45 protein-coding genes (2 of these 45 only partly in view) are annotated in these 57,671 nt (G+C 69.4%); 31 read left to right on the forward strand and 14 right to left on the reverse strand.

From position 1 onward, the window contains the following. Positions 1 to 375 carry the 5' portion of an ATP-binding protein gene (locus ABZ348_RS07570; RefSeq protein ID WP_358930334.1) on the reverse strand. 117 nt of this gene lie to the left of the window's left edge, so only the first 375 of its 492 coding nucleotides appear in the window; it begins with the start codon at positions 373 to 375; its stop codon lies off the left edge, out of view. 113 nt (positions 376 to 488) lie between these two features. Here ABZ348_RS07570 and ABZ348_RS07575 point away from each other — a divergent pair, with 113 nt between their 5' ends. Both ABZ348_RS07575 and ABZ348_RS07580 read left to right on the forward strand, forming a co-directional pair. Then, a complete protein-coding gene (locus ABZ348_RS07575; RefSeq protein WP_358930336.1) occupies positions 489 to 1,337 on the forward strand; it encodes a helix-turn-helix transcriptional regulator in 849 nt (282 codons plus the stop codon). Next, on the forward strand, positions 1,297 to 1,653 hold the full coding sequence (locus ABZ348_RS07580; protein ID WP_358930338.1) for a DUF397 domain-containing protein: 357 nt from the start codon (positions 1,297 to 1,299) through the stop codon (positions 1,651 to 1,653). Before ABZ348_RS07575 ends, ABZ348_RS07580 begins: the two co-directional genes overlap by 41 nt. A 24-nt stretch (positions 1,654 to 1,677) precedes the next feature. Here ABZ348_RS07580 and ABZ348_RS07585 read toward each other — a convergent pair whose 3' ends face one another. Continuing rightward, positions 1,678 to 2,823: a PP2C family protein-serine/threonine phosphatase gene (locus tag ABZ348_RS07585; protein ID WP_358930340.1), complete on the reverse strand. Its 1,146-nt coding sequence runs from the start codon at positions 2,821 to 2,823 to the stop codon at positions 1,678 to 1,680. 550 nt (positions 2,824 to 3,373) lie between these two features. Between ABZ348_RS07585 and ABZ348_RS07590 the strand changes: the two genes are divergently transcribed. Continuing rightward, positions 3,374 to 4,603 (forward strand): GNAT family N-acetyltransferase, encoded by a 1,230-nt coding sequence (locus ABZ348_RS07590; protein WP_358930342.1) that lies wholly within the window; start codon positions 3,374 to 3,376, stop codon positions 4,601 to 4,603. A gap of 52 nt (positions 4,604 to 4,655) precedes the next feature. Here ABZ348_RS07590 and ABZ348_RS07595 read toward each other — a convergent pair whose 3' ends face one another. After that, a complete protein-coding gene (locus tag ABZ348_RS07595) occupies positions 4,656 to 5,474 on the reverse strand; it encodes a DNA-formamidopyrimidine glycosylase family protein (RefSeq protein WP_358930344.1) in 819 nt (272 codons plus the stop codon). 142 nt (positions 5,475 to 5,616) lie between these two features. Further along, entirely contained in the window at positions 5,617 to 6,102 is a 486-nt protein-coding gene (locus tag ABZ348_RS07600) for a ribose-5-phosphate isomerase (protein WP_358930346.1), read from the reverse strand. Between the two features lie 93 nt (positions 6,103 to 6,195). Here ABZ348_RS07600 and ABZ348_RS07605 point away from each other — a divergent pair, with 93 nt between their 5' ends. Further along, a complete protein-coding gene (locus tag ABZ348_RS07605) occupies positions 6,196 to 7,683 on the forward strand; it encodes an amino acid permease (RefSeq protein WP_358930348.1) in 1,488 nt (495 codons plus the stop codon). A gap of 109 nt (positions 7,684 to 7,792) precedes the next feature. On the opposite strand, the gene ABZ348_RS07610 is transcribed toward ABZ348_RS07605, so the two are convergent. Next, on the reverse strand, positions 7,793 to 8,377 hold the full coding sequence (locus ABZ348_RS07610) for a biotin transporter BioY (protein ID WP_358930350.1): 585 nt from the start codon (positions 8,375 to 8,377) through the stop codon (positions 7,793 to 7,795). A 504-nt stretch (positions 8,378 to 8,881) separates the two neighbouring features. Between ABZ348_RS07610 and ABZ348_RS07615 the strand changes: the two genes are divergently transcribed. After that, positions 8,882 to 10,303 (forward strand): amino acid permease, encoded by a 1,422-nt coding sequence (locus ABZ348_RS07615; RefSeq protein ID WP_358930352.1) that lies wholly within the window; start codon positions 8,882 to 8,884, stop codon positions 10,301 to 10,303. A 161-nt stretch (positions 10,304 to 10,464) separates the two neighbouring features. Here the strand turns inward: ABZ348_RS07615 and ABZ348_RS07620 are convergent, their stop codons facing one another. Then, complete coding sequence (locus tag ABZ348_RS07620) at positions 10,465 to 11,073, reverse strand: histidine phosphatase family protein (RefSeq protein WP_358930354.1); 609 nt, start codon at positions 11,071 to 11,073, stop codon at positions 10,465 to 10,467. 97 nt (positions 11,074 to 11,170) lie between these two features. Next, positions 11,171 to 12,550: an FGGY family carbohydrate kinase gene (locus ABZ348_RS07625; RefSeq protein WP_358930356.1), complete on the reverse strand. Its 1,380-nt coding sequence runs from the start codon at positions 12,548 to 12,550 to the stop codon at positions 11,171 to 11,173. A 150-nt stretch (positions 12,551 to 12,700) separates the two neighbouring features. Between ABZ348_RS07625 and ABZ348_RS07630 the strand changes: the two genes are divergently transcribed. The 5 genes from ABZ348_RS07630 to ABZ348_RS07650 all read left to right on the forward strand — a co-directional run bounded on the left by ABZ348_RS07630 (position 12,701) and on the right by ABZ348_RS07650 (position 18,112). Continuing rightward, positions 12,701 to 13,483, forward strand: a complete 783-nt coding sequence (locus tag ABZ348_RS07630; protein ID WP_358930357.1) for a DeoR/GlpR family DNA-binding transcription regulator — start codon at positions 12,701 to 12,703, stop codon at positions 13,481 to 13,483. Between the two features lie 121 nt (positions 13,484 to 13,604). Continuing rightward, positions 13,605 to 14,618, forward strand: a complete 1,014-nt coding sequence (locus ABZ348_RS07635; protein WP_358930359.1) for a 2-hydroxyacid dehydrogenase — start codon at positions 13,605 to 13,607, stop codon at positions 14,616 to 14,618. A 284-nt stretch (positions 14,619 to 14,902) separates the two neighbouring features. Continuing rightward, positions 14,903 to 16,315, forward strand: coding sequence for an FGGY-family carbohydrate kinase (locus tag ABZ348_RS07640; protein WP_358930361.1), 1,413 nt, complete (start codon positions 14,903 to 14,905; stop codon positions 16,313 to 16,315). An 8-nt stretch (positions 16,316 to 16,323) separates the two neighbouring features. Next, positions 16,324 to 17,388: a glycerophosphodiester phosphodiesterase family protein gene (locus ABZ348_RS07645; RefSeq protein WP_358930362.1), complete on the forward strand. Its 1,065-nt coding sequence runs from the start codon at positions 16,324 to 16,326 to the stop codon at positions 17,386 to 17,388. An 88-nt stretch (positions 17,389 to 17,476) separates the two neighbouring features. Beyond that, the gene (locus ABZ348_RS07650; protein WP_358930364.1) at positions 17,477 to 18,112 is read left to right on the forward strand and encodes a superoxide dismutase; all 636 of its coding nucleotides are present in this window, start codon (positions 17,477 to 17,479) and stop codon (positions 18,110 to 18,112) included. A 153-nt stretch (positions 18,113 to 18,265) separates the two neighbouring features. On the opposite strand, the gene ABZ348_RS07655 is transcribed toward ABZ348_RS07650, so the two are convergent. Next, the gene (locus ABZ348_RS07655; RefSeq protein WP_358930366.1) at positions 18,266 to 18,901 is read right to left on the reverse strand and encodes a DsbA family protein; all 636 of its coding nucleotides are present in this window, start codon (positions 18,899 to 18,901) and stop codon (positions 18,266 to 18,268) included. Positions 18,902 to 19,080: 179 nt separating this feature from the next. Between ABZ348_RS07655 and pepN (ABZ348_RS07660) the strand changes: the two genes are divergently transcribed. Both pepN (ABZ348_RS07660) and ABZ348_RS07665 read left to right on the forward strand, forming a co-directional pair. Next, positions 19,081 to 21,666 carry an aminopeptidase N gene (pepN, locus tag ABZ348_RS07660; protein WP_358930368.1) on the forward strand — a complete coding sequence of 862 codons (2,586 nt, stop codon included), beginning with the start codon at positions 19,081 to 19,083 and terminating at the stop codon, positions 21,664 to 21,666. 265 nt (positions 21,667 to 21,931) lie between these two features. Beyond that, positions 21,932 to 22,936: a hypothetical protein gene (locus ABZ348_RS07665; protein WP_358930369.1), complete on the forward strand. Its 1,005-nt coding sequence runs from the start codon at positions 21,932 to 21,934 to the stop codon at positions 22,934 to 22,936. A gap of 11 nt (positions 22,937 to 22,947) precedes the next feature. Here the strand turns inward: ABZ348_RS07665 and ABZ348_RS07670 are convergent, their stop codons facing one another. Further along, a complete protein-coding gene (locus ABZ348_RS07670; protein ID WP_358930370.1) occupies positions 22,948 to 24,222 on the reverse strand; it encodes a serine hydrolase domain-containing protein in 1,275 nt (424 codons plus the stop codon). A gap of 317 nt (positions 24,223 to 24,539) precedes the next feature. On the opposite strand from ABZ348_RS07670, the gene ABZ348_RS07675 reads away from it, so the two are divergent. From ABZ348_RS07675 to ABZ348_RS07705, 7 genes are all read left to right on the forward strand, one after another. After that, on the forward strand, positions 24,540 to 27,872 hold the full coding sequence (locus ABZ348_RS07675; RefSeq protein WP_358930372.1) for a S8 family serine peptidase: 3,333 nt from the start codon (positions 24,540 to 24,542) through the stop codon (positions 27,870 to 27,872). A gap of 276 nt (positions 27,873 to 28,148) precedes the next feature. After that, positions 28,149 to 29,177, forward strand: coding sequence for an aspartate-semialdehyde dehydrogenase (locus ABZ348_RS07680; protein ID WP_358930374.1), 1,029 nt, complete (start codon positions 28,149 to 28,151; stop codon positions 29,175 to 29,177). A gap of 294 nt (positions 29,178 to 29,471) precedes the next feature. Beyond that, positions 29,472 to 32,054 (forward strand): aminopeptidase N, encoded by a 2,583-nt coding sequence (gene pepN, locus ABZ348_RS07685; RefSeq protein WP_358930375.1) that lies wholly within the window; start codon positions 29,472 to 29,474, stop codon positions 32,052 to 32,054. 399 nt (positions 32,055 to 32,453) lie between these two features. Further along, a complete protein-coding gene (locus ABZ348_RS07690) occupies positions 32,454 to 33,899 on the forward strand; it encodes an ATP-binding protein (RefSeq protein WP_358930378.1) in 1,446 nt (481 codons plus the stop codon). Beyond that, positions 33,896 to 34,312 (forward strand): roadblock/LC7 domain-containing protein, encoded by a 417-nt coding sequence (locus ABZ348_RS07695; protein WP_358880831.1) that lies wholly within the window; start codon positions 33,896 to 33,898, stop codon positions 34,310 to 34,312. The genes ABZ348_RS07690 and ABZ348_RS07695 overlap by 4 nt, the downstream gene beginning before the upstream one ends. Further along, complete coding sequence (locus ABZ348_RS07700) at positions 34,309 to 34,665, forward strand: DUF742 domain-containing protein (RefSeq protein ID WP_358930380.1); 357 nt, start codon at positions 34,309 to 34,311, stop codon at positions 34,663 to 34,665. Before ABZ348_RS07695 ends, ABZ348_RS07700 begins: the two co-directional genes overlap by 4 nt. After that, positions 34,646 to 35,275, forward strand: coding sequence for an ATP/GTP-binding protein (locus tag ABZ348_RS07705; protein ID WP_358930381.1), 630 nt, complete (start codon positions 34,646 to 34,648; stop codon positions 35,273 to 35,275). Before ABZ348_RS07700 ends, ABZ348_RS07705 begins: the two co-directional genes overlap by 20 nt. A gap of 244 nt (positions 35,276 to 35,519) precedes the next feature. Here ABZ348_RS07705 and ABZ348_RS07710 read toward each other — a convergent pair whose 3' ends face one another. After that, entirely contained in the window at positions 35,520 to 36,596 is a 1,077-nt protein-coding gene (locus ABZ348_RS07710; protein ID WP_358930383.1) for an EamA family transporter, read from the reverse strand. Between the two features lie 253 nt (positions 36,597 to 36,849). Between ABZ348_RS07710 and ABZ348_RS07715 the strand changes: the two genes are divergently transcribed. Next, positions 36,850 to 37,326: a MarR family transcriptional regulator gene (locus tag ABZ348_RS07715; RefSeq protein ID WP_358930385.1), complete on the forward strand. Its 477-nt coding sequence runs from the start codon at positions 36,850 to 36,852 to the stop codon at positions 37,324 to 37,326. A 316-nt stretch (positions 37,327 to 37,642) separates the two neighbouring features. On the opposite strand, the gene ABZ348_RS07720 is transcribed toward ABZ348_RS07715, so the two are convergent. From ABZ348_RS07720 to ABZ348_RS07730, 3 genes are all read right to left on the reverse strand, one after another. Continuing rightward, the gene (locus ABZ348_RS07720) at positions 37,643 to 37,876 is read right to left on the reverse strand and encodes a hypothetical protein (RefSeq protein ID WP_358930387.1); all 234 of its coding nucleotides are present in this window, start codon (positions 37,874 to 37,876) and stop codon (positions 37,643 to 37,645) included. Positions 37,877 to 37,946: 70 nt separating this feature from the next. Continuing rightward, positions 37,947 to 40,067 carry a 4-alpha-glucanotransferase gene (malQ, locus tag ABZ348_RS07725; RefSeq protein ID WP_358930388.1) on the reverse strand — a complete coding sequence of 707 codons (2,121 nt, stop codon included), beginning with the start codon at positions 40,065 to 40,067 and terminating at the stop codon, positions 37,947 to 37,949. Between the two features lie 10 nt (positions 40,068 to 40,077). After that, a complete protein-coding gene (locus ABZ348_RS07730; protein WP_358930461.1) occupies positions 40,078 to 40,266 on the reverse strand; it encodes a hypothetical protein in 189 nt (62 codons plus the stop codon). A gap of 645 nt (positions 40,267 to 40,911) precedes the next feature. Here ABZ348_RS07730 and ABZ348_RS07735 point away from each other — a divergent pair. Beyond that, positions 40,912 to 43,845, forward strand: a complete 2,934-nt coding sequence (locus ABZ348_RS07735; RefSeq protein ID WP_358930390.1) for a beta-N-acetylglucosaminidase domain-containing protein — start codon at positions 40,912 to 40,914, stop codon at positions 43,843 to 43,845. Positions 43,846 to 44,085: 240 nt separating this feature from the next. Here ABZ348_RS07735 and ABZ348_RS07740 read toward each other — a convergent pair whose 3' ends face one another. Then, a complete protein-coding gene (locus ABZ348_RS07740) occupies positions 44,086 to 44,622 on the reverse strand; it encodes an HNH endonuclease (protein ID WP_358930392.1) in 537 nt (178 codons plus the stop codon). 276 nt (positions 44,623 to 44,898) lie between these two features. On the opposite strand from ABZ348_RS07740, the gene ABZ348_RS07745 reads away from it, so the two are divergent. From ABZ348_RS07745 to ABZ348_RS07790, 10 genes are all read left to right on the forward strand, one after another. Beyond that, a complete protein-coding gene (locus ABZ348_RS07745) occupies positions 44,899 to 45,981 on the forward strand; it encodes a mechanosensitive ion channel family protein (protein WP_358930394.1) in 1,083 nt (360 codons plus the stop codon). A 441-nt stretch (positions 45,982 to 46,422) separates the two neighbouring features. Beyond that, on the forward strand, positions 46,423 to 47,583 hold the full coding sequence (locus tag ABZ348_RS07750) for an ROK family transcriptional regulator (RefSeq protein ID WP_358930463.1): 1,161 nt from the start codon (positions 46,423 to 46,425) through the stop codon (positions 47,581 to 47,583). Positions 47,584 to 47,757: 174 nt separating this feature from the next. Next, a complete protein-coding gene (locus tag ABZ348_RS07755) occupies positions 47,758 to 49,095 on the forward strand; it encodes an ABC transporter substrate-binding protein (protein WP_358930395.1) in 1,338 nt (445 codons plus the stop codon). A 16-nt stretch (positions 49,096 to 49,111) separates the two neighbouring features. Then, complete coding sequence (locus ABZ348_RS07760) at positions 49,112 to 50,053, forward strand: sugar ABC transporter permease (RefSeq protein ID WP_358930397.1); 942 nt, start codon at positions 49,112 to 49,114, stop codon at positions 50,051 to 50,053. Positions 50,054 to 50,056: 3 nt separating this feature from the next. Next, complete coding sequence (locus ABZ348_RS07765; protein ID WP_358930399.1) at positions 50,057 to 50,956, forward strand: carbohydrate ABC transporter permease; 900 nt, start codon at positions 50,057 to 50,059, stop codon at positions 50,954 to 50,956. A 7-nt stretch (positions 50,957 to 50,963) separates the two neighbouring features. After that, positions 50,964 to 52,229 (forward strand): 6-phospho-beta-glucosidase, encoded by a 1,266-nt coding sequence (locus ABZ348_RS07770; protein WP_358930401.1) that lies wholly within the window; start codon positions 50,964 to 50,966, stop codon positions 52,227 to 52,229. A gap of 14 nt (positions 52,230 to 52,243) precedes the next feature. Continuing rightward, on the forward strand, positions 52,244 to 53,230 hold the full coding sequence (locus tag ABZ348_RS07775) for a BadF/BadG/BcrA/BcrD ATPase family protein (RefSeq protein WP_358930402.1): 987 nt from the start codon (positions 52,244 to 52,246) through the stop codon (positions 53,228 to 53,230). A gap of 523 nt (positions 53,231 to 53,753) precedes the next feature. Next, positions 53,754 to 55,178 (forward strand): hypothetical protein, encoded by a 1,425-nt coding sequence (locus ABZ348_RS07780; RefSeq protein WP_358930404.1) that lies wholly within the window; start codon positions 53,754 to 53,756, stop codon positions 55,176 to 55,178. A 179-nt stretch (positions 55,179 to 55,357) separates the two neighbouring features. Beyond that, the gene (locus ABZ348_RS07785) at positions 55,358 to 56,314 is read left to right on the forward strand and encodes a glutamate ABC transporter substrate-binding protein (protein WP_358930406.1); all 957 of its coding nucleotides are present in this window, start codon (positions 55,358 to 55,360) and stop codon (positions 56,312 to 56,314) included. A 237-nt stretch (positions 56,315 to 56,551) separates the two neighbouring features. Then, positions 56,552 to 57,671 carry the 5' portion of a hypothetical protein gene (locus ABZ348_RS07790; RefSeq protein WP_358930407.1) on the forward strand. It continues 218 nt past the right edge of the window, so only the first 1,120 of its 1,338 coding nucleotides appear in the window; its start codon is at positions 56,552 to 56,554; the stop codon falls past the right edge of the window.

Genomic DNA, 57,671 nt, shown 5'->3' on the forward strand with positions numbered 1-57,671 from the left:
GGTCGGCGTCAGCGGTACGACGCCCCAGCGGTCGGCCAGCGCCGCGATCAGCAGCAACCCACGCCCGCCCTCGTCGAGTCCTTCGGGATCGACCGGGGCGGGCGTTCGCGGCAACCCGGGCCCTTCGTCGCTGACCTCGATCCGCACCCCCCAGGGCAGCCGCAGCAGCGCGAGCGCACAGTGCCGCCCGGGCACATGGCGTACGACGTTGGCCAGCAGTTCGGTGAGCCCGAGCCCGACCGTGTCCGCCAAGCCGTCGAGCCCCCAATCGTGAAGGTACGAGCGCGCGATACGGCGAACATGACGGGCGGCATGGTCACCGACAGTGAAGCTCATCCGATAGCTCAGGGATGGCTCCGGGTCGATCAACTGCACGATAACTCCCGATGGTGCACGATTAGTTGGCTCTTTTCCCCTCCTAGACTGCCGCCACACGCTTAGGCTTGACTACCAAAAGTGAGCAACCCTGCCAAACGTTGGGGGCTGGCGTGACTGCTGTTCGAAACCTGGACCCGAGCGCTTCACCGCTCGACTACTACGGCTCGGAATTACGGCGACTGCGCGAAACCGCCGGACTGAGCCAGGCTCAACTCGGATCGATCGTCTTCTGCACCGGCTCGCTCGTGGGCCAGATCGAAACGACGAAGAAGGTCCCGACGCGCGACTTCTCCGAGCGCGTGGACGCGGCCCTCGGCACGGACGGGATGTTCTCCCGACTGGTGGGGCTGGTGCTCCGCAGCCAACTTCCCTCCTGGTTCCAGCCATACGCGGAAATGGAGGCACGCGCCACCTTCATCTCCACGTTCCAGCCACAGTTGGTGTACGGACTCCTTCAGACCGAGGCGTACGCACGAGTCCTCATGAGCGTGGACTGCAAGGACGACCTCGAAGGGAAGGTCGCGGCGCGAATGGAGCGTCAGCGCATCCTGGAACGTCCCAGCCCACCTGCCACGTGGGTGGTGCTCAGCGAGGCCGCACTCCACCAGGAGATCGGTGGCCGGGCAGTGATGCGCAAGCAGCTCTCGCGGCTCCTGGAGCTACGGAATCGGCGCTGGCTGAGCGTCCAAGTCCTGCCGTTTGCCGCAGGAGAACACACCGGCCTGGACGGGTCGTTCAACATCCTGCGATTCGGGGACGATCCAGACATCATCTACACCGAGGACTTCATCCAGGGCCATATGACGGCCAACCCCGAGAGTATCCGAGAGGGTTCGCTCCGTTACGATCGCCTCCAGGCCGCTGCCCTCTCCGTGAGGGATTCAGCGGCGCTGATCGCCCGCGTAATGGAGGAGCGTTATGGGGAGCAACCCGAGTCCGACGAGCGCTCTATGGCGTAAGTCGTCGTTCAGCGGAACCACCGGTGGAAACTGCGTCGAGTGCGCGCCTCTGGGCAATGTGGCCTGGCGGAAGTCGACTTACAGCGGCACCACAGGCGGAGACTGCATAGAGTGCGCGCCCCTCGGTTCGGCCAGCTGGCAGAAGTCCTCGCACAGCGGGGCGTCCCAGAGCCAGTGCGTCGAGGTCGCCGCACAGCCCTGCCGTATCGCCGTCCGTGATTCCAAGGACCCGGGCCGTGGGTCCTTCACGGTCGCGCCCGCGGCGTTCGCGGTCTTCACCGAGGCCGCCTCGCGCGGAGCACTCAACCCCGCGTAGGACGTGGGCCGTGTCTGACGCGGCTTAGGCGTCCCGGCACAGCAACAGCAGTGCCCGGTCGTCGTTGACGTCCTTCGCCACCGTCTCGATGAGATGCCAGGCCGCCCCCTCGAAACCGGAGGAGACATAGCGGTCGGCCTCACCGGTCAGACGGTCCATGCCTTCGCTGAGGTCCTGGCCGGAAGCCTCCACCAGGCCGTCCGTGAAGAGCATCAGCACATCGCCGGGGCGCAGGGAACCCTTCACCGGGTCGAACTGCGCCCCGTCGTACACCCCCAGCAGCGGGCCCTCCCCGGACTTCTCCTCCCACTGGCCGTTGCCCGCGCTGAGCTGGAGCGCCGGGAGGTGGCCGGCGGAGAACAGCTCGTAGTCCCCGGACTCCAGGTCCAGAACGAGATGGATCGAGGTGGCGAAGCCCTCGTCCCAGTTCTGTCTGAGTAGATAGCCGTTGGCCGCATGGAGGAAGCGGTGCGGGGGCAGGGAACCGAGCAGACCGCCGAAGGCGCCGGAGAGCAGCAGGGCGCGCGAAGCCGCGTCCATCCCCTTGCCGGACACATCGGTGAGGACGACTTCGAGCGTACGGCCGCCGTTGGTACGGGCCGCGACCACGAAGTCACCGGAGAAGGACTGGCCGCCCGCGGGCCGCAACGCCATCTCCTGGTGCCAGCCCTTCGGCAGCCGCGGCAGGGCGCTCTGGACGGCGATGCGTTCCCGCAGGTCGAAGAGCATGGTTCCACCGCGTCTCCAGGGGACGCCGACCCGGGCCCGGAACTGCGCGATCAGCAGTCCGAAGAACCCGCAGGCCGCGACGACGAGGACCGTGCCGGGGGTGACCCGGTCGGGGCCGTCGTCATAGGGGCCGAGGTTGAAGGTCTCCACGATCAGGCCCGCGGCGCAGGCCGCGTACAAGCCGAGCAGGCTCGCCGGACGCAGGATCAGCGCGCCCGCGACGATCGGCAGCACCAGAGCGGACGGCGAGATCCACTCGGACTTGGTGATCGTGCCCCAGGTGATGGCCGGAACGGTCAGCAGCAGCCCGGTGAGGGCGACCGTGTCCGAGCCGTCGCCGCGGAAGTAGTCGACCGCGGATTTGCGCAGCGCGATTCTGGCCCGGTGGGTTGCCTTGCGCCACCGGGCCCCCAGGGAGTCTGCTGCTCTGCCACGGACCATTGTCGTGTGACCTTATCGACCCATAGCCCGTTCGTGCAGGGGGACCCCTATGACAATGCGTTCGAAATCGGGTCGCTCTGTCGACGTATCGGTAGATAGTCATGGCATATGACAACTGCTGTATGGCTCCTACACCCTGACGGTTCCACAGATGCGCGCACCCCGCCTGACCTGGCCTTCCGTCAGGACCGCGAGGGTTCCATCCCGGGGTGGTGACGTCTACCACAGGCACGGACTGGTGTCCGATCGAGGCCCGGAAGGGGTGAAATTAAGCCGGAACGCCCGCCTCGTACAGTTGGCGCCTGTCGGCGCCCAACGATGTAATGGTCCAGACCAGGCATCGAGTCCAAGAGGCGCATGGTAAATCCGGCCATCGCCCGCGTGCGGGAACGGGACAGATGGCGTCGGACCCCGCTGCTGTGATTGATACCACGCCGATGCGGGCCACCGGGCCCGAAGCCGGTCAATGACCCGCTCACCCGCGCGAAAGTCTCCCGACACCCCGAAAATTCGTTCGCCGATCCCGGTCGCACTTTGTTAGGCATGACGGATGAGCGTTGAGCTGCGAGTCCTCGAAACGTCCGAATGGGACGAGTGGTACGAGGGATTGGAGCAGGCCTTCGGAGGCGTGCGGCAGTCCCAGGAGAAGCGGGACCTCATCAGAGAACTGACCGATCCGGCGCGCTCGCTCGGAGTGTGGGACGGGTCGGTGTCCGTGGGCACCGCGGGTTCCTTCGGCTTCGACGTCACCGTGCCGGGCGGGTCGGCGGTCCGCATGGCCGGAGTGAGCGAGGTGAGCGTCGCCTCCACCCATCGGCGCCGCGGGGTGCTCACCTCGATGATGCGCCGCCAGCTCGACGACCTACGGGAGTGGGGCGAGCCGCTGGCCGTCCTCACCGCCTCCGAACCCGCCATCTACGGGCGCTTCGGCTACGGCACCGCGAGCTGGCAGCTGATCGCGGAGATCGACACCTCCCGCGTGCGCTTCCCGGAGCCCGAGCGCCCCGACGGCATCACCCTGCGCAAGGTGAAGCCCATGGACGCCCTCGCGATCTGTGAGGCGATCTACGCGCGCAAGCTGCCCGAGCGCCCGGGCATGATCGCCCGACTGCCCGACTGGGACCGTCTTCAGGTGCTGGACGCATCCGAGGACAAGGCGGGCGCGTCGGACCTACAGTGCGTGCTCGCCGAACGGGACGGCGAGGTGGTCGGCTTTACCCGCTTCCGCAATCGTCCCGCCTGGGACGAGGCCGGCCCCAAGGGCTCCATCCAACTGACCGATCTCTACGCGCTGGACCCGGCCGCGGACGCCGCGCTCTGGCGATTCCTCGCCGGAATCGACCTCACGTCGTCGATCCGGATGGAGAACCGACCGGTCGACGACCCCTGGCAGCATCTCGTCTCCGATGTGCGGCGCTGCAACGTCCGCATCTGGGACGGTCTGTACGTGCGGCTGATCGAGGTCGGCACCGCACTCGCGGCCCGCTCCTACCGCACCCCCGTGGATCTCGTGATCGAGGTGGAAGACGCCTTCTGCCCCTGGAACGAAGGGCGTTGGCGGCTCTCCGGAGACACCAAGGGCGCAGTCTGCGAGCGGACGGCGGACGCCGCCGATCTGGTGCTGTCCGTACGGGAGCTGGGCGCGGCCTACCTCGGCGGGATCTCGCTGACGGCGCTCGCCGCGTCCGGTCGGGTGCGCGAGGTCCGCAGCGGTGCGCTCGCAGAGGCCGCCGCCGGATTCGGCAGCGATGTGGCGCCCTGGCTGCCGCACAACTTCTAACGACGTTGGACGCTCGTCCCCCGGTCGCTGTGGCCGGGCCGGGGGACGGGCCCTAACCCGCCGTGGTCACCTGGCAGTGCGGGCACCAGAAGAGATTGCGCGCAGCGAGGTCGGCGGTACGGATCTCGGTGGCGCAGATGTGACAGGGCAACTGCGCGCGGCGGTAGACGTACACCTCACCCCCGTGGTCGTCGACGCGCGGCGGCCGGTCCATGGCCTCGGGGGTGTGCTCGGGCCGGACGGTGTCGATGCGGTTGTTGCGCACACCCTCGCGCATCAGCGCCACCAGATCGGCCCAGATGAGGTCCCATTCGGCGCGCTCGATGTCCCTGCCAGCGCGGTAGGGGTCGATGTTGTGCCGGAACAGCACCTCGGCGCGGTAGACGTTCCCCACACCCGAGATGATCTTCTGGTCGAGCAGGAGCGCGGCGATGGTCGTACGGGAACGGGAGATCCGGGCGAAGGCCCGGCCGGGGTCGTCGTCGGCGCGCAGCGGGTCCGGGCCGAGGCGTTCGTGTATCGCGGCCTTCTCGCCGTCGGTGATCAGCGCACAGGTGGTCGGACCGCGCAGGTCCATATAGCCGTCGGGGGTCGCGAGGCGCAGCCGGACGGTGTCGGTGGGCGGCGGTGCGGGCGCGTCCCCCAGGTCGACCTTGCCGAACAGCCCGAGATGGATGTGGACCCAGCCGAGCGGGCCGAAGCCGAGGAACAGGTGCTTGCCGTGGGCCTCGGCCGCGTCCATGACCTGGCCGTCGATCAGGGCGGCCGAGTCGGAGAACTTGCCCTGGGGGCTGGTGATGCGCAGGGCTCGATCGAGGAAGCGCTCGCGGTGGTCCTGCGCGAGACGGTGGATGGTGTGGCCTTCGGGCACGGGAGTCGATCCTTGGTGCTGGTCCGCTGCGGAGACTCCCATTGTGCCCCGGGCGCGCCTCGCTTCCGTGCCTCAACCGCTCCCCCGGCGCCAAGAACGAGCGCCCCACAGGTGGAACCTGGGGGCGCCGGGGCTGATGGGGTTACGGCTGAGGGTGGTGGGCCGGGATCGGGGGGAGTTCACCCGTGTTCTCGTACGCCGTCAGCATCTCGATCCGGCGCGTGTGGCGCTCTTCGTTCGAGTACGGCGTGTTGAGGAAGATCTCGACGAACTTCGTCGACTCCTCCACCGTGTGCATTCGGCCACCGACGGCGACCACGTTGGCGTTGTTGTGCTCGCGCCCGAGGGCGGCGGTCTGCTCGCTCCAGGCGAGTGCGGCCCGGACGCCCTTGACCTTGTTCGCGGCGATCTGCTCGCCGTTGCCCGACCCGCCGATCACGATGCCGAGGCTGTCGGGGTCGGCGGCCGTACGCTCCGCGGCACGGAGGCAGAACGGCGGGTAGTCGTCCTGGGCGTCATAGATGTGGGGTCCGCAGTCGACGGGGTCATGGCCATGGGCCGTGAGCCACTCGACGAGGTGGTTCTTGAGTTCGTAGCCAGCATGGTCGGAACCGATGTACACGCGCATAAGGGGAGTGTGGCACGCGAATGGGCGGGTAGCCGTCAGCGGGGTCAGCACCTGAATGCACCGCACACGATTCTCGAACCAAAGGAATCAACTATGACCTCGCAGCAAACCCTTCCAAAAGAAGGTGAGCAACCAGAGGAGCCTTCACAGTCTCAGTCGTCGGATGAGTTGAAGGCCGGACTAAAGAACCGACATCTCTCCATGATCGCCATCGGTGGAGTGATCGGCGCGGGGCTGTTCGTGGGCTCGGGCGCGGGCATCGCGGCGGCGGGTCCGGCGATCCTCCTGTCGTACGCGCTCGTCGGTCTGATGGTCGTCCTCGTGATGCGGATGCTCGGCGAGATGGCCGCCGCGAACCCGGCGTCGGGCTCGTTCTCGGAGTACGCCGACCGTGCGATCGGACGCTGGGCCGGGTTCTCGATCGGCTGGCTCTACTGGTTCTTCTGGGTGGTCGTCCTCGCGGTCGAGGCGACGGCCGGCGCGGTGATCCTGGAGGGATGGATTCCAGCCGTTCCCCAGTGGGCGTGGGCGCTGTTGGTGATGGTCGTGCTGACCGCGACCAATTTGGCCTCGGTGGGGTCGTACGGCGAGTTTGAGTTCTGGTTCGCCGGGATCAAAGTGGTGGCGATCGGGGCATTCGTGGCGATCGGACTGCTGGCCGTCTTCGGGCTGCTGCCCGGTTCGGACAATCCGGGCAAGGGGTTCGCGCATCTGACCGATTCCGGGGGCTTCTTCCCCGAGGGGTACGGGGCGATCCTCACCGGTGTGCTGATGGTCGTCTTCTCGTTCATGGGCAGCGAGATCGTGACGTTGGCCGCCGGCGAGTCGGCCGACCCCCAGCGTGCGGTGCGGAAGGCGACCAACAGCGTGATCTGGCGGATCGCCGTGTTCTACCTCGGGTCGATCTTCGTCGTACTGACCCTGCTCCCCTGGGACAGCAAGGCCATCACCGAGGACGGCTCGTACATCGCCGCGCTGAACTCCATCGGCATTCCGCACGCCGGTCAGATCATGAACTTCATCGTGCTCACGGCGGTGCTCTCGTGCCTGAACTCGGGCCTGTACACGGCCTCGCGCATGGCGTTCTCCCTGGGCAAGCGCGGTGACGCCCCCGGGGCCTTCGCCCGGACCGACAGCCGTGGCGTGCCGCGGGCAGCGATCCTGGCCTCCGTGCTGTTCGGCTTTGTCGCGGTCTTCTTCAACTACCGCTGGCCCGACACGGTCTTCGCGTTCCTGCTGAACTCGTCGGGCGCGGTCGCGCTGTTCGTCTGGCTGGTGATTTGCTGCACGCAGTTGCGGATGCGCCGGATCATCGAGCGCGAGGCCCCGGAGAAGTTGGTCGTCCGCATGTGGCTGTTCCCCTGGCTGACGCGGGTGACGATCGGAATGATCCTCTTTGTGATCGTCTACATGCTCTTCGATGACACCGGACGGGAACAGATGCTGCTGTCGCTGCTGGTCGCGGCGCTGGTGGTGGCCGTCGCCGTCTGGCGCGACCGCACCGGAGGCGGCAGGGGAAGCGGGGGCAAGGCCCCCCGGTCCGAGCCGGCCCCCACGACGGGTGATCCGACCCGTACCTGACGCGACGTCTTCCCTCGGCGGTCATGCGACCGGCCGTACGGGGTCTGTCACGACAGACCCCGTACGGCCGGGGAAACGTTTCATCCGACCATAGGGCCGGGTCCTCGGTTCAGCCTCGGCGGCCGATCAGCTTCCAGGCCGTGGGCAGGGCGCCCATCGCCAGCGCGGCCTTGAGGGCGTCACCGATGAGGAACGGGGTCAGGCCGGCCGCGATCGCCTGGGAGAGCGTCATTCCGGTGGACAGGGCCAGATAGGGCACGCCGATCGCGTAGATGATCACCGAGCCGACGACCATCGTGCCGGCGGTCCGCAGGACGGAACGGTCGGCGCCGCGGCGGGCGAGGGCTCCCACGACGGTGGCCGCGAGCAACATGCCGAGGATGTAGCCGAAGGACGGCATCGACCAGCCCGACGCGCCTTCTGCGAACCACGGCACGCCCGCCATGCCGGCCAACGCGTAGAGCAGGAGCGACAGCAGACCGCGCTGGGCACCGAGCGCGGTACCGACCAGGAGGGCGGCGAACGTCTGACCCGAGACCGGGACCGGGGAGCCGGGGACGGGCAGGGCGATCTGGGCGGCGATGCCCGTGAGCGCGGCACCCCCGACCACGAGGGCTATGTCCCGGGTGCGGGAGGCGGGCAGCAGGTCTGCGAGGACCGCGCCCGAACGTGAGGTGGCTGTGGCAGTGCTCATCGGGACTCCGCGTGGCGAGGGAAGGCGAGGGAAGGTGTAGGCAGAAGCAAGGAATCGGTGAAGCACAGTGACCGTAGCCCAGGGGCGAACGATCGTTCACCGTCAGCCATCGACAAGGGCGATACGGCCACTTCATTGGAAATGAACAAACGCGCCGGTACACCCATCCCGGGGGGTGACCCTCGTCACTGAGGTGGGGCCGCGTTCGCTCGTCCACACCCAACCAGGGCGTCTGTAGGTTTTCACTAAAGCGCCCGAGCGTTCACATCCGTCGGGACGGGGCAGACGGATGGACGCCTTGTGTAAAATTCGTGCCCGTATAGCGGACATACGTTCCCAGTTAGCGGGCACCATGCTCAGACTTGCTCGTCACCCGCGCATCACCCGCTAGAGCAGCCGCTGTATCGGCCGCCGCACGCCTCCCCGCACGCCCCCTGCACATATCTCGCATGTATCCCCCGCACGTCTCCCGCACATCTGCCGCCAAGGAAACAGGGCACTCCCATGTCTCGGACCTCCGCGCCACCGCCCGTCGACCGCCGCCCGGACGACGTGACGCTCTCGCCCGGACTCAAGCAGCGCCATCTGTCGATGATCGCCCTCGGTGGAGTGATCGGCGCCGGGCTGTTCGTGGGCTCGGGCGCCGGCATCGCCAAGGCGGGGCCCTCCATCGTCATCGCGTACGCCCTGTCCGGGCTGCTCGTGATGCTGGTGATGCGGATGCTCGGCGAGATGTCCGCGGCCAACCCCGCCTCCGGATCGTTCTCAGTGCACGCCGAGCGGGCCATCGGACCCTGGGCAGGATTCACCGCGGGGTGGGCGTTCTGGTTCCTGCTCTGCGTGGCCGTGGGCCTGGAGGCGATCGGCGCGGCCAAGATCATGACGGGCTGGCTGCCGGGCACGCCCGAGTGGGCCTGGGTGGCCCTGTTCATGCTGGTCTTCTGCGTCACGAACCTCGCGGCCGTCAAGAATTTTGGTGAATTCGAGTTCTGGTTTGCCGCCTTGAAGGTTCTGGCGATCATCCTCTTCCTGGTGATCGGCGGCCTCGCGATCGCCGGACTGCTCCCCGGCTCGGACGCTCCGGGCACGGCCAACCTCTCCGGTGACGGCGGCTTCATGCCGATGGGCGTCGACGGTCTGGTGGTCGGACTGCTCGCCTCCCTCTTCGCGTACGGCGGTCTGGAGACCGTCACCATCGCGGCGGCCGAGTCCAAGGACCCGGTGCGCGGGGTCGCCAAGGCCGTGCGCACCGCGATGTGGCGGATCGCCGTCTTCTACATCGGCTCCATGGCGGTCATCGTCACGCTGGTGCCGTGGAACGACCCGAAGGTCGTGGAGAAGGGCCCGTACGTGGCGACCCTCGACCACCTGGGCATCCCCGGTGCCGGTCAGATCATGAACGTGGTCGTGCTCATCGCCCTGCTCTCCGCGATGAACGCCAACATCTACGGCGCGTCCCGGATGGCGTGTTCCCTGGTCGCCCGCGGCCAGGGCCCGCAGGCACTCGGACGGGCGTCGGGCGGAGTGCCGCGGGCCGCGGTGCTGTTCTCCTCCGTCGTCGGCTTCGGCTGCGTCCTGCTGAGCTACTGGCGCCCCGACGACGTCTTCATGTGGCTGCTCAACATGGTCGGCGCGATCATCCTCATCGTCTGGATCTTCATCGCGATCTCCCAACTGATCCTGCGGCGCAGGACCGAGCGCGAGGACCCGTCGCGGCTCGTGGTCCGGATGTGGTGGTACCCGGTCCTGACCTGGTTGGCGCTGGCCGGGATGGCGGCGGTGTTCGTCCTGATGGCCAGGGAGGCGGACACCCGGACGCAGTTGCTGTCCTCGGGCGGGCTGACGCTCGCACTCGCCGTGATCGGATACGTACGACAGACGGCCGGAGCGCGCAGGGCCGCCGAGGCCGGGGCCACCACGGACTGAGCGCTGTGGGCACGGCGGCTGCCCGAGCGCCGAACAGTCAGACATCAGCGGAATTCCCCACGGAACCGCCTCAGCGCAGAATGGTATGACGAACCGCTTTACTGTCATGAAAACGCATGAGACGGATTGCCCCCGAATACCAGCGGATAGGAGCGACTCTTCTATGCGCACGGCACATTGAGCGAGAACAGCGCGCACTCCTCCGTTCCCAACCGGATTTCACTCACCGCGGTATTGCGCAACGCCGGGAAGGTACGGCGGTAGTTGCGCAGGGGCACGGACAGCAACTCGCACAGCACCAACCGGAGCAGCGTGTTGTGCGCCACCACCAGCACCCGCCCGCCGTCGTGCTCCGAAGCGATCCGGCGCAGCGCCCCCGCTCCCCTGAGCGCCGCCGCCGCCGGATCCTCAGCCCCGGGAAAGGGATGCGCCACCGGGTCTGCGGTGAACGCCGCCGCGGCCCCGGGGTGCTCGGCCGCGAACTCGGCGAGCGTGCGCCCCTCCACCACCCCGAAATCACACTCCCGGAGGTCGTGTTCACGCCTCGGGACGAGATCGAGTGCGGCGGCGGCCGGTGCGGCGGTCGCGACGGCGCGGGAGAGCGTCGACGTCCAGATCGCGTCGATCGGGGTGCGAGCCGCCCAACGGCCCAGACGACGGGCCTGGTCGCGGCCCTCGTCGGTGAGGGGCACCTCACTGATGCCCGCATAGCGGTTCTCCGCGTGCCACACGGTCTGGCCGTGTCGAGCCAGCAACAGGGTCGCGCTCATGGGGACTCCCTCATCCGGTCGGTGACTTCCCGTCCCATGGTCTGCTGCCGTGGCTCTGCGGGCGCCCGGCAACCGGGCAGCCCGGACCCCTCGGTGTTCACGGCGCGCTCTGGGTGCGCGCCTTCTCGGTACGTGCCCGGGCGTGGGCCGCGACCGATCCCGGCAGCCAGCCCCGCCGCTCCAACTCCGCCACCAGGGCCAGATAGGGCTCGGTGAACCGGCCGCCGCCGCGCGGTGCGAACTCCTCCCCCGGACGGACCATGCGCTGCGCCACCGCAGCGAGGGACGCCGTTCCGTGGATGCCGTACGCGGCCAGGACCGCCATGCCGAGCGCGGGTTCGGCACAGACGGGGACGCGCATGGTCCGGCCCGACACCTCCGCGCGCAGCCGGGTCCAGTACGCGCTGCGCACGGCACCTCCCGTACAGGTCAGTGCCCCGTCCACGGGCGCGCCCAACAGGTCCAGGTAGTCCAGGCACAGCCGCTCCACGAGCGCGACCCCTTGGAGGAGGGCGGCCCAGTGGTCCGCGTCCGACGTCGGGGTGCCCAGCAGGAAGGGCTTGGCTCCGGGCGCCAGGAAGGGGAAGCGTTCGCCCTGCCCGACCAGGGGGTACGCCACCGCTGCCGCCGGCTCGTGCGCCGCCGCCAGAGCATCGAGGGCAGCGGGGTCGGCCTCGGGGAACGCCGAGCGCAGTGCTCCACCGCCGACGCCCGAGGCGCCGCCGGGGAGCCAGACGCCATCCGGCGAGCGATGGCTGTAGACCACTCCGGACGGGTCGCGCAGGGGCGTGGCCGTGACCCCCTTGAGGACGAGGGTGGTGCCCAGCACGGCGTTCCAGGAGCCCACCGTCAGCGCACCGGAGGCGATCTGTGCGGCGCAGCCGTCGGTCATCCCGGCGACGATCGCGGTCCCCGCCGCGATGCCCGTCTCGGCGGCTGCGGCCCGGTCCACCTCGCCGATGACGGTGCCGGGCCGCACCACGTCGGGCAGTTCGGCGGTCGGCACGCCCGGGGCGTCGAAGACCTCACGTTCGGGGTCGTACCCCGTCTTCAGGGCGTGGCTGGAGTCGGTGGGCAGCGGTCGACCTGCGAGGCGGGAGGCGATCAGATCGGCCTGATGGGTGACCCGTCCGGGGCCGTACTGCGACCGCAGCCACAGGGCACGGCCGGGGCCGCGGCCCGGTGCCCGGCCGTCGTCGTACATCAGGGCGTGCGTGGTGGCCCGGCCGTGGCGATCGGTCAGCAGGACCGTGCCCGACGTGGAGCAGATCGCGAGTGCCCGGGGACGGTGGCCGTTGCGCAGGGCGGCTCGACAGGCCGCGACCACAGCCGTCCACCAGTCGTCCGACGACTGCTCGTGGCGATCGCCCGTGCGGTGGGAGACCAGGGGGGCCGAGCCGCTGCCGTGGACGGTGCCCGCGTCGTCCACGACCACCGCGCGGACGCCCTGCGTCCCGAGGTCGATGCCCATCCACATAACTTCCCCTTAAGGCCATAACCCTTTTCACGTTGCTTTATGAGAAGTTCTCATGTTGCGCCGAGAAAAACCGCTGCGCGAAGCATTGACGCCCCCCTTTGACTGACTCAAGCTCTGAGGCGATTCAAGCCATCGGGCGTGGGAGGTCGGATGGGACGGCAACGCCCCGCGTTACGCAGGGAGGCGATAGCCGACCATGTGTTGGCGCGGGGCGAGGCCGCCGCTGCGGAACTCGCCGAGCGGTTCGGCGTCAGCCTCATGACCGTGCACCGCGATTTGGACGAACTGGAGCGCCAAGGGGTCGTCCGCAAGTTCCATGGCGGCGTCACCGCTCAGCCGTCCGGTGTCTTCGAATCAAATGTGGCGTACCGCATGAAGTCGATGCGCCGGGAGAAAGCGGCTGTGGCGGCGCGGGCTCTGGATCTCATCGAACCGGGTATGGCGGTGATGATCGACGACTCGTCCACCGTTTTGGAACTGGCCCGGCAACTGGGCGGGGTGGCCCCGCTGACGGTGGTGACGAACTTCCTGGAGGCACTCACCCTGCTCTCCACCGAGCGCGGCATCCATCTGATTGCGCTCGGAGGCGACTACGATCCGCTGCACTCCTCCTTCCTCGGGGTCTCGTGTGTGGAGGCCGTGCAGTCGCTGCGGGCCGACATCTCCTTCACCTCGACGTCGGCGGCGTCCGCAGGGTTCGCGTACCACCAGGAGCAGCACATCGTGTCCGTGAAGCGCGCCATGCTCGATTCGGCGGCCAGGAACATCCTCCTGCTCGACCACAGCAAGCTCGGGCGGACCGCGCTCCACCGGCTCGCCCCGCTCTCCCGCTTCGATCTGGTGCTCATCGACGACGGTGCACCGGCCGACGCGTTGCGCGAACTCGACGAGCACCAGATCCCCTATCAGGTCTGCGCGCTGGGCGAGGTCTAGGGGCTGTCTGACACAGAGCGTTGTGCGCCCCCAGGGGCCTTCCCTGCGCATCAGGCCGGCCCCAGCCGCCACCGAGCACAGGCCATGAACGATCTCGCGAACGATCACGCGGAGGAACTGCATGAAAGTCCTGGCTGCCGGCGACCACTTCGTCCGCAACTCCCTGATCGCCGAGGCCCTGCGCCAGGACCTCGCCGACTCCTCGCTGGAGCTCACCGAACTCACCCTGCCCTGGCCGATCGAGCCGTTCGGGCAGGTCGGCGAGGTCGATGAGGCGAGCGACGTCGAAGACGCCCTGATCCGGGCGCTGGACGGGGTGGAGGTGTGCATCACCCAGATGGCCCCCTTCACGGAACGGGTCCTCAAAGCGGCCCCGGACCTCAAACTCATCGCGGTCTGTCGCGGCGGCCCGGTGAACGTCAACGCGGACGCGGCCAGGGAACGCGGGGTGAGGGTCTGTTACGCCCCCGGGCGCAACGCTGCGGCGACGGCGGAGTTCACGATCGGACTGATGCTCTCCGCCCTACGGCGCATCCCGGAGGCGCACGGCGCACTGACCGGGTCCGGCGGCTGGGACGGCTCGTACTACACGTACGAACGCAGCGGTCTGGAGTTGGAGGACACGCCCGTGGGCCTCATCGGCTACGGGGCGGTGGGCAGTCGGGTGGCCCGGGTGCTGGGTGCCTTCGGCGCCGAGGTGGAGGTGTACGACCCGTATGTGCGCGGCGATGTGCGGGGCATCCGGACGCCGTCGCTGGAAGCGCTGCTGTCGCGGTCCCGGGTGCTGACCCTGCACGCCCGGCTGACGCCCCAGACGCGGGGTCTGATCGGGGCCCGTGAACTGTCGATGCTGCCCCGGGGCGCGGTGCTGGTGAACGCGGCACGCGGCGGGCTCGTGGACACGGAAGCCCTGTGCGACGCCCTGGACAGCGGACAGTTGGGCGCGGCGGCCCTCGACACCTTCGAGGAGGAGCCGCTGCGGCCGGGCTCACGACTGCTGTCGACGCCGAACGTGGTGCTGACCCCGCACGTGGCCGGGGCGAGTCAGGCGGTGGCGCGGAAGGCGGCCCGGATCGCGGCGGCCGAAGTGGTGCGGTACGCGAAGGGCCAGCCGCCCGCGAACGCGCTGCCGTAGGAGGGGCATCCGCTCCGGAGAACCTGCCTCCGTCCGGCCGTGCGCGGACCGGCGGAGGCCACGGCGGGGCCGGAGCCGAGGGTCTGTTGGGGGGCCTTCGGCCCCGGCCCCGCACCCCTTGCCGTCGCCCTTGTCCTCCCGGCGCCCTTGCCCTCCCGGCGCAGGTGGCGGTCGGCGTTCGGGTGCAGGGCCGGCCAGGGGACAGTTCGGGCGCGGGTCCGTGCCCGGGGCGTGCCGTCGGGGAAGACTCACGCACGGGACCCAATGGATTCGGGAGGGGCGCGATGGCGGCTTTCATCGGGATCGACGCGGGCACGTCCGCGGTCAAGGCCGTCGCCTTCGACGAGCACGGCCAGCCCCTGCACACCGAATCGCGCCCGCTGCGCCTCGACATCCAGGGCGGGCACGTCGAGCAGGACATGGACGAGGTGTACGGCGCCGTCCAGGAGGTCACGGGTGCGCTGACCGCACGCATCGGACGCCCCGCGCTCGTCGGACTCACCGGACAGGGCGACGGGGTGTGGCTCGTCGACGAGTCCGGGCGCGGCGTGCGCCCCGCGATCTCGTGGATGGACGGACGGGCCCGGGACCTGGTCGAGGAGTGGCAGGCCGCGGGGATCGTGGACACCGTGTACCGGCGCACCGGGAGCGCCCTGTTCCCCGGCTGCCCCGGCCCGGTGCTCGCCTGGCTCGACCGTCATGAGCCGGCTTCGCTGGATGCGGCAGCCGCGGCCGTCGCCTGCAAGGACATGGTCTTCCAACGGCTCACGGGCGTACGGGCGACGGACGTTTCCGATGCGTCGATGCCGTTCCTCGACCCCCGCACCCGCGACTACGGCGACGAGGTGGTGGCCGCGCTCGGGCTCGCCCACCGCCGCCGGTTGCTGCCCGCGATCAGCGACCCGATCGCGGTGGCGGAACTTCCCTCCGGCGCGCCCCTCACCAGCGGCCCCTACGACCTGGCGGCCTGTGCCGAGGGCGCGGGGGTCACATCCGCCGGCGACGGACTGCTGATCGTGGGCACCTGTCTGGCCGCGCTCGTCGTCACCCGGGACCTGGACCTGGCCGGGGAGCCCGCCGGGCTGCACATCTCCACCGACCGGAAGGGGCAGTGGCTGCGGGCGATGCCGGCGATGGTGGGGACGGCGGCGCTCGACTGGGTGCTCGGCATCACGGGCGTGTCGCATGCGGAGGTCGACGCCGTACTGGACGCGACGGGCCCCGGTGCCCGTGGGGTGCGGGCCCTGCCGTACTTCGCGCCGTCCGGGGAGCGGGCGCCCTTCGTGGAACCGCGGCTGCGGGCCCAGTTCACCGGGGTGTCCCTGGAGACGTCCCGCGAGGACCTGGTGCGGGCGGTCTGCGAGGGCATCGGATTCGCCGCGCGGCACTGTCTGGAGGCGGCGGGGCTGACCGGTTCGCCGACGCTGTGCGGGGGCGGAACCCGGTCCTCGGCGTGGACCCGGCTGTTCGCCGACGTCCTCGGGCGGCCGTTGCGCATCGCCGAGGGCGAGGTGGGGGCGCGGGGTGCGGTCCTCACCGCTGCGGGGCGCTGCGGCCGGGAGGTGGACACGGCGGAGTGGACCGCCCCGGTGGAGGTGGTGGAACCGGACCCGGCGCGGGCGGTGTTCTACGCGAAGGCGTACGAGGACCACCTGGAGCAACTCGCCACGGCGCGCGCCCTGGCCCGAGCCTCCTAGGTCCCGGGGTGGCGATCGTCCCGGGGCGGCGTTCGGTGCTCCTGGCCGGGGCGGCGGCTGCCACCCGAACGGACCGGGCACGGGCGCACGGCCATCAGCGCCGGCCCCTGGTCATCGGGCACCGCGGGGCGCCGGGCTGGCGCCCCGAGCACACCGCCGAGTCCTATGCACTGGCCGCGGCCGTCGGGGCGGACTGGCTCGAACCGGATCTGGTGGCGACCGGGGACGGCGTCCTGGTGGTGCGGCACGAGAACGAGATCTCGCAGACGACGGACGTGCGCGAGCATCCGGAGTTCCGCTCCCGGGAGACCAGCAAGCTCATCGACGGCCGCCGGGTGCGCGGCTGGTTCACGGAGGACTTCACCCTCGCCGAACTCGGCACCCTGCGCGCCGTCGAGCGGCTGCCGCTGCTGCGCAACCGCAACACGGTCTTCGACGGACGGTCACCGATCCTGACCTTCCAGCAGGTCATCGACCTCACCCGGGCCCTGGCCCGCCGACATCGCCGCCGCATCGCCCTGTTCCCCGAACTCAAGCACCCCGGGTACTTCCGCTCCATCGGGCTGCCGTTGGAGCCGGAGGTGGTGCGCACCGTTCGGCGCAACCGGCTCGGTCCCGCCGAGTGCACCCTCCAGTCGTTCGAGCCCGCCAGCCTGCGCAGGCTCGCCGCGGCCGGGCTCGGACTGCCGCTGTGGCAGGCGCTGGGGACCACCGGCGGGCCGTTCGGCCATGACACGACATACGCCCGGATGGCCACACCGGACGGGTTGCGGGAGATCGCGCGCTACGCACGGTGGATCGGCCCGGACAAGACATCGCTGCTGCCGCCGTCGCCCCTGCTGTCGGACGCGCATTCTCTGGGGCTGCGCGTGGGCGCGTACACGTTCCGGGCGGAAAACGCCTATCTGCACGGCGACTTCCGCAGACGGGGTGCGGCCTCGGAGTTCGGTGACGCATTCGGTGAGTACGCCCTGTACTACGGGCTCGGTGTGGACGCGGTGGTCACCGATTTCCCCGATCTGGCGGTGCTCGCGAGGGGCGGTACGGCACCCATGACGGCACCAATGACCTAGGTCCAATGCCTGATCTGCAAGGGCCCCATGCTGCTGCTAACGTGCACTTGCATAAGATGCGCAATAAGCAGTCGGAGGGACCGGAGCAATGGCCATCTACACACTTCCTGATCTGCCGTACGACTACACCGAGCTCGAACCGGTCATCAATCCGCAGATCGTCGAGCTGCACCACGACAAGCACCACGCCGCTTACGTCAAGGGCGCCAACGACACCCTTGAGCAGCTCGCGGAAGCCCGCGACAAGGAGTCCTGGGGGGCCATCAACGGCCTGGAGAAGAGCCTCGCGTTCCATCTCTCCGGACACATCCTCCACAGCATCTACTGGCACAACATGACCGGAGACGGTGGCGGCGAGCCGCTGGAGAAGGACGGCGTCGGCGAACTGGCGGACGCCATCGCCGAGTCCTTCGGCTCCTTCGAGAAGTTCAAGGCCCAGCTGACGAAGGCGTCCGCGACGACGCAGGGCTCGGGCTGGGGCGTACTCGCCTACGAGCCGGTCAGCCGCCGCCTGATCGTCGAACAGATCTACGACCACCAGGGCAACGTGGGCCAGGGCTCGGTGCCGATCCTGGTCTTCGACGCCTGGGAGCACGCCTTCTACCTCCAGTACAAGAACCAGAAGGTCGACTTCATCGACGCCATGTGGGAGGTCGTCAACTGGCAGGACGTGGCCAAGCGCTACGCCGAGGCCAAGGACCGCACCCCGCTCATCGCCCCCTGATCGCCGCACCCAGCCGGGCCCCTCGCGGGCCCGGCCACGCGTCCTGCTCGTGATCGTCTTCTCACCCTTCACGGCAGGCGGAAAAAGAGGAAGTGCCCCACGAGGACGTGACTCGTGGGGCACTTCCGTTCCCGGCGGACGGGTTCGCCTACGTCAGTCGAACGACGGCTCGGCCGTACGGGTCCGCTTGATCTCGTAGAAACCGGGGATCGACGCCACCAACAGCGTGCCGTCCCAGAGCTTCGCCGCTTCCTCCCCCTTGGGCGCCGGAGTGACCACCGGGCCGAAGAAGGCGATCTGCTCGCCGTCCGCGCCGGGCACCGCGATCACGGGCGTGCCGACGTCCTGGCCCACCTTGTCGATGCCCTCCTTGTGGGAGGCCCGCAGCTCGGTGTCGTACGTGTCCCGCTCCGCGTAGTCGGCCAGCTCCACCGGCAGGCCCACGTCCTCCAGGGCGCCGACGATCGCCTCCCTGCTCGGGCCCTCACCGCGGTTGTGGAAGCGGGTGCCGAGCGCGGTGTAGAGGTCGCCGACCACCTCGGGGCCGTGCAGTTCCCGGGCGGCGATGACGACCCGCACCGGGCCCCAGGCGTTCTCCAGCAGCTCGCGGTACCCCTCGGGCAGCTCGTCGAGCCGGTCCTCGTTCAGTACGGCGAGGCTCATCACATGCCAGCTGACCTGCACATCGCGGACCTTCTCCACCTCCAGCATCCAGCGGGAGGTCATCCAGGCCCAGGGGCACAGCGGATCGAACCAGAAGTCCACCGGGGTCTTGCCGTTCTCGGACATGCATCTCCTCATCGGGACACCACAGAACAAACACAGAACAACTCAGCCGAAACCTCAAAGCAACGCGCCGGGCGCTCGAACGCGACAACACGGCCGCCCGTCGACCGATTCCCGGGATACCGGCTGCCAGGTGCGCATGGCAGGATCGCTCCTGTCCAACGAGCGACGAAGGAGTGCCCGTGCCCGGTGAGAACCTGTCCCGCGACGAAGCCCGTCAGCGGGCGGAGCTGCTGTCCGTCGACGGATACGAGGTGAGTCTCGACCTGCGTTCCGCCGTCGACAGGGAGCGGGAGGACTCGGCGGAACCGCACACCTTCCGATCGGTGACGACGATCCGTTTCCGCAGCGGGCAGGCGGGCGCCTCGACGTTCGTCGACCTGATCGCCCCGTCCGTCACCTCTCTCACGCTGAACGGCACCGCCCTGGACCCGGCCGCCGTCTTCGACGGCTCCCGGATCGCGCTGGAGTCGGTGGCCCGGGACAACGTCCTGGTGGTGGACGCCCAGTGCGCCTACAGCCGCACCGGCGAGGGCCTGCACCGGTTCGTCGACCCGGAGGACGGCGAGGTCTACCTCTACACGCAGTACGAGCCGGCCGACGCCCGACGCGTCTTCGCCAACTTCGAGCAGCCCGACCTCAAGGCCCCCTACCGGCTGGAGGTCACCGCCCCCGAGGGCTGGACGGTCTGGAGCAACAGCCCCGCCGAGGACCCGTCGGCCGGTGCGAAGGACGGCGTGTGGCAGTTCGCCGCCACCAAGCCGATCTCCACGTACATCACCGCCGTCGTCGCCGGCCCGTACCACTACGAAACCGATCTCTACACCCGCGAGCTCCCCGATGGGACCGTGCTGGAGATCCCGCTGGGGGCGATGTGCCGCAAGGGGCTCGCCCGGCACTTCGACGCCGACGACGTCTTCCTCATCACCAAGCAGGGCCTGGACTTCTTCCACGACCGGTTCGACTACCCGTACCCGTTCGGCAAGTACGACCAGGCGTTCGTGCCCGAGTACAACATCGGCGCCATGGAGAACCCGGGGTGCGTGACCTTCCGGGAGGAATACATCTTCCGGGGCCAGGTCACCCGCTCGTCCTACGAGCGCCGCGCCAACACCATCCTCCACGAGATGGCGCACATGTGGTTCGGCGACCTGGTCACCATGGTCTGGTGGGACGACCTGTGGCTCAAGGAGTCGTTCGCGGACTTCATGGGGTCGTACGCGATCGTCGGCGCCACCCGCTTCACCGACGGCTGGATCACCTTCGCCAACAACCGCAAGGCATGGGCCTACCGCGCCGACCAGTTGCCCTCCACCCATCCGGTCACGGCCGACATCCGCGACCTGGAGGACGCCAAGCTGAACTTCGACGGCATCACCTACGCCAAGGGCGCCTCCGTCCTCAAGCAGCTGGTGGCCTACGCCGGAGAAGAAGCGTTCCTCGAAGGTGCCCGTCGCTACTTCAAGCGGCACGCCTACGGCAACACCCGGCTCACGGACCTGCTGTCCGTGCTGGAGGAGACCTCCGGGCGGGACATGGCGGCCTGGTCGCGCTCCTGGCTTGAGACCTCCGGCGTCAACGCGCTCACTCCGGTGACGACCTACGACGCGGCCGACAGGATCACCGAACTGGCGATCGTCCAGGACGGCGACGTCCTGCGCCCCCACCGCGTGGCCGTCGGCCTCTACCGGTACGAGGGCGCGGAAACCGGCCTGGTCCGTTACGCCCGGGCCGAGGTGGATGTGACGGGCGCCAGGACCGTCGTCACCGAGCTCGCCGGCACCGAGCGACCCGAACTGATCCTCGTCAACGACGACGACCTCACCTACTGCAAGATCCGCTTCGACGAAGGCTCGCTGGAGACCCTGCGCGCCCACCTCGGCGACATCGCCGACCCGATGGCGCGCGCCCTGTGCTGGTCGGCCCTGTGGAGCCTGACCAGGGACGCGCTGGTCCCCGCCCGAGACTTCATCGACCTCGTCCTGCGGTTCGCTGGGCGCGAGAGCGACATCGGCGTCCTCCAGATGCTCCACACCTGGACCCACACCGCGCTCGTCCACTACGCGGCGCCCGCATGGCGCGAGGAGGGTGGACGGCTGCTCGCCGAAGGCGCCCTGCGGGAGCTGCGCCTCGCGGAGCCGGGCAGCCAGCACCAGCTGACCTGGGCACGGTTCTTCGCCGCGACGGCCCACTCGACCGCCGACCTCCAACTGCTGGAGGGGCTCCTCGCGGGGACGGCGAAGATCGACGGCCTGGAGGTGGACCAGGAGATGCGCTGGGCGTTCCTGGAGCCGCTCGCCGCCGAAGGAGTGGCCGACGCGTCGGCGATCGCGGCGGAGCTGGCCCTGGACGACACCGCATCGGGCAAGCGCCACGAGGTCCGCTGTCTGACCGCCCGCCCCTCGGCCGAGGCGAAGGCCGAAGCCTGGGCGAAGATGGTGGAATCGGACACGCTCTCCAATGCGCTGGTGGTGGCGACCATCTCCGGTTTCGCCCAGTCGGGGCAGCGGGAACTGCTGGAGCCCTACACGGCGAAGTACTTCGAGGCGATCGAGCGGGTGTGGCAGGAGCGGTCCATCCAGATCGGGATGGACGTGGTCCGCGGGCTGTTCCCCGCCCTCCAGGACGCCGATGCCACGCTGGCGGCGACCGACGTATGGCTCGCGGCGCATGAGTCCGCGCCGGCGGCGCTGCGCCGACTGGTGCTGGAAGCCCGGGACGACCTGGCCCGCGCGGCCCGCGCCCAGGCCCGGGACGCCGCATCCTGACCGCGTCCTGACCGCGCCCTGAGAGGGCGTTCTTCGGACCGATTCTCAGACCGGGGGCGCACCACCCGATGCGGTGGTGCGCCCCCGGTGCTTTGTAGCGCGAGGAGCACGACGGACACCTGCTCGCGCCCCATCCAAAGGCCGAAGATCAGGTCTTCTACCTCGGCAGTCGAACAGCCGTACTTTAGGGCTACCTTGTCCAGAAATGTCGACGAAATGGTAACGGCGTGTTAGCTCACCCACCCAGGATGGGCATTCCCGCAGCATGAACGCCTTCCCGCAGCCCCAACTGGCCGACCTCAAGCCCCGCCTCCTGTCCACGCCCCAACTCCGGGACCACGGCGTCTCCCCCGCGCAGGCCGCCGCGCGCAGTCGTCCCGGCGGCCCGTGGCAGGCACTGCTGCCGGGGGTGTACCTCCTGCACTCCGGCACGCCGACCAGCGAGGAGCGGCTGCACGGCGCCCTGCTCTACGCCGGACGGCCGGTGATCCCCGCACAGGCCGAGCACGGCACCGCTCCCCCGTACGGAAACGCCCTGATCACCGGGATGGCCGCGCTCGCGCTGTACCAGTTCACCAGCGCACCGCCCCTGACCGGCGTCGAACACATCGACGTACTCGTACCGCGGACCCGTCGACTGCGCTCCACGGGGTGCGCCCGCATCGTACGGACGCACTCCCTGCCGCTGGCCGAAGAGGTCACCGGGCTGCCGATCGCACCGGTGGCCCGCGCCCTGGCGGACGCCGTCCGGAGCCTCGCCGACCCCGGTCTCGTACGCGTCCTGCTGACCGAAGCCGTGCAGGACAGGCACTGCGACCCGGCCTCGCTCGTCGCGGAGTTGAGCCGGGGGCGGCTGTTGGCGCTGCCGCATGTGGCGGACGCGGTCGACTCCCTACTCGCCGAGGGGCGTTCCATCGCCGAGCAGCGGCTGTACGACCTGGTGCGGGCCTACCAGTTGCCCGATCCGCTGTGGAACGTGGACCTACGGCTGCCGGGCGGACCGCAGTTGGGCGGCGTGGACGTCTACTGGCCCGACCAGGCCGTCGCCGTGGAGCTCAACACCCGGGCCCCAAGTCAGGACGAGGACGCGACCTGGTCGGAGCACGCCCGCAAGCGGGAGCACCTGGAGCGGCTCGGGATCACCGTGGTCCATCTGACGCCGCGGAACCTGCGGGACTCGCCCGAGCAGCAGGCGATGGTGGTCCAGACGGCCCTGACCGCGGCGGGAGACCGACCTCCCGCCGCCTATGTGGTGGTCCTGCCCCGGTGAGCCCCTGCCGGTCAGCGACAGAACTCGGCCTCCAACACGGTGTCGCGGTCGCCCAGCCAGTCGCCGTTGAAGTTCATCGCCAGCGAATGGCCACCGTCCTCGGTCACGGCGGCCCTGCTGTTGGAGCCGTGGATGCCGCCGCCATGGCCCCAGACCTCCTTGCCGCAGCTCAGCTTCTGACTCATCAGACCGAGCCCGTAGCCGTACCGCGGCTGGTTGGGGTCGACGGCGACGGTGTCGGTGAGCGCCTTCTGTTGCTTCGGCGGCAGCAGGGCGCCCTTCAGCAGCGCCCGGTAGAAGCGCTGGAGGTCGGCCGAGTCGGAGATCATCTCGCCCGCGGCGTGGGCCGCCGAGGGGTTGAGTTCGGTGACGTCGTGGATCTCGGTGGCGGCCGGATCCTGGGAGAGCTTGGAGTACGCGCGGCTCGCCGGGCGCGGCACCCGCGGGTCGGTGCCCGGCACGGAGGTGGCGCGCAGGCCCAGGGGGCGCAGGATCCGGCGTTCCACCTCCCTGCCGTAGGGCCGGCCGGTCGCCTTCTCGATCACCAGGCCCGCGAGGACGTAGTTGGTGTTGGAGTAGTGCCAGTCGGTGCCGGGGGCGAAGTAGGGCGCGTGTCGCAGGGCGAGGTCGACGAGTTGGCGCGGCTGCCAGGTGTCGTACCGGTGCTGGAAGAAGCCGTCGCCGAAGACCTTCTGCTGGAACTCCGGGTCTTCGGTGTAGTTGTAGATGCCGCTGGTGTGGTTGAGCAGTTGCCGCAGGGTGATGCGGCGGCCGTCGTGCCCGTGGCCGCTGACGACTCCGGGGAGCCAGCGGTCCACGGAGTCGTCGAGATCGAGCCGTCCCTCCGCCTCCAGTTGGAGCAGGACGGTGGCGACGAACGTCTTGGTGATGGAGCCGACCCGGTAGCGGTCCGCCGCCTGGCGCTCCCGGCCCGTGCGCAGGTCCCCCACGCCCGCGGTGCCGCTCCAGGGCCCCCGTCGGTCGTGCGCCTGGGCGACGATTCCGGGCACGCCCGCACGGACCACGGCCTCGATGGCCCGTTGGGTGGCGGAGTGGTCACCCCGGGCTGCGGTGGCGGTCGACGCCGTTCCCGCGGGGGACGCCGTCGCACGCGTCGTGAGGCTCGCCGTGAGGCTCGCCGTGAGGGCCGTCGTGGGGGTCGTGGTGAAGGTCGTCGTCGATGCGGTCGGGAGGGTGGGCGATGCGGCGGCGGGTGCCACCAGGGCTCCGGTGGCGGCGATCGCCACCACCGCGACCAAGGCGTTTCGGGCCGTCTGTGTGTGCATGGCAGCTCCTGTAGTCGACTGCGATCAGCCGTAGGGACTCGGGTAGGGATCCCGGGAGTTGCGCTGGAGTGGAGAGTTGAGCCGCTTTCGGCCATTCCATACGCACACGACCCTACCGGCCGGTAACACCCTGTTTGTTCCCGGTGGCGCATCCTCCCCCGTGGCGGGTTGGCGCCATCGTCGCATTCGGGAGCCGGTTAACCCTCCCCAAACCACCATGGCGTACGAAAGGCTGAGCGGTCATCCGGCACCGAAATCCGGACTGACTAACCGTCAAGCTGTTTGCAACAGGGAAAACGTCTCTTTCACCAACAGGGATGCTGATGACCCCCGAATCCCAGAGCCCCATATCCGGGAGCTCCGTGCCTGGGCACAGACGCGTCGCCCGCGTCGCCGCTGCCGCCTCACTGGTGGCAGCTCTGGTGGCGGCAGGCACCGCACCGGTGTTCGCCACCACCACCCCCGCCACCGACCCGGGCAACACCTCCGGCGTCCAGGCCAAGGCGTCCGACAAGATCGGCGCGGCCGACGAGGAGCTGCTCGCCGAGGCCGAGGCCAAGGGCGACAAGACCGTCACCGTCATGGTCGCCACCACCCCCGGCGCCACCGAGCAGGTCAGCGGCCAGCTCGACGCGGTCCCGGGCGCCACGGTCGGCAAGACCTACGACAAGCTCGGCTATGTGCGCGCCACGCTCCCCACCGGCAAGGCGGAGGCTGCGCTCGCCTCGGCGGCCAAGCTCTCCAGCGTGGTCGGCATCGACCTCAAGCACGAGATCAAGCTGGACGACCCCACCCCGGGCGCCGACCGGGTGAAGGCCGCGGGCAAGGCGGCCAAGCAGACCGCGGCCCAGCCCGCTCCGGACAAGAACACGCCGGCGAAGAACCCGTACAACCCGTCCTTCGAGACGGGCGCGGTCGACTTCGTCAAGGAGAACCGGAAGTTCGACGGTCGCGGTGTGACCATCGGCATCATGGACTCCGGCATCGACGTCAGCCACCCGGCGCTCCAGAAGACCACCACCGGCGAGCGCAAGATCGTCGACTGGGTCACGGCGACCGATCCGGTCCTGGACCGCGACAACACCTGGCGCCAGATGCAGCTCGGCGTCAAGGGCCCGACGTTCGCGGTCAACAGCCGTACGTACGCGGCCCCCACCGGTGACTACAAGTTCAGCATCTTCTCCGAGAACGCCACCATCGGTGGCGACATGAACGGTGACCTGAACCGCGACGGCGACACCACCGACCAGTGGGCGCTGCTGTACGACCCGACCACCCGGACCGTCCGCGTCGACCTCAACAACGACGCCGACTTCACCAACGACACCGAGATGAAGCCGTACCGCAACGGCTTCCAGATCGGGTACTTCGGCAAGGACGACCCGGCCACCCCGGTCGCCGAGCGCATCCCGTTCGTCATCGAGGTCCGCGAGGACGTCGTCCATCCGACGACCGGAGTCGTCGCCGACTACGTCAACTTCGGCATCATCGAGGGCTCGCACGGCACCCACGTGGCCGGCATCACCGCCGCCAACGGTCTGTTCGGCGGCAAGATGAGCGGCGCGGCGCCCGGCGCCAAGCTGGTCTCGTCGCGCGCCTGCACCTGGACGGGCGGCTGCACCAACATCGCGCTGACCGAGGGCCTGGCCGATCTGGTCATCGAGCGCGGCGTCGACATCGTCAACATCTCCATCGGTGGGCTGCCCGCGCTCAACGACGGCGCCAACGCCCGTGCCGAGATGTACAACCGTCTGATCGACCTCTACGGCGTCCAGCTGGTCATCTCGGCCGGCAACGACGGCCCCGGCGTCAACACCGTCGGTGACCCGGGCGTCGCCCACAAGGCGATCTCGGTCGCGGCCTCCATCACCAAGGAGACCTGGGCGTCGAACTACGGCTCGGTCGTCACCAAGAAGAGCGCGCTGATCCCGTTCTCCTCCCGCGGCCCGCGTGAGGACGGCGGTTTCACGCCGACCATCACCGCCCCCGGTGCGGCCATCAACACCACGCAGACGTGGACGGCCGGCGGCCCGGTCGCCGAGGCCGGCTACGCGCTGCCGCCCGGCTACTCGATGATGCAGGGCACCTCGATGTCCTCGCCGCAGGCCGCGGGCGCCGCCTCGCTGCTGCTGTCGGCGGCCAAGCAGCGCGGTGTCGAACTGACCCCGGCGAAGCTGCGCACCGCGCTCACCAGCACCGCGAAGAAGATCTCCGGTGTGAAGGCGCACGAGCAGGGCGCCGGCATGGTCAACGTCGTCGGCGCCTGGGAGTCGATCCAGAACGGGGCGACGGCACACGAGTACAGCGTCAAGGCCCCGGTCGACACCTCGATCGACTTCGCGCTGAAGACCCCCGGCTTCGGCACCGGTCTGTACGACCGCGAGGGCGGTCTGAAGGCCGGCCAGTCGAAGACGTACGACATCACCGTCACCCGGACCACCGGTCCCCAGGGCGCGCTCTGGCACAACCTGGAGTGGAAGTACAACGACGGCAAGGTCTTCCGCCTGCTCGGCGGCGACCGGGTCCGGCTGCCGCTGAACCAGCCCGTCACCGTCACCGTCCAGGCCCGTCCCAAGGCCGGCGGCGTCCACAGCGCCATCCTGGAACTGGACGACCCACGCACCGAAGGCGTGGACAAGCAGGTCCTGTCCACCGTGGTGGTCTCCACCCCGGTCACCGGTCCTTCGCACAAGCTGTCGTACGCCGACACGGTGCAGCGCAACAGCCACAAGTCCTACTTCGTGACCGTGCCGCAGGGCGCCAAGTCGCTTGAGGTCGCCCTCGGCGGTCTGGCGACCGGCAGCCAGACCCGGTTCATCTCGATCCACCCGTACGGCGTGCAGATGGAGAACAGCTCCACGATCTTCTGCTACCCGAACTACAACAACCCGGCGAACACCTGCCGGCCCGACGTCCGCTCGTACGCGAACCCCCAGCCGGGCGTCTGGGAGATCGAGGTCGAGTCGCGGCGGACCTCGCCGCTGCTGGACAACCCCTACGAGCTGGACGTGACCCTGCTGGGCGCCACGTTCGACCCGGCCGTCAAGACGGTCCCCGAGGCGAAGGTCGGCACCCCGACCCCCGTCGAGTGGAAGGTCAACAACGATCTCGCCGCCCTCACGGGCAAGCTGGTCGGCGGTCCGCTGGGCACCGAGGTCACCGCCCGGCCGACGATCCTCAACCACGAGCAGAAGACGACCCGCGTCACCATCGGCGAGGGCGTGGAGCGCTTCGAGGTGGCGATCGGCAAGGTCTCCAACACGGCAGCCGACCTCGACCTGATCGTCCGCCGCGGTGCCGCGGTGGTCGCCCAGTCCGCGGACGGCGACTCCGAGGAAGCCGTCACGCTGCTCAAGCCCGCCCCCGGCGTGTACGACATCGTGGTCGACGGCTACTCGGTTCCCGGCACCGCCGGGGTCGAGTACGACTACCGGGACGCCTACTACGCCCCCTCGCTGGGCGAGCTGAAGGTCGACGGCAGCCAGCAGATCACGCTGGGCACCGGCGGCACGGCGCAGGTCTCGGCCGAGGTCGTGGTCAACAGTGGGGCGCCCGAGGGACGCAAGTTCTTCGGACAGGCCCAGCTGGTGAACACCAACGGCGCAGCGGCCGGAGCGGGGAACGTGGTGATCGAGAAGGTCACTCCGTAACCGAGGGTTCCACGAGGTGATGTGAGGGGCGGGCGTCCGGAAGACCGGAGGCCCGCCCCTTCACCGTGCCCCGCCCCTTCGCCGCGCCTCGCCCCTTCGCCATCCCCTGCGCCTTCGTCGTGCGCCGCTCAGGGGCCCGGGCGGCATGGCCTACGTCACACGTCCCAACCATTGGACAATGGACTGGACAACCGGGCCGTGGACATACGCATCATGGACTTGGTCCCCGTGGCCACAGACACCTTGAACAGGCAAGCAGGCAAGAAGGAGACGTCCGTGAGGGTCGGTATCGTCGGAGCCACCGGTCAGGTCGGCACAGTCATGCGCAGGATCCTCGCCGAGCGGAAGTTCCCCGTCGACGAGTTGCGGCTGTTCGCCTCCGCCCGGTCGGCCGGTTCCACCATCACGTGGGAGGGTCGGGAGATCACCGTCGAGGACGCCTCCACCGCCGACTACTCCGGGCTGGACATCGCCCTGTTCTCCGCGGGCGGCGCCACCTCCCGTGCGCTGGCGGAGAAGGTCGCGGGCCAAGGCGTGGTCGTGATCGACAACTCGTCCGCCTGGCGGCTCGACCCCGAGGTTCCGCTGGTCGTCTCCGAGGTGAACCCGCACGCGATCAAGGACCGGCCCAAGGGCATCATCGCCAACCCGAACTGCACCACCATGGCCGCCATGCCGGTGCTCAAGCCGCTCGCCCTGGAAGCCGGGCTGAGCGCCCTGATCGCCACCACCTACCAGGCCGTGTCCGGCTCCGGGCTCGCCGGGGTCGCGGAGCTCGACGGCCAGGTGAAGCAGACCATCGACAGGGCCGCCGAGCTCACCCACGACGGCGAAGCGGTCGACTTCCCCGAGCCCGCGGTCTACCAGCGCCCCATCGCCTTCAACGTGGTCCCGCTCGCGGGCAACCTCGTCGACGACGGCTCGTTCGAGACCGACGAGGAGCAGAAGCTCCGCAACGAATCCCGCAAGATCCTGGAGCTGCCGGAGCTCAAGGTGTCCGGCACCTGTGTGCGCGTCCCCGTGTTCTCGGGCCACTCGCTCCAGGTCAACGCCCGCTTCGACCGTCCGCTGAGCGTCGAGCGCGCCCGGGAACTGCTCAAGGACGCCCCCGGCGTCGAGCTCTCCGAGATCCCCACACCGCTCCAGGCCGCCGGCAGGGACGCCTCGTACGTGGGTCGCATCCGGGTGGACGAGACCGTGGAGCACGGCCTCTCCCTGTTCCTGTCGAACGACAACCTCCGCAAGGGCGCCGCGCTCAACGCGGTGCAGATCGCGGAACTGGTCGCCGAGGAACTTCGCGGCTAGGTCGTTCGTCGTTTGGAGCAAGGCCCCGTCCGGTGCCCCGGGCGGGGCCTTTCGCATGTCGCCCGGAGCTTCGGGCCGGGCGATCGGGGGCTCAGCCGCCCCGGTCGGGCAGGTCGTCGTGCGGGCTGGGCAGCCACCTGGGCGGCACGGGGCCGAGCCGGTCGGAGGAGATCGTTCGCCCAGGTCAGGTGCTCCACGGCCAGCGGCGGGAAACTCCGGCCTGTAGAGCGCCCCCGCATGGAAGGATGACGGCAAACGTCACGAAAAACTTCAGAAATGCAAGGAGACACCAGCGTGCCTGGCACGAATCTGACCCGCGAAGAGGCGCAGCAGCGGGCGCGCCTGCTCACCACCCATGCGTACGAGGTCGACCTCGATCTGAGCGGGGCGCAGGAGGGTGGCACCTATCGGTCAGTGACCACCGTGCGCTTTGACTCCGCCGAGGCACATGCGGAGACCTTCATCGACCTGGTCGCCCCCGCGGTGCACGAGGTCGTGCTGAACGGCAGGTCGCTCGATGTGGCGTCCGTCTTCCGTGATTCGCGGATCGAGCTGAAGCACCTCCACGAGGGGCCGAACGAACTGCGCGTGGTGGCGGACTGCGCCTACACGAACACGGGCGAGGGTCTGCACCGCTTCGTCGACCCGGTCGACCAGCAGGCGTACCTGTACACGCAGTTCGAGGTGCCGGACGCCCGTCGGGTGTTCGCCAACTTCGAGCAGCCCGATCTGAAGGCGACCTTCCAGTTCACCGTGAAGGCCCCCCAGGGGTGGACGGTGATCTCCAACTCTCCGACGCCCGTGCCGGCGGGTCCCGAGAACGACGTCTGGACCTTCGAGCCGACGCCGCGGATCTCCACGTACATCACGGCCCTGATCGTCGGCCCGTACCACGCGGTGCACAGCTCGTACGAGAAGGACGGGCAGTCCGTCCCGCTCGGCATCTACTGCCGTCCCTCGCTCGCCGAGTACCTGGACGCGGACGCGATCTTCGAGGTCACCCGGCAGGGCTTCGACTGGTTCCAGGAGAAGTTCGACTACGCGTACCCGTTCGCCAAGTACGACCAGCTCTTCGTGCCGGAGTTCAACGCGGGCGCCATGGAGAACGCGGGCGCGGTCACCATTCGCGACCAGTACGTCTTCCGTTCCAAGGTGACGGACGCGGCGTACGAGGTGCGGGCGGAGACCATCCTGCACGAGCTGGCGCACATGTGGTTCGGCGACCTGGTCACCATGGAGTGGTGGAACGACCTCTGGCTCAACGAGTCGTTCGCCACCTACACCTCCATCGCCTGCCAGGCCGCGGCGCCCGGCTCGCGCTGGCCGCACTCGTGGACCACGTTTGCCAATTCCATGAAGACCTGGGCGTACCGGCAGGACCAGCTGCCGTCCACCCATCCGATCATGGCGGAGATCCGCGACCTCGACGACGTCCTCGTCAACTTCGACGGCATCACCTATGCCAAGGGCGCTTCCGTACTGAAGCAGCTGGTGGCGTACGTCGGCGAGGACGAGTTCTTCCGCGGGGTGCAGGCGTACTTCAAGGCGCACGCCTTCGGCAACACCCGGCTGAGCGATCTGCTCGGCGCGCTGGAGAAGACCTCGGGCCGCGATCTGACCACCTGGTCACAGAAGTGGCTCCAAACGGCGGGGATCAACATCCTGCGGCCGGAGATCGAGGTGGACGGCGCGGGGCACGTGACGTCCTTCGCGGTCCGCCAGGAGGCGCCGGCACTGCCCGTGGGTGCCAAGGGCGAGCCGACGCTTCGCCCGCACCGCATCGCGATCGGCTGCTACGACCTCGACGCGGACGGCAAGCTGGTCCGGACCGACCGCATCGAGCTGGACGTCGACGGGGAGCTGACGCCGGTCCCGTTCCCCGACAACACCCCGCGACCCGCGGTGGTGCTGCTCAACGACGATGACCTGTCGTACGCGAAGGTCCGGCTCGACGAGCAGTCCCTGAAGGTGGTCACCGAGCACCTGGGCGACTTCACCGCATCGCTGCCGCGCGCCCTGTGCTGGGCGTCGGCGTGGGACATGACCCGCGACGGCGAACTGGCCACCCGCGACTACCTGTCGCTGGTCCTGTCGGGCATCGGCAAGGAGTCCGACATCGGCGTGGTGCAGTCGCTGCACCGGCAGGCGAAGCTGGCGATCGACCTCTACGCGGCTCCCGAGTGGCGGGAGACGGGCCTCACCCAGTGGACCGACGCCACCCTGGCCCACCTCCGGGCCGCCGAGGGGGGCAGTGACCACCAGTTGGCGTGGGCGCGGGCCTTCGCGGCGACCGCCCGTACGCCCCAACAGCTTGACCTGCTGCGGGCGCTGCTGGAGGGCAGCGAGACCATCGAGGGCCTGGCGGTCGACACCGAACTGCGGTGGGCGCTGGTCGAGCGGCTGGCCGCCACCGGAGTGCTCGACGAGGACGACATCGCCGCCGAGTACGAGCGGGACAAGACGGCGGCGGGCGAGCGCCACGCCGCCACCGCGCGGGCGGCGCGACCGACCGAGGCGGCCAAGGCAGAGGCGTGGGCGTCCGTGGTGGAGGGCGACAGCCTGCCCAACTCCATGCAGGAGTCGGTGATCCACGGCTTCATCCAGACCGATCAGCGCGAGCTGCTCGCCCCGTACGCCGCGAAGTTCTTCACGGCGGTCAAGGGGGTCTGGGAGTCCCGCAGCCATGAGATGGCCCAGCAGATCGCGGTGGGGCTCTACCCCTCGCTCCAGGTCTCGCGGGCCACGTTGGACGCCACGGACGCCTGGCTGGAGTCGGCGCAGCCGAACGCCGCGCTGCGGCGGTTGATGTCCGAGTCGCGGGCGGGTGTGGAGCGGGCGCTGAAGGCGCAGACGGCGGATGGAGCCGCGGCTTCCTGACGCCTCACCGTCTGGTGAAGGGCCGTGGCCCGGGGATCCACCCCGGGCCACGGCCCTTCGGTGCGTCTGAAGGGGTCGCAGACGCACCCGGGCCGACCGATTTCACTCGCCGGGGTTTCCATCGCACGCCCATCCGGTAGCTGTCCGTGCAGGTGGCGGGCCATGGGAGCGGTTTCTTCCGCGCACAGGGGGTGGCTTTCCCCCCGACTCTGCCCATAAGTTGGCCTAAAATCGCCCATCCAAGGCTTGGAGCCCACGACACGGGCGTCTTCGCCAAATTCGAGCGCATACATCCCGCCAAATATGCTGACCCGCCGTCACCACCCGTAACCGCACGGGGATATGCTCCCCGACTGATGTCATTTTGATCATTTCCGTTCCGATGGTTTGAGGGTGCTGATGGTTCGACAGGAAACGTCGACCGGAAATCCGCGGCCCGCAGCTTCCCTTGTGTGGCTCGTGCCCGTCGTCATCACCGCCGCCGCCGCGGCAACCGCAGCAGCCCTGGTCTCCTCCTCGGCGCGCACCGCTGTGATCTGGGTCGATGTGATCGCTGTGGTCGCGATCGCCATCTCTTGTGCGGAAACGGTGCGCCGCGGCCGACGGGTGACCCTGCTGAGCGTGCGGCTCTCCCAGCGCGAGGCCGCGCTGGCGAGGGAGCAGGCCGAGACCACACGTCTGGTGGTCGAACTGCTGCCCCTGGTCGTCCAGCGACTGCGCAAGGGCGAGTTCCCGGAGGACATCCTCGATTCCCTCCATACCTCGGCCGAACACCAGGCCGTGCTCAGCTCGGTCCTCGACGCGGTCGTCAAGGAGGAGGACCTCCGCGAGTCGGCCCAACGCGCCTTCGTAAACATCGCCCGTCGAGTCCAAGCCATCGTCCACCAGCAGGCACAGCAGCTGCGGGAGATGGAGGACCGGCACGGCAAGAACCCCGAGGTCTTCGGCGATCTGTTGCAGATCGACCACGGCACCGCCCTGATCGGTCGGCTCGCCGACTCCATCGCGGTGCTCGGCGGTGCGCGCCCCGGCCGCCAGTGGAGCAGGGCCGTCCCCCTGTACAGCGTGATGCGTGGCGCGATGTCGCGCATCACCGACTACCAGCGGGTCGAACTGCACTCGGTCGCCGAGGTCGCCGTCGTCGGAACCGCCGTCGAGCCGTTGATCCACGCACTCGCCGAACTGCTCGACAACGCCACCCGCTACTCGCCGCCCCAGACCAAGGTCCATCTCACCGCCCTCGACGTGAACTCCGGCATCGCCGTGGAGATCGAAGACGGCGGGGTCAGCATGAGCGAGGAGGCCCGCCAGCGGGCCGAACGGATGCTGCGCCAAGCGCAGGAGGGCATCGATGTCAACGACCTCGGAGAGACGCCCCGCCTCGGTCTCGCCGTGGTCGGCCGGCTCTCCCAGGCATACGGCTTCCAGGTCTCGCTGCGCTCGTCCGCGTACGGAGGGGTGCGCGCGGTGCTGGTCGTACCCAAGGACCTGATCACCACCATCTCCTCGGCCACCGGACTGGCGCACGGCATCGGTGCCACCTCGGGCCCTCGCCCCACCAGCGCACCACTTCCCGCGGAACGGCCCGTACGCGTCATCCGACAGGCAACCGGGCCCACCATGGCGGACTTCACCACGACCGAAGAAGAACTCCCGGTCATCACGGAACGGACGGCGACCGGGCTGCCCCAGCGCAGGCGCAAGGCCCCGAGCGCGGCGCCGGCCGCCTCGGAGCAGGAGTCGGAGTCCATACCCGCGGTACAGCCCGGCATGTGGCTCGCGGCGTTCCAGAACGGCCTGGCCGGTGAGGCCAATCAGACGAACAAGGGGAGTACGCAGCCATGATTCAGCAGCAGTCCAACCAGACCAACATGGACTGGATGCTCAAGGACTTGGCGGAAGGCGTACCGCAGACCCGGCATGTGGTCGTGTTGTCAGCGGACGGTCTCCGGATGGCCCAGTACGGCGCCGACAACGACACCGCCGACCGACTGGCCGCCGCCTGCGCGGGACTCCAGAGCCTGGCCGGCGCCGTCGCCGCCGAACTCCCGGGCAGCGACGGCCGGATGCACCTGGTCGTCATCGAGATGACCGGCGGCTTCTTCTACTTGATGGCGGCGGGCGCGGGCGCGTTCCTGGCCGTCCTGGCCGATGAGGGCGTCGACGCCGGACTGATGGGCCAGCAGATGCGCGACCTCGTGCTGCGCATCGGCGAGCACCTGAGCACACCGCCGCGTCAGGACAGGCAGTCCGCGTGAGCAAAGCGGGGGACTGGGAAGACAGCAGTCCCGAGCGGCTGTATGTCATCACCGGCGGGCGCAGTGGTGCGTCCGTGCCGGCAACGCTCGACCTGGTCACGCTGATCGTGGCCAAGTCGGGCCCCCGGCACGGAATGCAGCCGGAGCAAGCCGCCATCATCCGACTGTGCCAGGCGCCCCTGTCGGTCGCCGAGATCTCCGCCTACCTGGGACTCCCGGTGAGCGTGGTCACCGTTCTGCTCAGCGATCTCCTGATCGACAATCGGGTGATGGCACGCGCGCCGGTCCAACCGGCCCTACTTCCCGACCGCGCATTGATTGAGGCAGTGATCGATGGACTTCAGAAGCTCTGAGCAGACCCTCGGGCCGCGCAGCGAGGACGTGTTGCCGGAGACCGCCACCGCTGCGGTCAAAGTGGTCATCGTGGGCGGTTTCGGGGTGGGCAAGACCACTCTGGTCGGCTCGGTGTCCGAGATCCGACCGCTGACCACGGAAGAGACCATGACCCAGGCGGGGGTCGGCGTCGACGACACCCAGGGCGTGGAGCGCAAGACGTCGACGACCGTCGCCATGGACTTCGGCCGGATCAGCATCAACGAGGAGTTGGTGCTGTACCTGTTCGGCACTCCCGGACAGCAGCGGTTCTGGTTCCTGTGGCGCGGGCTGTTCGAAGGGGCGTTGGGTGCGGTCGTCCTGGTCGACACCCGTCGGCTGGAGGTCAGTTTCGATGTCATCGGACGGTTGGAGGAGCGTCGGGTTCCGTTCGTCGTGGCCGTCAATTCCTTCCCGGACGCGCCCCACTACCCGCTCGACGAGATCCGGGGCGCGCTGGACCTGCCCGACTCGGTGCCGCTCGTGGAGTGCGACGCCCGGTTGCGGGGGTCCAGTCGGGACGTGCTGATGACGTTGATGCGGTACTTGCAGACCCTGGCGGTGTCGTCTGCGGCGACCGAGGCGTCCTGACGGGGAACGATCCGCCGGCGTGAGCGTCGCGCACCGAAGACCGACCGTGCCGAGGGCCGGTGGTACCCAGGGTCACTGCAACACCGGGTAGCACCGGCCCTCGGCCGTGCGTCGACGCCGTACGGCCGGGCCCGCCCCGGCCCACCGGGTGTCCGGGCCGGTTGACGTTCAGGACGCCCGGGTGGCCGCGTGTGTGGTGCTGGTACCGCTGTTGTGGCGGTGGCACCCGTGCCCGCCCTGGACTTCATCGCCTCGGTTCGGGGACCGCCGTGGTGGTCGCTGTGGGGTCGTACGAATGCTCCGGCTCGGCTTGCTGGGCTACTGCGGCTTGCTGGACTTGCTGGACTTGCTGGACTTGCTGGGCTTCTTCGGGGAGGCGCCCGTCCGTTACGGGCGGGCGGCGATCGGCGGGGATGGAACGGGCAGCCGGCGGACCGATCGGGTCGAGGGCGGTCATTTCCACCGTGGTGCGCCGTGGGTTGCCCTGCCCCAACAGCGTGGCGCCGAACGCCACCACCATGCCGACGAGTTGCACCGGGGTGAGCGACTGCCCCAGCGCGGCCCATCCGATGACGGTCGCGGTGAGGGGCGACAGCGGGCCGAGCAACGTCGCCGACGTGGCCGACAGGCGCTCGATGCCCCGGAACCAGAGCCAGTAGGCCAGGGCGGTGTTGATCAGGGCCAGATAGAGGTAGCCGACCAGTCCGCGTGCGTCGAATGCCGGCGGCGCCCCCTCGACCAGCAGGGCGAGCGGTGCGATCAGCACCCCGCCCGCGGTGAGCTGCCATCCGGTCATGGCCAGCGGCCCTACCCCTGCCGGCCGCCCCCACCGCTTGGTGAGGACCACCCCGGCGGACATCGAGGCGGCGCCGGCCAGCCCGGCGAGCACCCCCACGAGATCGAAGGCCGCCCCCGCCTGGAGCACCACCAGGCTCACCCCGAAGGTCGCCGCTATCGCGGTGAGCAGGGTTCGGACGGTGGGCCGCTCGCTGAGCAGCAGTGCCGCGAGGCCCACCGCGAACAGGGGCCCCACCGATCCGACGACGGCGGCGACCCCGCCAGGAAGCCGATAGGCGGCCAGGAAGAGCAGCGGGAAGAACGCTCCGATGTTGAGCGCACCCAACACCGCCGCCTTCCACCACCAGGCCCCGCGCGGCAGGACCCTGGTGAAGGCGAGCAACAGGAGACCCGCGGGCAGCGCCCTGAGGAGTGCGGTGAACAGGGGCCGATCGGGAGGAAGGAATTCGGTCGTGACCACATAGGTGGATCCCCAGGAGACCGGGGCGAGCGCAGTGAGGGCGACGACGGCGGCGCGGTTCATGGGGTCCCTCTCCAGCAGACGGATATATAGCTTACGCGTAAGCTACTTAGTCGCGAGTTACTTAATTGCCCTCAACCCAAGCCGGCCGGATACTGTTCCCATGGAATCGTTGCCTCCGCCACACGCCTCTCAGAGCCCTCCGTCCGAGAGCGCTTCAGCCGCGGGCAGCACCGGCCGGGTACGGGCCACGCCAGCAGGGACACCGAGCGGATCCGAGGCGTCGCTGAGCGCTCACAGTCCCCGCACGGATGCGGTGGACGCGATCACCGGACAGTGGGCTCTGGTGCGCCCGGACCTCGACACCGTGCCCATGGCCGTCTACGGCCGGATCTATCGGATCGCGCGGGCCATGGGCGAGCTGGTCGAGAAGGAGTACGCGCGCTTCGGCGTTTCCCGGGGCGAGTTCGACGTGCTCGCGACCCTGCGACGCGCGGGCGAGCCGTACACCCTCTCCCCCCGGGATCTGTCCGCCACGTTGATGTTGACCACCGGAGGGATGACGGGGCGGCTCGACCGTTTGGAAAGGGCCGGGTTGGTCACCCGCAGCCCCTGCCCCGACGACCGGCGCGCCCTACGGGTGACGCTCACCGACCGCGGACTGGAACTGGCCGATCAGGCCGTCACGGCAGGGCTCGCTCGCCAACACGAAATGTTCGGAGCGGCCCTGGAGCCGGCGGAGGCCGAGGAGTTGGGAGCGCTGCTGCGCAAGCTGCTCGCGGTGCACGAGTAGGGAACAACCGGGGCACGACCACCCGTGCCCGCTGACGACGCCGGGGCTGGGCACCGGTCGGGCAGACAGGACCTGGGCGCGTTGTCTGCCCGGGGCCGGACGCCTCGGTTCCGTACGCCGGGGCTCACCGTGCCGCGGATCCGTCGCGCACACCGGTCCGGGCGGCACCGGTCGGGCACACCCGGTCTGGGCCGCACCGGTCGGGCACCCCGGTCCGGGCGGCACCGGTCGGGCACGCCAAAGGCGCCCTGGGGTATGCGCGGTCAGAAACGCACGTCCCGGAGCGCCCGAGGAGATTCTGTGGCGCAGCCGCCGGTCAGACCTGCGGCTTCCGCGACTTGTCGAGCACGATGACCAGTCCGGCGATCACCAGGAAGATGACCAGCGGGGCGACGACGAAGAGGCCGAGGGTCTCGACCACGCTCAGCCGCGGGGCCGGGTCATCGCCGTCGTCGCGCGTCAGGGCGAGCGCGGGCGACGACAGGAGCAGCATCATCAGCGTCGTCCCGGCCATGACGGTTCCGGCGCGCATAGCGTTCTTCTTGTCCACGGGGCCAACGTAGCGAACGGCCGATCCGGCCGCGCGCCCGGGGTGCCGTACGGGGCATCGCGACCGGTGCTCAGCGTGTTCGACGGCCGTTGAAAACCTCCATCAGTGCATGAGTCCGAGGCGATGCGGCCCATGCCTCCAGGGTGACGGGGCGGCCTTCGGCGTCCGCCACGGGGAGCCGCCAGTTCGGATACTCGTCGCAGGTGCCGGGCAGGTTCTGCGGGCGGCGGTCCCCCACCGCGTCCGGCAGCCAGATGCCGACGAGCCGGGCGGGGGTCCGTAGGAGAAAGCGATAGGCGGCGCGGATCTGCTCCTCCTCATCCTCTCCGCCCTCTGCGCCCTCTGGCAGTAGCCCCAGGCCCTGGAAGAGGCGCAACCATCCGTGGACATCGGTCCGCTCGCGCGAGCGCTCCCGCTCCACCGGCTCGGTGAGCAGTCCGAGCCGAGCGCGCAGCTCCACCTGGGTGCCGGTGAGACGGGCCGCGGTGGACGGCAGATCGTGTGTCGTAGCGGTGGCCAAACACCCTTCGCGCCACGCGTGCGGCGGCAGTCGATGCCCATCGCCCGCCCAGTCGCGCTCGAACCAGAGCACGGACGTGCCCAACACCCCTCGGTGCGCCAGGGCCTCCCGCACCCCTTTTCCGACCGTGCCGAGGTCCTCGCCGATGACCACGGCACCCGCGCGGTCCGCCTCCAGGACGAGGACGGCGAGCATCGCCTCGGCGTCGTACTGCACATAGGTGCCGTCCGTGGGTGGGCTGCCGTCGGGGATCCACCAGAGCCGGAAGAGCCCCATCACATGGTCGATCCGCACCCCGCCCGCATACCGGAGGAGCCCGCGCAGCAGTTCGCGGTAGGGCGCGTACCCGGATGCGGCCAGGGCGTCCGGCCGCCAGGGCGGCAGCCCCCAACCCTGGCCCCGTGCGTTGAACGCGTCCGGCGGTGCGCCGACCGACATGCCCGTGGCGAAGAGCCCGCTCCGGGCCCAGACGTCGGCGCCGCCCGGGTGGACGCCGACTGCGAGGTCGTGGACCACCCCGATCGTCATGCCGGCATCGCGGGCCGCCCGGGCGGTGGCGATCAGCTGACGGTCGATGGCCCAGGCGGCCCGGGAGTGGAACTCGACCCTGTCCCTCAGCTCGCCCCGGGCGCGGCGGGTGGCGGCCGAGCACGGATCGCGGAGCTCCTTCGGCCAGCGGCGCCAGTCGGGGCCGTGCACTTCGGCGAGGGCGCACCAGGTGGCGTGTTCGTCCAGCGCTCGGCCCCGCTCGGCGAGGAAGGCGCAGTAGTCGGCGGTGCGCCCCGGTCCCAGCGGGACCCGGAACACCACTTCCAGTGCGGAGCGTTTGAGTGCCCACACGGCATCGCGATCGATCAGGGCGCCCTTGTCCAGGACCGATTCCCGCAGTCGGGCGGCCTTCTCGCCCAGGCGGTCGAGCCGGGCCCGCTCCGCGCCGACGACGTACGCGTACTCCGGTACGTCCTCGATCCGCAGATGGACCGGGTCGGGGAACAGCCGCGATGACGGACGGTAAGGAGAAGGGTCGGCGAGGGCCCCCGGCGCGGCGGGGACCCCCGAGTGGAGCGGGTTGACCTGGATGAAGTCCGCGCCCGAGGAGAGGGCCGACCAACGCGCGAGCTCGGCGAGGTCCCCCACGTCCCCCATGCCCCAGGAACGCTCGGAGAGCAGGGAGTACAGCTGGACGAGGAATCCGTGGGAGTGCGACGGAACGGCGGGAGCGCGGTCAGGGGCGACGATGAGACAGGCGTGTTCGCTGCGCCCGTCTGACGTCTCGGCTCGAAGCCGGTGCACACCACAGGGCAGGCCGTCCCACGCGGGGGCGGGCCCTCGGGCCGTGGTGCTCGGCTCTCCCTCCAGTGTGATCCACAGACTGGTGCCCTCCGGCAGATGGGCCAGGGCGGGGGGCGGTCCGATCGAGGCCGCACCGGAGCCGGGTGCGGCAATTGCCCGCCAGAGAACCACCGTGGGCGGCAGGAGTCGGTCGGCCGCGGCGGACTCTGCACGATCCAGGGCGCGACGGATCGCGGTGGTGTCCGCCGCATCGACATCGAGGGCGGCCAGGACCGCGACGACCGTGGCCTCGGGAACGGGCACCGCCCCACCCGCACCGTGCGAGTGGGTCGCAACGCCGTGCAGCGCCGCGAGCCTGGCTAGGGCCGCTAGGGCCATGGGGACTCCTTCAGACTCCTGGGGACTGAGCTCCTCCCGTGATCGCCGCGGCGGTCGGTTCGCTGGTGAGCGGGGTCAGGGAGGCGAGGGGCGGTTCGCTGGTGAGCGGCGCCGCGTCGGGCAGCGGAGGTTCGCTGGTCAGGGGCCCGGGGCCGGGCAGTTCACTGAGGTACGGGCCGGGGGCGGGCCCGGAGGGTATGCCGAGGAGGGGGCGCTGCCCCAAGGGTTTGCCAGCCAGGCCGCCGGATCCGGAGGGTTTGCCGCCGTGGCCGTGCGCCGTGCGGGGCGCGCTCGATCGGTGTCCTTCCGAGGCGCGTTCCACGGCCTGGAGCTGCTCGGGCAGGGTGGGCGCGGGCGCGAGTGCGGAGAGCAGAAGGTGGGCGGATGCGGCCATGACGAACACTCCCATCAGTCGATACTGGCGGTAACGAGTCCTTCGAGCCCTACCCCGCGGGCTCCGCTTGAGACGCTTACGTTCGATCAACGTGTCCTTCGTCACACATGGTTCCCGATCTCGCGGCCCTTCCTGATCCGGCTCTCCGCATCGCTCCGCAAGGCCGTCGTGGTGCTCGGCCCGGAGTCCCGTCGCCGCTCCCGATCGCTGCACACGGACCCGTCGACACGCCCTTCCCCCACGGCCCGTAGCCACCCCGCCCACCCCTCTCCTCCCACCCCCGGAGGACCCGCTTCAGGGCTCAGGACCACCCACCTCGGCAGGCAAAAGGCACACAACGGCCACACGCATTGACACCCTCCCCGCACGGGTGGTGGGCTTCGAGACCAAACGGTGACATCGGGGGATCGATGGCGCCTCAGAACGGCCTCAGAACGAGGGGGACCAGCGTTGCGACTCACGCGCAGCAGACGTACGGCCACCGCCGTCGCAGTCGCAGTGATGGGTGGTCTCCTCGGTGGTGCGCAGGGAGCGGTGGCCGCCCCCACCGATCCGGGCACGCCCGCCACCAACGCCGAGGAACCGAAGGGCGACACGGGCCTGCCCTCCGTATGGCCGCGCCCCCAGTCGATGCGTGCGGCGAGCACGCCCGTCGTCCTGGGCACCGAAGCCACCGTCATAGCGGCCCCGGGCGCCGACCCGTACGCGACGGCCTCGGTCCACGCCCTGTTGCGCGAATCCGGTGTCCAGACGCTCTACACCGCCCTGCCCGGCCGTGGGCCCGTCGTCCACCTCGGCGGCCCCGGTGCCCAGGACGCGTTGGGGGCGCTGCGTGCGCCCCAGCGGGCGGATCTACCGTCCGGCGGATATCGAATCGCGGTCGGGCAGGTCAAGGGCCGGGGAACGATCGCGATCGACGGCGTCGGCCAGAGCGGTCTGTTCCACGGCGTGCAGACACTGCGTCAGCTGAGGACCAAGACGGCCGGGGGCGGGGCGACCATAGCCGGGGCGGTCGTGCGGGACTGGCCGGGCACGGCAGTGCGTGGCATGACGGAGGGCTTCTACGGCGAGCCGTGGAGCCATCAGGAACGTCTGGCGCAGATCGACTTCATGGGTCGCACCAAGCAGAACCGCTATCTCTACGCGCCCGGAGACGATCCCTTCCGCCAGGCGCGCTGGCGAGACCCCTACCCCGCCGCTCAGCGTGCAGAGTTTCGCCAATTGGCCGAGAGCGCCCGTCGCAACCATGTGACGCTCGCCTGGGCGGTCGCCCCCGCACAGGCGATGTGTCTGGCCGACGACCGTGACGTCAAGGCGCTGATCCGCAAGGTCGACGCCATGTGGGCGCTCGGCGTGCGCGCCTTCCAACTCCAGTTCCAGGATGTCAGCTACAGCGAGTGGCACTGTGACAAGGACATCGAGGTGTACGGCTCGGGAGCGAAGGCCGCGGCGACGGCACACGCCCGGGTGGCCGATGCGATCGCCCGACACCTCTCCGAGCGCTATCCGGAGGCCGAGCCGCTGTCGCTGATGCCCACCGAGTTCTACCAGGAGGGCGTCACCGCGTATCGGAGCACGCTCGCCGACGAGTTGGACGGCCGGGTGCACGTGGCCTGGACGGGTGTGGGCGTGGTGCCGCGGACGATCACCGGCCGGGAGTTGGCGGGAGCGCGCGTGGCGTTCCGGCATCCGCTGGTCACGATGGACAACTACCCCGTCAACGACTATGCGCAGGACCGCATCTTCCTCGGCCCCTACACCGGTCGCGAGCCCGCGGTAGCCGCCGGCTCCAGTGCACTGCTCGCCAATGCGATGGAGCAGGCCGCGGCGTCGCGCATCCCGCTGTTCACCGCGGCGGACTTCGCCTGGAATCCGCGTGGATACCGGCCCGACGAGTCCTGGCAGGCCGCGATATCGGACCTGGCCGGCGGTGACCCGCGCACCAGGGAGGCCCTCGCAGCCCTCGCCGGCAACCACTCCTCCTCAATACTGAACCCATCGGAGTCGGGCTATCTCGAACCCCTCTTCGAAGCCTTCTGGAGCGCTCGTACGGGGACGGACACGGCGGCCCGCAACCGGGCAGCGGCCGATCTACGGGCCAAGTTCACCGTGATGCGCCAGGTACAGGAATCCCTGAAGGGACCTGCCGAGGGACGCCTCGACGACGAGGTGCGGCCGTGGTTGGAACAGCTCGCTCGGTACGGCAGGGCGGGTGAACTCGCCGTGGACATGTTGCAGGCGCAGCAGCTCGGCGACGGACCGCGGGCCTGGCGGGCATCGCTCGCGCTGGAGTCCCTCCGCAAGGAACTGACGACGAGCAAGGCCGTCGTGGGCAAGGGCGTGCTGGACCCCTTCTTGGACCGGGCCGCGAAGGAGGGCGCAACCTGGACCGGCACCGACCGGTTCAAGCCGAGCGCGGGGCAGGACGGTGTGAAGTTCGGGCGCGCCCGCCCGCTCACCGCCGTCGTGGCCATGGCCGAGCTCGATACGGGCCCCGGTTGGCTGGAGGCCCATGTGCCGGGTGAGGGTTGGCGCCCCATCGGCGCCCTCTCGTCCGACGGCTGGACCCAGGTGGACGCGCGGGGGTTGGTGGCCGACGCGGTCCGGGTCATTCCGCAGGGTGGTGCCCCGGTGGCCGTGCGCGGACTGGTGCCCTGGTTCTCCGACGAGGCCGCCGCAGGTCTGGAACTCGTACGGGACCGGTTGGACGCCGAGATCGGGGGTCCGCCCCAGCAGGCCTTCGTCCAACTGACACCGCACCGCCCCGGTGATGTCCGGGGGGCCCTGACCGCGCAGGCTCCCGAGGGGATCAAGGTGACGGTCCCGCGGCAGACGTCCGTGCCCCGGGGGGTGCGGACCCGGGTGGCCGTGACCGTCTCCGTGCCCAAGGACGCCGCACCGGGCGAGTACCGGGTGCCGCTCTCCTTCGCGGGCCAGGTGCAGACCCTGACCGTACGGGCCTTCCCCGCGACCGCCGGGCCCGATCTCGTACGCGCCCCGGGAGCAGCGGCGCTCTCGTCGGCGGACGAGACCGCGGACTTCCCCGCGGCTGCCGCCGCCGACGGCGACCCGAGGACCCGCTGGTCGTCCCCGGCCGAGGACGGCGCCTGGTGGCAGGTCCAGCTGGCGACGCCGGCCCGGGTGGGTCAGGTGGTGCTGCACTGGCAGGACGCCTTCGCCGCCAAGTACCGCATCCAGGTCTCCACGGACGGCCGTACCTGGCGTACGGCCGCGACGGTGAGCGACGGACGGGGCGGCCGGGAGGCGGTGCGCATGGACACCCGGGAAGAGGTGCGCTTCATCCGGGTCCAGGGGGATCAGCGGGGTACGCGGTTCGGATACTCGCTGTGGTCGGTGGAGGCGTACGCCGTCGCCCGGCCGTGAACCGCCTGCGGTATCGGTCCGGCCCCGCCTCGGGGAACACCGGGACCGGTGGTCGTGCGCTTCGGCGGATGCCTGGGCTGACCGCGGACCAGGGGCGCCACGGGCACGGGCGGCCTGTGGAGCGCCCCGCCCGGGGTCTGTGGGGTCGCACAGCACAAGACCCCGGTCGGCGGAGGACCACCGACCGGGTGGGACACCGATCTCCCCGAGGGAGTCGGGCCACAAAAAATGGCTCCGGATTCAGGCAGAGATGCCGTCTATCCGAGCCATTGCATCCTCAGCTCCGTACGGTTGCAGATAGGGCAGCCAGCGCGGATCCCGATGGCCCGTGCCGATGATGCGCCACGCCAGCCCGCTCGGCGGCTCGGGCTGATGGCGCAGCCGCCAGCCCAGCTCGCGCAGATGCCGATCGGCCTTGACGTGGTTGCAGCGGCGGCAAGCCGCCACCACGTTGTCCCAGACGTGTTGTCCACCGCGGCTGCGGGGAATGACGTGGTCGACGCTGGTTGCGACGCCACCGCAGTACATGCAGCGCCCTCCGTCGCGGGCGAAGAGCGCTTTGCGGGTGAGAGGAACGGGGCCCCGGTAGGGCACCCGGACGAACCGCTTCAGCCGAACGACGCTGGGTGCGGCGATGACACGGGTCGCGCTGTGCATAAAGGCGCCGGACTCCTCTAGGCAGAGGGCCTTGTTCTCCAGGACGAGGACGAGCGCGCGGCGGAGCGGTACGACGCCGAGCGGCTCGTACGACGCATTGAGGACCAGGACATGCGGCACTGTGGCTGCCTCCTTGTACGCCGGCGGCGCGTGGCTCGCGCCGGGACGATCTGCTCTCAGTCTCTCCTCAGGCCAGGTCCGAGCGCCACCACGTAGCCGTAACGGGCTCGGAGTGTTTTGAACCACACCCGAAGAGGACTACCTGCGCAACGACTGGCCTGCACGATTCATCCCCAGGTGAGCCCCGTCTCTCCCTCGAACATCACAGCGGGACCGCCGGGATGCCCCGTTAGGGTGGTTGGTCAGCCCATCGTCCTGCCCAGGAGGTCCCCCCACGTGACCGCGCTCACGCTGCCCGCTCTGTTGGCCGCCGATCCCTCGGCCCCGCCGTCGGCACCGGTTTCCTTCGACGAGGCGGCCAAGCACGCGGAGGACGCTGCGGGCTGGGTGGAGCAGAACTGGTCCACCTGGCTGAACACCAGCCTGCGTATCGCGCTGATCCTCATCATCGCCTTCGTCCTGCGCATGTTCGTGCGCAGGGCACTGACCCGGTTGATAGCGCGGATGAACCGTTCCGCCGATGCCGTGGAGGGCACGACGATCGGCGGGCTGCTGGTCAATGCCGAACGTCGGCGACAGCGCTCGGAGGCCATCGGTTCCGTCCTGCGGTCGGTGGCGTCCTTCCTGATCCTCGGCACCGCGGGCCTGATGATCCTCGGCGCCTTCAAGATCGACCTCGCCCCGCTGCTGGCGTCGGCCGGTGTGGCGGGCGTGGCCATCGGATTCGGCGCGCGCAACCTGGTGACGGACTTCCTGTCCGGGGTCTTCATGATCATGGAGGACCAGTACGGGGTGGGTGACTCCGTGGATGCGGGAGTGGCGTCGGGCGAGGTGATCGAGGTGGGACTGCGGGTCACCAAGCTGCGCGGCGACGACGGCGAGATCTGGTACGTGCGCAACGGTGAGATCAAGCGCATCGGAAACCTCAGCCAGGGGTGGGCGACCTCGACCGTCGACGTCACGGTCCGCCCTTCGGAGGATCTGGAGCGGGTGCGCTCGGTCATCGGCGAGGTGGCTGAGGGGCTTGCGAAGTCGGAGCCGTGGAACGAGCAGTTGTGGGGACCGGTCGAGACCCTGGGGCTGACCGAGGTGCTGCTGGACTCCATGACGATCCGGGTGGCAGCCAAGACCATGCCGGGCAAGGCGCTCGGCGTGGAACGGGAGCTGCGCTGGCGCATCAAGCAGGCGTTCGACGCGGCGGGCATCCGGATCGTCGGTGGTCTGCCCCAGATCGCGGAGGAAGTGTCGGGCCCCGATCCGGCGGCTACCGTGGCTCCGCCCTCGGCCCTGGCGAACCCTGCCTCGCCGCAGTCCATGGCCGCGGCACCGCTCCAGCCGCCGACCAATCTGACGAAGTAGTCACCACACGGCGGTCACCCGCGTCGAAGGGCCCGCGGACGACCGTTTCACGACCGGGTGCGCAGGCGCACGGGATCATGGAGCCGGCCTGCTCACAGGGCTCGCAGACGTCTTCCGCACCCCTGGCCCCACTCTGGTAGGCCCGGACCGCCGCCCTCTGACGGAGGGCCTCGCCCACGTTCCGTACCCCTGGATTCAGGGCCCAGCCACCCCGATCGGTCAGGTACCTGTCAGAATTGCAGACCCCCGAGGGTGCGAGGTAACGGATTGATAGCCCCGCGCACGAGGCATTGACGCGTCCCCGGCGAGCACTTAGTTTCCTCAGCGGATAGGAAACTTTACTAACAATCCCTGCGCACATCGGCAGCCGAAGGGAAAGGTGCATCCGCCGTGGCCGGTCCTCCCGGAACCACCCCCGGAACACCGCGGGTCCTGCGCGCCATGAACGACCGCGCCGCGCTGGACCTCCTGCTCGAACACGGACCCCTCTCCCGCACCAAGATCGGCAAGCTCACCGGGCTCTCCAAGCCCACCGCGTCCCAGTTGCTCGCCCGACTCGAAGCCGCCGGGCTCGTCATCACCACCGGCACCACCGTCGGCAGCCCCGGCCCGAGCGCACAGCTGTACGCGATCAACGGACGCGCCGCATTCGCCGCGGCCCTCGACGTCACGCCGCTGCGCATCCGGGCCGCCGTCGCCGATCTCACCGGCACGGTCATCAGCGAGTACGAACTCCCCACCCCGGGCCGCCGCGCCGTGAGCGTCGTGCGCCAGGTGGCCGAGGCGCTCGACGGGGCGGTGAAGGACGCGGGCTTGACCCGCAACGACATCCATCGGGCCGTCATCGGCACCCCGGGCGCCTTCGACCCGTCCACCGGTCGACTGCGGTACGCCTCCCACCTCCCGGGCTGGCACTCCCCCGCGCTCCTCGACGAGTTGGCCGCCGAACTTCCGATGCCCGTCGAGTACGAGAACGACGTCAATCTTGTTGCCGTGGCCGAACAGAGGCTCGGAGCGGGCCGGGGCAACGAGGACTTCCTCCTCCTGTGGAACGAGGAGGGCTTGGGCGGGGCCGTCGTCATCAACGGCCGGCTCCACCGGGGCTTCACCGGCGGCGCGGGAGAGGTGGGCTTCCTCCCGGTGCCCGGGATGCCGTTGATGCGCCGGGTCGCCAAGACCAACGGCGGCGGCTTCCAGGAGTTGGCCGGTGCACAGGCGCTGCCCGGGCTGGCCCGGGAGGTCGGCGTTAAGGGCATCGGACAGGGCCGCTACACCGAGGTGGCCAGCGCCCTCGTGGCGCGGGCGGCCGAGGCCCGCTCGGGTCCGTACCGCAAGTTCCTCGACGCGTATGCCACGGCGCTCGCCACCGGCCTCGCCTCCATGGTCGCCCTCTTCGACCCCGAACTGATCGTGCTCTCGGGCGAGGCCATCGCCTCCGGCGGCGAACCGCTGCGGGCCCGGGTGCACGCGGAGCTGACCGAACTCGCCGCCTCCCGGCCCCGGCTGGTGCTGGGAGCGGTGAGGGAACGCCCGGTCCTGCGGGGAGCGTTGGAAAGCGCCCTGACCACCACTCGGGACGAGGTCTTCGACACCTCGCGCTGAGGTTCCACACAGCACACCACTCGTAACTCCCCCCACTCCGGCGCCATCCGCCCGAGGGGCCTCCCCACCCATCGGGTCCGCCGGCAGCACACCAGCACCACAAGGAAACACACGCGCCACAGCCAGCACAGACAGGCACCACTCGTCCCTCACCCCACACAGGGAGACAACGCCATGTCCATACGCACGCGCAAAGCAGCAACGACCGTCGCCGCGACGGCGGTGATAGCCCTCATGGCCTCCGCCTGCACGGGCTCGTCCGAGGGCGAGACCCAGGACGATCCGAAGGCCAACACCACCCTGACGTTCTGGCACGGCTGGTCGGCCCCCAGCGAAGTCAAGGCGGTCCAGGAGAACGTCAAGCGCTTCGAGGCGACCCACAAGAACATCAAGGTGAAGATCGTCGGCAATATGACCGACGACAAGATCAACCAAGCGCTGCGCGCGGGCGGTTCCAGCGCCCCGGACGTCGTCTCGTCCTTCTCGACCACCACGGTCGGCCAATTCTGCTCGTCCGGTGCGTTCGTCGACCTCAACGAATACCTCAAGAAGTCGAACATCGACCCGAAGAAGGTCTTCTACAAGCCTCTCCTCGACTACACGCAGTTCGAGGGCAACCAGTGCTCGCTGCCCCTCCTGAGCGACGCCTACGGCCTCTACTACAACAAGGACGCCTTCGACGCGGCCGGCATCACCGCTCTGCCCAAGACCTGGAGCGAGTTCGAGAAGGTGGCGCAGAAGCTGACCAAGCCCAAGGGCGCGGGCTACGAACAGCTCGGCTTCATGCCGAATTACCACGGATACGAGACCACCAACTCGCATTACCTATCCCAGTGGTCCGCGACCTACTTCGATGCCGAGGGCAAGTCGAACGTCGCCAAGGACCCTGCTTTCGCACGGATGATGACCTACCAGAAGGGTCTCGTCGACAAACTGGGCGGTTTCGCAAAACTGGAGAAGTACCGCAACACCTTCGGTGACGAATGGGGCGCGAAGCACCCCTTCCACACCGGCCAGGTCGCCATGCAGCTCGACGGCGAATGGCGGCTCGGCATGGCCAAGGACGCCGGCGTCAAGTTCCGCATCGGCACGGCACCGCTCCCGGTCGCCGATGACCAGGTCGCCGACTACGGCAAGGGATATCTCGCCGGCACGATCATTGGCATCGCCTCCACGAGTAAGAAGAAGAACACCGCGTGGGAACTGGTGAAGTACATGACCACGGACACCGACGCCGTGGTCGCCTTCTCTAATGGAATCCGCAACGTGCCATCGACGATCGAGGCGCTGAAGTCCCCCGATCTGAAGCACGACGCCGATTTCCAGACGTTCATCGACATCGCGCAGCACCCCAAGTCCAACACCAGCCCTGCCAACATCGACGGCGGCGCCTATCACACGACGCTCCAGGACCTCGCCTACCAGTACGAGGCGGGGAAGGTGAAAGACCTCCAGGCCGGCTTGGAAAAGGCCGCCCGGCAGATCGACACCGACATCGCGAAGCTGAAGTGAGCGGGACGACACCGCGATGACCACGTACACCCTGCGTTCGAAGCGCCGCCGAGCGGCGCTTCGAACCGCGGCCTTCCTGTCGCCCTGGCTGATCGGCTTCAGCGTCTTCTTCGCCTATCCGCTGATCTCGACCGTGTACTTCTCCTTCATGAAGTACGACGGAATCCGTCCACCCGTGTTCGACGGTCTGGACAATTGGACCTACGTCTTCAACGACTATCCGCTGTTCTGGCCCGCCGTGCAGAACACGCTCTGGCTCGTACTGGTGGCCGTCACCTGCCGCGTCGCGTTCGGGCTCGGCATCGGTCTGCTCATCACCAAGATCAAGACGGGTGCCGGAGTCTTCCGCACCCTCTACTACCTGCCCTATCTCGCCCCGCCGGTCGCCGCGACGCTGGCGTTCGTGTTCCTGCTCAACCCCGGTACCGGCCCGGTGAACTCCATTCTGGAATCCTTCGGGATATCGGCCCCCGGTTGGTTCACCGACCCCGCGTGGTCCAAGCCCGCCCTCACCATCCTCGCCGTCTGGGGAATCGGCGATCTGATGGTGATCTTCATGGCGTCGCTGCTCGATGTGCCCAAGGAGCAGTACGAGGCCTCGAAGCTGGACGGCGCCTCCCCCTGGCAACAGTTCCGTTTCATCACCCTGCCGAACATCTCCCCGATCATCCTGTTCGCAGTGGTCACCGGGGTGATCCAGGCGATGCAGTACTACACCCAACCGCTGGTGGCCGGAAAGGTCGCATCCGGAGTGATCGGCGGCAGTGGGCAGCAATTCGAGCCCGGATATCCGGACAAGTCCACGCTGACCCTGCCGCAGATCATCTACAACGCCGGATTCCAGCGCTTCGACTACGGAGCGGCAGCCGTGATCGCACTCGTACTGTTTGGACTGTCGATGCTCTTCACCGCGTTCTTGATGCGCAGCAGGGGCGGACTCATTCGGGTGGGTGATTGAGCCATGGCCCTCTCCCTCAAGGAGCGGTCCCCCGGGTCCGCAAAGGAACCCCTGACACCGGCGCACCGCACGGCACGCCGCAAGGCACTGCTGCACTGGATTGCGGTGCATTCGCTGGGAGTCGCCGCCGCTCTGTTCTTCGTGCTCCCCTTCGTCTTCGTCGTGCTGACCTCGCTGATGGGCAGTCAACAGACGCTGACCCGCGATCTCGTTCCCACCACGTGGGAATGGGGGAACTACACCAAGGTCCTCGACACCCCGGGCTTCCTGACCTGGTGGCGGAACACCCTGGTCTACGCGGGTGTGGGCACCGTCTTGACGGTCGTCTCCTCGATCCCGGTGGCGTATGCACTCGCCAAGTTCCGGTTCCGTGGCCAGCGACTGGCCATGATGCTCGTCATCTCCATGATGATGCTGCCGCCCCAGGTCATCATCGTGCCGATGTACCTGTTCTGGGCGAAGGAACTGGACCTCGCGGGAAGCCTATGGCCGCTGATCATCCCCATGGCGTTCGGGGACGCGTTCGCCATCTTCCTGTTGCGCCAGTTCCTGCTGACCATTCCCGGTGAGTATCTGGATGCGGCACGCGTGGACGGCTGCGGCGAACTGCGCATCCTGTTGAAGGTGATCCTGCCGATGGCCAAACCCGGAATCGCCGCGGTGGCGCTGTTCCAGTTCTTCTTCGCCTGGAACGACTACTTCGGCCCCCAGATCTACGCGTCCGAGAACCCGGGCGCATGGACCCTCAGTTACGGTCTGGAATCGTTCAAGGGAGCGCACCACACCGACTGGAATCTCACGATGGCTGCGACCGTCATGGTCATGGCCCCCGTGATCCTCGTGTTTTTCTTCGCCCAGAAAGCGTTCGTCGAGGGTGTCACACTGACCGGAGTGAAAGGCTAGGAATTTGATGAAGCTCGCAGTCGTTGGTGGCGGGTCCACCTATACCCCCGAGTTGATCGACGGCTTCGCCAGGCTGAGGGACACCCTGCCCGTCAGCGAGCTCGTCCTGATCGACCCCGACGCCGAACGTCTCGAACTCGTCGGCGGTCTCGCCCGGCGCATCTTCGCTCGGCAGGGGCACGACGGGAAGATCGTTACCACCACCGACACGGACGCGGGCGTCGCCGACGCCGACGCGGTGCTGCTCCAGCTCCGCGTCGGCGGACAGGCAGCACGTCAACAGGACGAGACCTGGCCGCTGGAGTGCGGGTGCATCGGTCAGGAGACCACCGGTGCGGGCGGTCTCGCCAAGGCGCTGCGGACCGTGCCCGTGGTGCTGGACATCGCCGAGCGCGTACGGCGCACCAACCCCAACGCCTGGATCATCGACTTCACCAATCCCGTCGGCATCGTCACCCGGGCGCTCCTCCAGGCAGGACACAAGGCCGTGGGGCTGTGCAACGTCGCCATCGGCTTCCAGCGCAAGTTCGCCGCGCTGTTGGACACCACCCCGTCCGACATCCATCTGGACCACGTCGGCCTCAACCATCTGACCTGGGAGACCGGCGTACGCATCGGCGGTCCCCGGGGCGAGGACGTGCTGCCCAAGCTGCTGGCCGAGCACGGCGAGTCCATCGCCGGGAACATCCAGCTGCCGCGTGCCCTGCTCGACCGGCTGGGCGTCGTACCGTCCTACTACCTGCGCTACTTCTACGCTCATGACGAGGTCGTGAGGGAACTCGCCACGAAGCCCTCCCGGGCCGCGGAAGTCGCCGCCATGGAGAGCGAACTCCTGCGGATGTACGCGGACCCGGCGCTGGACACCAAGCCGGAACTGCTCGCCAAGCGCGGCGGGGCCTTCTACTCGGAGGCCGCCGTCGATCTCGCCGCGGCCCTCCTCGGCGGTGGCGGCAGCCCCCACCAGGTGGTGAACACCCTCAACAACGGCACGCTGCCCTTCCTGCCGGACGACGCCGTGATCGAAGTGCAGGCGGCCGTCGGTTCCGAGGGCGCCACCCCGCTGCCCGTACCGGAGCTCGACCCCCTGTACGCGGGACTGATCGCCCAGGTCACGGCCTATGAGCAACTGGCCCTGGATGCGGCGCTGCACGGGGGTCGCGAACGCGTCTTCTCCACGCTCTTGTCCCATCCGTTGATCGGACAGTACGAATACGCCGAGGCGCTCACCGACAAGCTCATCGCGCACAACCGCGAGCACCTGACGTGGGCGTGATCGCTGCGGGGCCGATGAGCGCGACCGGATCCGTCCTCGCCATCGACGCGGGCAACAGCAAGACGGACGTCGCCCTGGTCGCGGCGGACGGCTCCGTCCTCGCGACCGCACGGGGCGGCGGCTTCCAGCCGCCCCGGGTGGGTGTCGAAGCGGCGCTCGACGTGCTGGGCGCCGCGGTCGACGGCGCCCTGGCCGCCGCCCATGCGCAGGGCGCGGCACTCGGCCCGGTCGAGCACGTCTCCGCCTGTCTGGCCAACGCCGATCTACCGGTGGAGGAGGAGGAGTTGGCCGCGGCCATCCTCCGCCGCGGCTGGGCCCGCACCGCCACGGTCCGCAACGACACCTTCGCGGTGCTGCGGGCGGGGGTGGACGAGCCGCGGGGCGTGGCCGTGGTGTGCGGCGCCGGCATCAACTGTGCCGGAATGCTGCCGGACGGCCGGACGGTGCGCTTCCCCGCGATCGGAAAGATCTCCGGTGACTGGGGCGGCGGCGGGGGCCTGTCGGACGAGGCGATGTGGCACGCGGCCCGGGCCGAGGACGGGCGCGGCGAGGCGACCGCGCTGGCCCAGACCCTTCCGGCCCACTTCGGGCTGGACTCCATGTATGCACTGATCGAGGCGTTGCACCGGAAGCACATCCCCGCCGGGCGCAGGCACGAGGTGGTCCCGGTGCTCTTCGCGACCAGCGCGGGGGGCGATCCCGTGGCGCGCTCGCTGGTGCGCCGGCAGGCTGAGGAGATCGTCGTCATGTCGACGGTGGCCCTGGGCAAGTTGGGACTGCTGGAAGAGGAGGTGCCGGTTCTGCTGGGTGGATCCGTGGTCGCGGCCCGCCATCCGGAGTTGGACGGGCAGATCGCCGCACTGCTGGCCGAGAAGGCGCCGAAGGCGGTGATCCGCGTGGTGACCGCACCGCCGGTGTTGGGCGCCGCACTGCTGGGGTTGGACCGGCTGGGCGCGCCTGCAACTGCACGGGCGAAACTGCGGGCGCACTACGTGTCGTAGGTGGAGCACGTGTCGTACGCGTAGGAGGGGTGGGTAGACAGCCGTCCGCCTAGCGTACGGACGTCGAGTCAGGTCGGGTGCCCGGTCACGTCGGACCGAGCGCCCGACCGACGTCGCGTCGTGCCCGATGGCTGGGCTAGCGGACCGGGCCGCCGCACCTGACCCGATGTCCCATCCGTAGCCCGCACTCCGACCGGTTCACCGGGACTGGTGAGGGCGTGGGGGCGGTTGGGGCTGTGGGGGCGGGGTAGTGGGAACGAACCTCAAGGTCCGACGTGTCGCTCAGTAGGGTGACCGCACGCTACGCGCCCGGACGCCCGCTGCCGGGAGGGAACCGATCACCGCTCTGGAGCGTATTCAGGGTGAGGAGCCCCGGTCCGTATCGCGACGATCCATTGCCACATACACAAGATCCAGTCAATCTAGCTGTGATTGTCCGTCATCGCGGCCATACTGCTGGCCGGGGAACACTCTCCGACCCGCTGGGGAGCGGGCCGATGTCAGCGACCGAGGGGGAGGTCAGGTGACACAGCCGCAGACCGGGCAGCGCTTGCCCGTCCAGCCGGCTCCGGCGTCGCTGCCGGCGCAGCCGCCCGGAAGCAGCGCGGGGCCCGTGCCGTCCGGTGGGGCGTCGGCTTCTCGTGGTCCGGTGGCCGAGGCGAAGGATCGGCTGCGTTCGGCGGCGACCACCGAGCCCGGACGGCTGAGGATCATGGGTGCCGTCCTGGCGGCGCTGGTGGTCGTCTTCGGCACCGTCACGGCCTTCGAGATCACCGACCGCGCCGCTGCGGCCGACGACGTCGTCAGCCGCAGCCAACCGTTGAGCGCGGACGCGGCCTCCGTCTACCGCTCCCTGGCGGACGCGGACACGGCCGCTTCGAGCGGCTTCCTCGCCGGCTCGGGCGCCGAGCCCGCCGGAGTGCGCGAGCGGTACGAGAAGGACATCTCCGTCGCCTCCCAACTGCTCATCAAAGCGGCGACCCACACGGACAGCGCCAGTGAGTCGGGCCGTCAGATAGCCACGTTGAACGAACAGCTTCCGCTCTACACCGGCCGCGTGGAGACGGCGCGCGCCTACAACCGGCAGGGGCTGCCCCTCGGCGGCGCGTATCTGCGGTTCGCCAACGAGCAGATGAGCAAGGTACTGCTCCCCGCCGCCCAGAAGCTGTACGACGCCGAGAGCGCCCGTCTGGACAGGGACGACGAGGACGCCCGTTTCTGGCCGATCCTCTCGCTCTCGCTCGGGCTGGTGGCCCTCGGTGCGCTCGCCTGGACCCAGCACCGGCTCTACCGTCGGACCAACCGGGTGTTCAACCAGGGGCTGCTGGCCGCCACGGCAGCCGCCGCCGTGGTGCTGCTGTGGCTCACAGTGGGGCACTCGGTGGCCCGCGCCCAGTTGAACGAGGCCCGCGAGCACGGCCAGCGCTCCCTGAAGGTGCTCAACGACGCCCGGATCAGCTCGCTCAAAGCCCGGGCCAACGAGAACCTCACCCTGGTCGCCCGGGGGGCGGTCCTCACCGACGACGGCAAGCGCGACAAGTACGAGTCCGAGTACGGCGAGGGAATGGTCCGGCTGAACGACGGGCTGAGCCGGGCGAAGTCACTCGCGGACGACAGCGAGGGGCGCGAGCCGGTCGAGGCCGCGACGACGAGCGTCGCCGAGTGGCAGGCCCGGCACCGGGCGGCGAGCACCACCGACAAGTCGGGCGACTACGAGGGCGCATTGGGCAAGGTCATCGGTGCCAAGGACTCGACCGGGGAGTCGTTCGACCGGGTGGACGCGGCCCTCGCCAAGGCGCTAGCGCACGAGCAGCGCGAGTTCACCCGGGCGGCGAGCGACGGGCGGGACGCCCTGAGCGGGCTCCCCCTCGGCGCAGCCGCCCTGGGTGTACTGGGCGCGGCGGGCGCTGTCATCGGCATCAACCGCAGGCTTTCGGAGTACCGGTGAGAGGGGGCGGGATGCCGGACGACGAGACCACGTCGGGGAGCGGGTCGGGAGCCGCGGCGGAAGCGCACAGCGGCGGGGGGCCGGGCATGGCGGGTCCGCCGAGCGCGGAGGCCCGCCCGGGGGTGCTTGCACGGTCCAGGGGCAGGTTCAGCCTCCGTGGATGGGGCGGTGTCGCGGGAATGGCCATCGCCTGTGTCCTGACGGCCGTGGGCACACTGCTGCCGCTCTCCCGGGGCGCCGGCTCCGCCCTGCCGGTGGTGGGCCACAACATCTCCATGACCGAGCGGACCAAGGCCGACACCTGCACCGACCCAGAGGCGTCCCTCTCCCCGTCGTCCGCGGACGGAGCGAACATCCAGGCGATCAAGAAGCGCGGCAAGTTGATCGTCGGCGTGGACCAGAACAGCTACCGCTGGGGCTACCGCGATCCTGCGACGGGCTCGCTGAAGGGCTTCGACATCGATCTGGCGCGGGCCATCGCCACGGACATCCTCGGCAAGCCGGACGCCGTGATCTTCCGCGCCATACCGACCAACCAGCGCATACCCGCGCTGAACAACGGCACGGTGGACATCGTCGTGCGTACGATGACGATCAACTGCGCCAGGATCAAGCAGGTCGCCTTCTCCACCGCCTACTTCCAGGCGGGTCAGCAGGTCCTTGCGCCCAAGTCCTCCGGCATCACCGGGTACGACGACTCGCTCAAGGGCAAGAAGGTCTGCTCGGCCGAGGGCTCGACCGCCTTCGAGGCGTTGGAGAAGAACTCCTTCGGAGCGATCTACCGGGACAAGAACGAGGGCAAGCCCTCCGATGAGGACTTCCTGACGGTCTCCAATCAGCTGGACTGTCTGGTGCGGCTGCAAGAGGGCCTGGTCGATGCGGTCGTCACGGACAACGCACTCGCCGCGGGTCAGGCCGCGCAGGACCCCACCGTTGAGTTGAAGGGGAAGAAGCCCTTCACCACCGAGTTCTACGGAGTGGCGACCAAGCTCGGCAAGGACGACGTGGTCCGCCGGGTGAACCAGGTGTTGGAGGAGTACCGGCAGAGTGCCTGGATGAGCTCGTACCGGGAGTGGTTGGCGGATGACCTGCCCGGCATATCCGGGCCGCCCGCCCCCAAGTACCGGGGCGGCTGACGCAGAGGGAGGCTTCGGGTTCCCCCGGTCGCCTCCCCTACCACCGGTCCGCTGGTACCCCGGCATCCGATGTGGTGGCCGAAGGACTCGATGACCACCGCACGGAATCGACGGCGGTGGAGCACCTGGAGAACGAAGGATCCGCAGCAGTCGCGCCACCCGGTAGGGGGTGGGGTGACTGGGCGGAAGTGCTGGAGCCGTGACACACGCACGGCCGACCGACGAGAGAGGTGATCGATGGGCGCCGCGGGACCGTTCGCCGGCTCCGGGCACGCTCCCGGGCCGCCGATGGACCGGGACGAGGTGGACCGTGCACTGGCGCGGCTCGGAGCCGAACACGAGGCCATCGAGACCTCATTGCTCGCGCTTCAGGACCATGCGGGGCGCCGACTCCTCGAAGGCGCCGAGCTGACCGGTGTCACGAAGGACCGTTGGGCTACGACCGAGCAGTCCATCGCCCTGCTGTGGACCTACTTCGACGCGTACAGCTCCGCCCTGACCGAGGCCCGTGAGCTGCGGGCCAGGCGCCGTTGGTCGAGCCGGGAGGACCTGGTCGAACTCACCGACCGGTTGCGGGGCCCCAGTGTCACCGTCGCGAATGCGACCGCACAGCTCTCGTCGTCGATCACCGGCTCCGCCAAACTCTCGGAGCGCTTCAGCCTCGAAGAACTCGTGGCCCGGATGAACGACCTCTACGCCCGCTCCCTGGACATGGTGGTCACGGCGGACGCCGTCTGGTCGGCGCTCCCGGCCCGGATCGACCTGCTCTCGGCCGAGCTCCAGCGCACCCGCTCACTCGCCCACTCCGTCGGCGTGCGCCCCGGTGAGCACCCCTCGGGGGACGAGTTGGAGTCCATCACCCATGAGCTGACGACCCTGCGCGCCCAGGTCATCTCCGACCCGTTGGCGTTCTGGCGCTCCGCCCTCGGTTCTTCGGCGCCCGGCGGCGGGCGACCCGACACCCATCGCTACGACCGGGCCGCACGGGCGTTGGAGGACATCCGACGGGAGATCGAGGCGGTGTTGCGGGTCCGCCAGGACTCCGAGGAACGGCTGATCCGACTCCGGGACCTGCTCTCCCGCGCGGACCGCACCCTGACGGAGGCCCGTTCGGCGCGGGGTGAGGTGCTCGCGAAAATAGCCGCGTCCGAGGTGCCCGCCGTCAGCGGACCGCCCCTCGCCCTTCAGGAACGGCTCGCCACCGCCGCCGAGTACCGGCGCCACTCGCAGTGGCACCGGCTCTCCCCACTGCTGGAGTCCCTGGAGCGAGAGGCGGAGGACGAACTGCTGCGGGCGCGGGAGTCATTGACCGCCGTCACCGCACCGCTCGCCGTCCGCGCGGAACTACGCGGCCGGC

The organism is Streptomyces sp. NPDC005963, from assembly GCF_040638655.1.
In the GTDB taxonomy this organism is placed as follows: domain Bacteria; phylum Actinomycetota; class Actinomycetes; order Streptomycetales; family Streptomycetaceae; genus Streptomyces.

Bases quoted from the DNA above. Each gene is read 5' to 3' on its own strand.
- ABZ348_RS07655 (WP_358930366.1), bottom strand. From the start codon at position 18,901: ATGTCCGAGAACGGCAAGACCCCGGTGGACTTCTGGTTCGATCCGCTG.
- ABZ348_RS07675 (WP_358930372.1), top strand. From the start codon at position 24,540: ATGCTGATGACCCCCGAATCCCAGAGCCCCATATCCGGGAGCTCCGTG.
- ABZ348_RS07695 (WP_358880831.1), top strand. From the start codon at position 33,896: ATGATTCAGCAGCAGTCCAACCAGACCAACATGGACTGGATGCTCAAG.
- ABZ348_RS07630 (WP_358930357.1), top strand. From the start codon at position 12,701: ATGGGACGGCAACGCCCCGCGTTACGCAGGGAGGCGATAGCCGACCAT.
- ABZ348_RS07760 (WP_358930397.1), top strand. From the start codon at position 49,112: ATGACCACGTACACCCTGCGTTCGAAGCGCCGCCGAGCGGCGCTTCGA.
- ABZ348_RS07610 (WP_358930350.1), bottom strand. From the start codon at position 8,377: ATGAGCACTGCCACAGCCACCTCACGTTCGGGCGCGGTCCTCGCAGAC.
- ABZ348_RS07640 (WP_358930361.1), top strand. From the start codon at position 14,903: ATGGCGGCTTTCATCGGGATCGACGCGGGCACGTCCGCGGTCAAGGCC.
- ABZ348_RS07765 (WP_358930399.1), top strand. From the start codon at position 50,057: ATGGCCCTCTCCCTCAAGGAGCGGTCCCCCGGGTCCGCAAAGGAACCC.
- ABZ348_RS07710 (WP_358930383.1), bottom strand. From the start codon at position 36,596: ATGAACCGCGCCGCCGTCGTCGCCCTCACTGCGCTCGCCCCGGTCTCC.
- ABZ348_RS07770 (WP_358930401.1), top strand. From the start codon at position 50,964: ATGAAGCTCGCAGTCGTTGGTGGCGGGTCCACCTATACCCCCGAGTTG.
- ABZ348_RS07580 (WP_358930338.1), top strand. From the start codon at position 1,297: ATGGGGAGCAACCCGAGTCCGACGAGCGCTCTATGGCGTAAGTCGTCG.
- ABZ348_RS07615 (WP_358930352.1), top strand. From the start codon at position 8,882: ATGTCTCGGACCTCCGCGCCACCGCCCGTCGACCGCCGCCCGGACGAC.
- ABZ348_RS07750 (WP_358930463.1), top strand. From the start codon at position 46,423: ATGAACGACCGCGCCGCGCTGGACCTCCTGCTCGAACACGGACCCCTC.
- ABZ348_RS07635 (WP_358930359.1), top strand. From the start codon at position 13,605: ATGAAAGTCCTGGCTGCCGGCGACCACTTCGTCCGCAACTCCCTGATC.
- ABZ348_RS07590 (WP_358930342.1), top strand. From the start codon at position 3,374: ATGAGCGTTGAGCTGCGAGTCCTCGAAACGTCCGAATGGGACGAGTGG.
- ABZ348_RS07775 (WP_358930402.1), top strand. From the start codon at position 52,244: ATGAGCGCGACCGGATCCGTCCTCGCCATCGACGCGGGCAACAGCAAG.
- ABZ348_RS07605 (WP_358930348.1), top strand. From the start codon at position 6,196: ATGACCTCGCAGCAAACCCTTCCAAAAGAAGGTGAGCAACCAGAGGAG.
- ABZ348_RS07755 (WP_358930395.1), top strand. From the start codon at position 47,758: ATGTCCATACGCACGCGCAAAGCAGCAACGACCGTCGCCGCGACGGCG.
- ABZ348_RS07690 (WP_358930378.1), top strand. From the start codon at position 32,454: ATGGTTCGACAGGAAACGTCGACCGGAAATCCGCGGCCCGCAGCTTCC.
- ABZ348_RS07625 (WP_358930356.1), bottom strand. From the start codon at position 12,550: ATGTGGATGGGCATCGACCTCGGGACGCAGGGCGTCCGCGCGGTGGTC.
- malQ (WP_358930388.1), bottom strand. From the start codon at position 40,067: ATGGCCCTAGCGGCCCTAGCCAGGCTCGCGGCGCTGCACGGCGTTGCG.
- ABZ348_RS07670 (WP_358930370.1), bottom strand. From the start codon at position 24,222: ATGCACACACAGACGGCCCGAAACGCCTTGGTCGCGGTGGTGGCGATC.
- ABZ348_RS07705 (WP_358930381.1), top strand. From the start codon at position 34,646: ATGGACTTCAGAAGCTCTGAGCAGACCCTCGGGCCGCGCAGCGAGGAC.
- ABZ348_RS07650 (WP_358930364.1), top strand. From the start codon at position 17,477: ATGGCCATCTACACACTTCCTGATCTGCCGTACGACTACACCGAGCTC.
- ABZ348_RS07585 (WP_358930340.1), bottom strand. From the start codon at position 2,823: ATGGTCCGTGGCAGAGCAGCAGACTCCCTGGGGGCCCGGTGGCGCAAG.
- ABZ348_RS07600 (WP_358930346.1), bottom strand. From the start codon at position 6,102: ATGCGCGTGTACATCGGTTCCGACCATGCTGGCTACGAACTCAAGAAC.
- ABZ348_RS07785 (WP_358930406.1), top strand. From the start codon at position 55,358: ATGGCCATCGCCTGTGTCCTGACGGCCGTGGGCACACTGCTGCCGCTC.
- ABZ348_RS07665 (WP_358930369.1), top strand. From the start codon at position 21,932: ATGAACGCCTTCCCGCAGCCCCAACTGGCCGACCTCAAGCCCCGCCTC.
- ABZ348_RS07620 (WP_358930354.1), bottom strand. From the start codon at position 11,073: ATGAGCGCGACCCTGTTGCTGGCTCGACACGGCCAGACCGTGTGGCAC.